Source organism: Terribacillus saccharophilus (assembly GCF_046592895.1).
GTDB lineage: Bacteria > Bacillota > Bacilli > Bacillales > Amphibacillaceae > Terribacillus > Terribacillus saccharophilus_D.
The window spans coordinates 1-53,425 of record NZ_JAWVPU010000007.1; the positions used below are offsets into that span (position 1 = coordinate 1).

Consider the following 53,425-nt stretch of genomic DNA (forward strand, 5'->3'; position numbering starts at 1 on the left):
CTTCAGCGCCGATGGTAGTTGGGTTCGCCCTGCGAGAGTAGGACACTGCCAGGCAAGATGAAATCCCTGATCCATAATAGGATCAGGGATTTTTTATATGGCGGAATGATATTGATGAAAAAATTTCCACTGAGGTTCCACCTCTTGTATTTCAAAACGATGAATGGCCTTGATCAGCTGGATATACAGCTCCTGTTCCATGTCTTCTTTCCAGGCACATGGTGCGGAGCTGCTCAGTTTTCGGATTTTTGGCTGGAAGCGGATGAGCATAGCCTCCATTGCGGCCTTATCTTCTGCCTTTGCTCTGGTTGTGAGTTCAAGTAATGTTTCCAATTTTAATTTCCTCCTTTTTGAATTTGTTCTATGAGTGCTTGCAGTGTTTGCTCGAGACGCTTGATGTTCTGCTCAAGACGGATGAGCAAATAAAATGAGACTACAATAGGAAAGCCAAGATTACCAATCATGGAGATAATCGTTTCTGTTGTCATGGCGAGTCTCCTTTTGACAAGGCTGAGCGAAGCTTCACAAGAGCTGATTGGATCGATTTTGAAACAGCTTGCTGCGATATATCCAGTTTCTCGCCGATTTCAGTATGATTCAGCTGATGAAGGAAATGCAGTTCTAAATATTGTTTCTGTTTGCAGGGCAAATCTTGAATGGCAGCTAACAGGGAGGGGTCATGAATGGCTTGTTCCCAACTGTAGACTGTCTTCTCTTCCTTGGCTACAAGCATTTCTTTTTTGCTTGTTTCTTGGTCCTCACTGACTGGCTGATCAAGGATAGCCATTTCCCTGCCTTGCTGCACTGCTGCTTGTTTGCTGTAATTTCTTGCGTAATAATCCAGAGTAGTCGTAAGATAGTTGGTTAATTGTATTTCTGTATAAAATTGCAGAAAAGCATCAGTAAGCTTTTGTATGTTTTCCTCGGAAGGATAACGTTCTGCTTGTTCGTAAATGATGCGGTGCTGTTCCTCTTTCAGGAAACCCTGCATCAGTGCTGCATTTGGATGAAATTTTCTTTGTTCGGGTTTTTCCCTGCTGCACATCATTATGTTCCCCCTTTCAACCAAAAACGAACATATGTTCTATTTTAGTGTAAAAAAAATGAGTCTCTTTGAAAAGACTTTTTCGGATAGTCCCAACCTGCTTGTCCATCTAAAGGGCCTGTAACGGTTTTAGTAAGCAACTTTCTTCATTTTCCCTATAGTTTATAAAAGGGTATCAGTAACAGAAATGACAACGTCAATACGTACAAAGCGTACAAACAACATCCAAGATCAGTGAACATAAACTGAGATTACAAGAAATGCAGGTATGAAGTTCGTTAGTTTAGGAGAAACTAACCTAACGGAGGTGGAGAATGTTGAGCAAGAAATGTATATGCGGTATCTGTGATCAAGAGAAACAAGACGGTATACATCTATATCGCTTATTTATCTGCAGGGAATGTGAACATAAAATCATCCAGACAGAACCGAAAGAAGTACAATACCACTATTTTGTGAAGAAACTTCGGAACTTGAATCAAATGACATTCCACTAAAGCCTGAGCTGGGCTTTTTTCTTTTTGTATGTGTGCGTATAATTAGTGGAAAAGCTTAAAGGAAGAATCTAATGAATCAGTCTGATACGCCGATATATAACAAGTTGATACAGTTCGCTAAAAATGATCCAATATCATTCCATGTGCCAGGTCATAAGCATGGGGTACTTTTTGAAGAAGAATCATTTTTTCAAACCGCTGCCATGCTTGATCAAACAGAGCTGACAGGATTGGATGATCTGCACGCAGCCGAAGGCATCATAGCAGAGGCACAACAATTGGCAGCATCTTATTTCGGAGCAGAGCATACGCGTTTCCTTGTCAATGGAAGTACAGTTGGGAATATAGCGATGATACTCGGATGCATCAATAAAAATGAAATAGTTCTTGTGCAGCGCAACTGTCATAAATCGATTCTTAACGGGTTGGAGCTTGCTGGGGCAAAGCCTGTCTTTCTCGCGCCAGAGTATGATGAAGGGAAAGAAAGATATACGCATCCAGCGAAGGATACAATACAAACAGCAATTCAAAGGTACCCAGAGGCAAAAGCACTCATATTGACGTATCCAGACTACTTCGGTACTGTATTCGATTTGAAAGAGATCGTTGAGCTGGCACATGGAAGCAAGATTCCTGTTTTAGTGGATGAAGCTCACGGCGTGCATTTAAAGACTGCCAGGACATTTCCTCTGAGCGCATTGGAAGCTGGAGCAGATGTGGTTGTCCAGTCAGCACATAAAATGGCACCTGCATTCACGATGAGTTCCTACCTTCACTTGAACAGCGAGTATATAACGATTTCTTCGATTGATCGTTATTTGAAGATGCTGCAATCCAGCAGCCCTTCTTATTTGCTGCTTGCCTCGTTGGATACAGCCAGAAAGTACTTGGCTACTCGTACCGTTAAAGAAATGGAAGCTCTCCATACTGCTGTGGAGGCATTACGGGAACTGCTTTCTGTGTCGAATCTATGGGAAGTGGAAAAACAGGATGGTGACTGGCTGAAGATTGTTTTGCGTGTACAGCCAGGACTTCAGCCAAAGCAGCTTGCAGATAAACTGGAGTTCGCGGGTATTTATCCTGAATTGGTGACAGATCGGCATATCTTGCTGGTACATGGATTGAGAGCATTATCAGAGGATGAACTGGACCGTGTCAGAGCAGTTGTTGAAGATTTGGAGGCACCAGCTTCCTTTCAGCATGTACAAGCAGCGCGTCTGTTTTCCGAACCAATACAGGAGCTTGCTGTCAGTTATGCTGATATGGACGAACAGCAGCCGTATTTCACAGAATGGTCCCAGACTGTCGGACTTGTTGCAGCAGAGTCGATCATACCTTACCCACCAGGTATTCCAGTTCTGGCAAAAGGAGAAATCGTTACAAAACAGCATGTGGAAATGATACAATTATGGAGAAATAACAGCATCTCCTTTCAAAATGAACGTATGGAAGAAGGGATGCTTACGTATAGAGGTTCAAACGAAGGAGAATGATTTTGACAGGACTGTTTATTACGCTGGAAGGCGGAGAAGGCGCGGGTAAGACTTCCGCAGTGCCGCTTTTGACAGCTCGTTTAGAGGAACAAGGCTATCAAGTGCTTGCCACACGCGAACCAGGCGGGATCGAGATAGCGGAAGCGATTCGGGCCGTGATACTGAATCCAGCCAATACAAGCATGGATGGCCGGACAGAAGCGCTGCTGTATGCAGCTGCCAGGAGACAGCATCTCGTTGAAAAGGTGTGGCCGGCGCTGAAAAAGGGAATGATCGTACTATGCGATCGTTATGTTGACAGCAGTTTGGCTTATCAAGGTCATACACGCGGTCTTGGAATGGAAGAAGTGATGGAGATCAATCGATTCGCTGTCGAAAATACCTTGCCGGATTTGACATTATTCTTTGATATTTCCCCAAAAGCAGGATTAGCAAGAATTTCGGAGAATAAAGGTAGGGAACAGAATCGGTTGGACCTGGAGGCATTGTCATTTCATGAGAGTGTCTACGAAGGCTATCAGATTCTCCGCGAACGATACAAAGACCGCTATGTGACACTTGATGCTTCCAAACCGCTTGCTGATGTAGCAGAAAATGCTGTGCAAGCGATCATGGCTTTTTTACAGTATAAAGAAAAGTAATGGAAATGATTTGGAGGAGGAAATTACGATGAAACTAGTAATGGCAATCATTCAGGATAAAGACAGCAACAGGCTTACAGATGCACTGGGAGACCGGAATTTCAAAACAACAAAGCTATCCACGACTGGCGGGTTCCTGAAAGCAGGCAATACCACGCTTATGGTCGGCTGTGAGGATGATCAAGTCGATGATGTACTAGATATCATTAAAGCCAATTGCAGTCAGCGTAATCAGATGGTGGCCCCAATATCACCGATGGGCGGAAATGCGGATTCTTATATCCCGAATCCGGTCAAAGTGGAAGTTGGCGGAGCTACTGTTTTCGTACTGCCTGTCGATTCCTTTTTCAAGTTCTAAACAAAGGAGATAATACCGTTGAAAATCGGTCCTGATATACGTGCACAGCTGGATGCTGCACGTAAGAATACGTCACAGACACCAGCCGAACCGAAAAGGTTTCAGGAGCTGGTGCAGTCCCAAGGCAGGAAACTGCAAGGACAGGAACTGCAGCAGCTGATCACGGACATCACCAAGCAAGGGGAGCGGCTTGCACGTACGCGGTCGTTCCGCGAGCTTAGTTTGTATAAGCGCAAGATCAAGAAATTCATGGAAGATGTGAAAGATAACGGGATGGAGCTGCATCATGAGCATACATGGAGTCAACAAGGCTCCAGGAAGCTCACGACAGTGCGGCAGATCGATGAGAAACTGATGGAGCTGACGGAAATCCTGATGGATCAGGAAAAGCAGCAGATTGGTGTGCTCGGTCTGATCGGAGAAATCAAAGGACTTCTTTTCAATCTCTATACATGAAGTAACGGATAAAGGAAGAACACTATGTTAAATTGGGCTGACATGTCTAAAAAGCAGCCTGTTGTCAGTAAGATGCTCGTCAACAGCCTGAAACGCGACCGTATTTCACACGCCTACATATTCCAAGGATCGCGTGGAACCGGTAAAACGGCATTGAGCCGTTTATTTGCTAAAAGTATTTTTTGTAAAAACCGCATAGATGCTGAGCCGTGCAATGACTGCACGGACTGTCGACGCATCGATTCAGGCAACCATCCGGATCTCCACTGGATCGTACCGGATGGTGCTTCCATCAAGAATGATCAGATCCTCCAGCTACAAAAGGAATTCTCCTATACAGGGGTGGAATCCGATCGCAAGGTATATGTCATGGAAGATGCGGATAAAATGACAGCCAACGCATCCAATCGCTTGCTTAAGTTCCTCGAGGAGCCTGGAGCCCATACAACAGCGATCCTTTTGACGGAAAACAGCCAGGCACTGCTTCAGACAATCCAATCCAGGTGTCAGATTCTATCTATGCAGCCATTGCATGAAGGACAGTTCGAAAAATTACTCATTTCAGAAGGTCTGCCGCAGTCCTCAGCCCGGCTTTTAGCCCAGCTGACGCATAATTATGACGAGGCAATGGAAATTTCCAGTCAAGAGTGGTTTGCTAAAGCGCGAAAACTAGTGGTACAATTAGTAGAAGTGCTGGAAACCAGGCCTAACGAAGCGCTTTTGTTTATCCATAGTCAATGGATGCCTGTGATGAAGGATCGCGAGTTGCAGCAGCTGGCGTTACAACTGCTATTATTGTGGTTTAAAGACATTATCTATCTTTATGCTGACAGGCCGGATTCGATTATCTATATACAGGAGAAAGACAGGCTTGAGAACAGCCTTCGCCATTGGACGAGACAGCGAGCCACTGAGGCTTTGCAGTCCATCATGGAAGCGAAACGCCAATTAGACCAGAATGTCCATCCTGCACTTGTCATGGAGAAATTAACACTTCAGATGCAGAGGTGAATTGGTAGATGCAAGTCATTGGTGTCCGTTTTAAAAAGGCGGGTAAAATCTATTACTTCGATCCGGGCAGCTTTTCCGTTGCTTTGGACGATTATGTTATTGTAGAGACTGTTCGCGGCGTAGAATTCGGACGAGTTGTGCTTGCAGATAAGCAAGTGGATGAAGAGGATGTTGTGCTTCCTCTGAAGAAAGTCATTCGTATCGCAACAGACAAAGATAAATATACCGTAGCAGAAAATACAGAGAATGCTGCGCAAGCACATAAGGTTTGTGAGAAGAAGATTCGGGAGCACAAGCTCGAGATGAATCTGGTCGAGGTAGAATACACTTTCGATCGCAATAAAGTCATCTTCTACTTCACAGCAGACGGCCGTGTAGATTTCCGGAACTTGGTGAAGGATTTGGCTGCAGTTTTCAAAACACGCATTGAATTGAGACAAATCGGGGTCCGTGATGAAGCGAAGCTCCTTGGCGGGATCGGTCCTTGCGGAAGAATGCTGTGCTGTTCCACATTTTTGGGGGATTTTGAGCCAGTGTCCATCAAGATGGCAAAAGATCAGAATCTGTCGTTGAATCCAGCGAAGATTTCTGGTTTGTGCGGACGGCTGATGTGCTGTTTGAAATATGAAAATGATGAGTATGAAGAGGCGAAACGTGAGCTTCCGGATTTAGGTGAAGCGATTCGGACTTCTTACGGATCGGGTAAGGTAGTCGGCTTGAACATTTTGGAACGTTTGATTCAGATCGAAGTGCCGGAAAAGGAACGGGTTATCGAGTATACCTTAGATGAACTGATCGAAGAAGGAGTTATCTCAACGCAAGCCATGGAATAATGGGGTGGAGAGACGGTGAACAAGAAGGAAATACTAGAGCATGTCACACAGATGGAAGAGCAAATCGGACATTTGTACAAGCAATTGGGTGATATGAAAGGCCATGTGGCCGAATTATTGGAAGAGAATAACCGTCTTACGGTAGAGAATCATCATCTGCGCAATCGGCTTGATGGCCCAGCTGATCAGGGGCCGAATGCAGGCAGTAAAGCCGCACCGTCCAAGGAAGCACAGATTGGTGAAGGATATGATAATCTGGCACGTTTGTATGAAGAGGGGTTCCATATCTGCAATGTGCACTTCGGCAGTCCGAGACGTAATGAAGATTGCTTGTTCTGTTTGACGTTCTTGAATAAGAATAAATGATGTGACGGCCTTTCTTACAATTCAGTAGGGAAGGTCCTTTTTTGTACTAAACAAGAAGGGGATTATGTGTATGGTGGAACTAAAAGGAGATGAGCGGCTGGATTACTTGCTTGCCGAAGAGAAGATGCGCATCATCCAGAGTCCGACTGTTTTTGCTTTTTCACTGGATGCAGTGCTCTTGGCTGATTTTGCCTCGATTCCTCTTTCAAAAGGGAGGATACTGGACTTATGCTCTGGTAATGCGGTTGTCCCCCTATTAATGAGCAGAAGGACGAAAGCGCAGATGACAGGTGTTGAAATTCAAGATCGTCTTTATGACATGGCTGTGCGCAATGTCGAACTGAACGGACTTGAGAATCAGTTAGAGATGATCCATGGTGATTTGAAAGATATGCCAGCTGTGTTGGGGAACGGTCCTTTTGATGCGATAACCTGCAATCCCCCATATTTCAAAACACCAGGCAAGCGTGAGCAGAATCTGAATGAGCACCTGACCATCGCCCGTCATGAAATCATGTGCACGCTCGATGATGTCATTCTGGCATGCCGGAAGCTGGTCAAACCGGGAGGGAAAGTCAGTCTCGTGCATCGGCCCGATCGCATGCTTGATATTGTCACTAGCATGCGGGAGCAAAAAATAGAGCCGAAGCGGATGCGACTTGTTTATCCGAAACCTGGTAAGGAAGCGAATATCTTGCTTATCGAAGGTGTTCGAAATGGCAGTCCTGGCTTGAAGATCCTGCCTCCTCTGTATTCTCACAAGGAAAGCGGCGGATATACAGAAGAGTTAGAGGAAATCCTGTATGGCAGGAAGTAAGCATACGGTCTATATTTTGAAATGTAAGGATGGCAGTCTGTATACCGGCTATACGAATGCACTGGCGAACCGTCTGAAACAGCACGCTGCCGGTAAAGGAGCCAAGTATACAAAAGGCAGAGGTCCATTCATCTTAGTTTATATTTGTATATACGAATCAAGGCAAGCTGCCTTACGGGAAGAATATCGTATCAAACAGCTTCCCAAACATCGAAAGTGGGCGCTTATCCAGGAAGGAGGAAAACAGTATGCAATCACAGAAAAGCTTTGAAGAACATCAACAAGGTACGCTGTACGTCATTCCGACGCCGATAGGGAATCTGCAGGATATCACGCTGAGAGCCTTGGAAACATTAAAACAAGTACATACAGTTGCTGCAGAGGATACAAGAAATACGAAAAAATTATTCAATCACTTCGAAATTCCGACACCGCTCATCAGTTACCACGAGCATAATCGGAAAGCGCGGGAGCAAATGCTTCTCGATCTGCTAAGAGAGGGGAAAGATGTCGGGTTGGTAAGTGATGCTGGTATGCCGGCAATCAGCGACCCAGGTCAGGAATTGGTCCAGGCAGCAGCAGAAGCAGGTTTCCCAGTCGTTGTACTGCCGGGAGCGAATGCAGCGCTCGTTGCACTGGTCGGATCGGGTCTATCCACGGATTCGTATCAGTTTTATGGATTCCTTCCGCGGAAGAAGAAGGATTTGATGGGGGAATTGGATAAGCTGCGAAAAGTGCCGGCAACATTGCTCTTCTATGAAAGCCCGCATCGATTGAAGGAGACGCTTGCAGCAATGCTTGAGAGCTTTGGAGATAGACGTGTGGCGCTTGGCAGGGAATTGACCAAGCGCTATGAGGAGTTTCTGCGCGGCACACTGCAGCAAGCTTTGGATTGGGCTTCTTCCGAAACGGTGAGAGGAGAGTTCTGCGTTGTTGTGGAAGGGGCATCAGAAGCTGAGCAGCTCCAAGAAGAACAAGCGTTTTGGCAGGATATGAATGTACAGGAACATGTGGAATGGTATATGGAAAATGAGGATCTGCCATCTAAGCAAGCAATCAAGCAAGTAGCTGTCGACCGACAGCTTCCTAAACGAGATGTGTATCAGGCTTATCATGTGGAAGAATAAAAGAAAACCGCTCCAATGACTGATCCAGTCAAATGGAGCGGTTTTTATATTATTTGTTCAAACGTGCTTGGATTTCATTGATTAGTTCTTCAGCGCCTTCTTTGCTAAGAACTAGTTTACCGTTTGCCAAGGACAAGTTATCATCGGAAATCTCACCAGTGATATGGCAAGTCATATTAGGTTTGTATTTTTTAAGGATGATGCGATCGTCATCTACATAGATTTCCAAAGCATCTTTCTCGTTGATTCCTAGTGTGCGGCGCAATTCGATCGGGATAACGACTCTTCCCAATTCGTCTACTTTACGTACGATACCTGTTGATTTCATTTATTGTTTCTCCTCTCGGGTGTTTATATATGTTTATTCGTCATTATTCGACAATTTAACTATTGTTTATCGTACCAGTGATTGACATAAGTGTCAATTCAAAAAACTTGAAGTCTAGTATGTTGTTGCCATTAAAAATAGAACAAAGGCAATTTATAAGGTATTTACTCCTATTATAATGGTTGTATATGTAAAAATAGTAAGATAAATAGTTAAAAATAATTGGAAAATTACTAGAGTGACAGTGTCGAATTATCGACATCATTCGACACATTCACTTCATATGTCGGATTAATACCATAGTGATACGTATATTGGCTTATTTTTTTGTCGCAATAACAGAAAATATTTCGGCTGGATTGGAATTTATCTCCGAAAGTCGCTACAATAGAGAGTAAGTATAGTAGTGATACGAGTGGCTCGCGCTGGTGGGCTTTTTTTATAATGGAGGGTTAGCAGATGCACAAAGAAAATAAAACATTTTATATTACGACGCCGATTTACTATCCAAGCGGCAAGCTACATATCGGGCATGCCTATACGACAGTAGCTGGCGATGCGATGGCTCGCTATAAACGTCTGCGTGGATATGATGTTGCGTATTTGACAGGTACGGATGAACATGGTCAGAAAATCCAGCGCAAAGCGGAAGAGCAAGGGATAACACCGCAGCAATATGTCGATGATATCGTAAAGGACATCAAATCACTTTGGAAGACGCTTGAAATCACGAATACGGATTTCATCCGTACAACGGAACCCCGTCACAAGGAAACAGTACAGAAGATCTTCTCCAGACTTTTGGAGCAAGATGATATTTATTTGGATCAATATGAAGGCTGGTACTGTACATCTTGTGAATCCTTCTTCACGGAAACACAGCTGGATGATGGCCGATGCCCGGACTGCGGCGGTCCGGTTGATCGCGTGAAAGAGGAATCTTATTTCTTGCGTACGAGTAAATATGCAGATCGTCTGCTGAAGTATTATGAAGAAAACCCTGAATTCATCCAGCCGGTGAGCCGGAAGAATGAAATGATCAATAACTTCATCAAACCTGGTTTGGAAGACTTGGCAGTTTCCCGTACTTCATTCGAATGGGGTCCGAAAGTGCTGGAGAATCCAAAGCATGTCATTTACGTTTGGATCGATGCATTGTCCAACTATATTACAGCACTTGGCTACGGATCTGATGACGACAGCCTTTATCAGAAGTACTGGCCTGCTGATGTGCATTTGATGAGTAAAGAAATCGTTCGTTTCCACACGATTTATTGGCCGATCATGCTGATGGCATTGGATCTGCCGCTGCCGAAGAAAGTATTCGCACACGGCTGGATCCTGATGAAAGACGGCAAGATGAGTAAATCAAAAGGAAATGTCGTGAGTCCGGTTGATTTGAAAGATCGCTATGGTCTTGATCCGCTTCGCTACTACTTGCTTCGCGAAGTACCATTCGGTGCAGACGGCGTGTTCACGCCAGAAGGCTTTGTCGATCGCACGAACTTTGATTTGGCTAATGATCTTGGGAACTTGCTGAACCGTACAGTTGCGATGATCAGCCAATATAAAGAAGGCATTGTGCCGGCTTATGTTGCTGGTGAGACGGAATTTGAGCAAGCTTTGGAGGATATGGCGAAACAAACGATCAAAGAAGTAGAAGAAGGAATGGAGAACATGGAGTTTTCCGTTGTCCTTTCGAAGATTTGGCAGCTGGTCAGCCGAGCAAATAAATATATCGATGAAACGAAGCCTTGGGTGCTGGCTAAAGATGAAGCACAAGCAGACCGCCTTGGCAATGTGCTGGCTCATCTTGCTGAAGTGCTGCGTCAGGTCGCTATCCTGCTTCGTCCGTTCCTTGTCGAAACACCTGCTAAGATCTTTGCACAGCTTGGTGTGGAAGAAGCAAGCCAAGATTGGGATACACTTTTGACAACAGACGTGAAAGCTGGCCGCACAGTGAAGAAAGAAGGCCCTATCTTCCCTCGTTTGGATGCGAAGGTGGAAGTGGAAGCAATCAAGAACATGATGAAGGTTCCGGAACCAGAGAAAAAAGCACAGCCAAAAGCGGAACCGGAAACGGCGAAACTCCCGGAAGTGCAATATGAGGAATTCGCAAAGCTTGAGTTCCGTGTGGCAGAAGTCATCGCCGCTGACAAAGTGAAGAAAGCAGATAAGCTTTTGAAGATCCAACTTGATTTAGGCACTGAAAAGCGTCAAGTCATCTCTGGCATTGCCGAGCACTATGCACCAGAGGATCTTGTCGGCAAGAAAGTGATTTGTGTGGTGAATCTAAAACCAGTCAAACTTCGCGGTGAGATGTCCGAAGGGATGATCCTTTCCGGTGAAAGTGCTGATGGTAAGCTGGCACTGGCGACAGTGGAGCAGGATTTGCCGAACGGTTCGATCGTAAAATAAATTAAAATGAGGGGGAGACGCTTGCACGCAAGCGTTTTTCCTTTTTTCACAGATAGAAAGGACATCGTGCTATGTTATTTGATACACATGCTCATATTAATGATAAGCAATTTGCAGAAGACCGTGAAGAAATGCTGCAACGGGCAAAGGATGCAGGAGTGTCGCGTCTGGTCGTGATCGGCTGTGATGCAGATGGAATCACTTCGGCAATAGAACTAGCAGAGAAGTACGATTTCGTCTATGCGGCGATAGGCTGGCATCCTGTTGATGCAATCGATATGACAGATGCAGACTTGGAGCGGATCGAGGAGCTTTCAGCTCATCCTAAGGTTGTGGCAATCGGGGAAATGGGTCTTGATTATCATTGGGACAAATCACCAAAGGATATGCAGAAAGATGTATTGCGCAGACAGATCCAGCTGGCTAAACGCGTCAAGCTGCCAATCATCATTCATAACCGGGAAGCGACGCAAGACATCATTCCGATACTGAAGGAAGAAGATGCCGCTGAAGTTGGAGGAATCATGCACTGCTATAGTGATGAAGCTGATCTCGTGCAGGAATTCCTAGATATGAACTTTTATATTTCACTAGGCGGTCCGGTTACGTTCAAAAATGCGAAAGCACCAAAAGAAGTGGCGAAAATGGTACCAGCTGACCGCTTGCTGATCGAAACGGATTGTCCATATCTTGCACCTCATCCCAATCGCGGGAAACGAAATGAGCCTGCTTATGTGAAGCTTGTTGCAGAGCAGATTGCCGAACTTCGCGGTATCGGTTATGAGGAATTAGCTGAGCTGACGATGCGGAATGCAGAGAGATTGTACCAAATAAAATCATAGAGGGAATAACGTGCAAATAAAAGAAGTGATTGTCGTTGAAGGCAAAGATGATACAGCCAAGATAAATCAGGCGATCCAGGCGGACACAATCGAAACGAATGGATCGGCGATACATGCCGGCATCATCGAACAAATCAAACATGCGCAAGAAAAGCGCGGTGTCATCATATTTACCGATCCGGATTACCCAGGGGAGCGAATCCGCCATATTGTCGCGCAGGCAGTGCCAGGCTGTAAGCATGCCTTTTTACCAAAGGATAAGGCGCGCGCGCGCAATAATAAAGGCATAGGTATCGAACATGCTACAGCTGAATCGATCCGGACTGCTCTGGAGCAAGTATATGAAACGAGTGACACATACGTGCCGGAAATCTCCCGGGAAGCTGTGATAGCATATGGGCTTCTTGGCGGACCAAAGGCAAAACATCGGCGGACACAGCTGGGAGAAAGGCTTGCAATCGGACATACGAATGGTAAGCAGCTTCTTAAACGGCTTGCTATGTTCCGGATATCGGAGCAGCTATTTGTCGAAACGATGCAGCAAATTATACAGGAGGAAAACGATGACGAATGAAAGGCATATTGCCACCCCGACAAGGACGAAGGAGCTGCTGAAGAAGTATAATTTCTCCTTCAAAAAGAGCCTCGGGCAGAATTTCCTGATTGATACGAATATCTTGCGCAACATCATTCACCATGCGGGTGTGACAAAAGAGACAGGTGCGATAGAGATCGGTCCAGGGATGGGAGCGCTGACTGAGCAGCTTGCCATTGCAGCGAATAAAGTGCTGGCGTTTGAAATAGATCAGCGTCTATTGCCTATCCTCGAAGACACACTGTCTCCATATGACAATGTTAAAGTGGTGAATGAGGACATCTTGAAGGCGGATGTTGAGCAGGAGCTGCAGCAATATTTCAACGGTCAGAAAGTGAAGATCGTCGCAAACCTGCCATATTATATTACAACACCGATATTGATGAATCTGCTAACGCGGAATTTGCCGATATCCAGCATAACAGTCATGATTCAAAAAGAGGTGGCAGACCGCATGGCCGCTTCCCCGAATACGAAGAGCTATGGCTCCCTATCACTGGCAGTTCAGTATTATACAGAAGCTGCCGTTGTGATGACGGTACCAAAAACGGCGTTCATGCCGCAGCCGAATGTTGATTCCGCTGTTCTTCATTTGCAAGTGCGCAGCGAGCCCCCAGTGCATGTAGAAGACGAGAAGTTCTTTTTTGAACTGATCCAGGCATCCTTCGGGCAGCGCCGGAAAACATTGCGTAACAATCTGAACAGGCAATTCTCCTCTCGTTTTTCCAAAGAAGAGCTGGAAGAAATCATGAATGCTGCCGGAATCGACGGCACAAGACGCGGAGAGTCGCTTACGATGGCGGAATTCGCATCCTTGGCGAATAGCTTTACAGCCAAAGGCTGAACATTTTTGCCCATCCATCATACGCTGTAGGAGAAAGCTTTTGGTGGGTGAGGTGAACGGAATGGACTTGGCAATTGGTGATGTCGTCACCAGAATATCATATCAGCATGATTTATTATTCCGTGTATCCAGCTTCACGAATCATAAAGTCATCCTGCATGGAGAGGATATGCGACTTATCGCGGATGCTCCCAAGGATGACTTGGTGAAGGCTGGAACGCGTGAAATATCAAAACGCAAGAAAACATGGCAGGATAAAGAAGATTACTCCTACCGCCTCTTTCGCCAGGATTACCTGCTGATGAAGGATAAGCGGGATTATGAATCAACCTCAGGGTATCAGAATAGCCCGAATTATTTTCAAATCCCTGCAAAGGTGCTCCATGTGGATGGGGATAAGACATATCTGAAGAAATGCATCGATTTCTATCAGCGCTTCGGTATCCAAGTGCATGGCGTGCACCTGCAGGAAAAAGAAATGCCGCTTCAAATCGCTTCCCTCCTGGAGAAGATTCAGCCGGATATCATCGTCATCACAGGGCATGATGCCTTCCAAAAAAATAAAGGCGAAAAGTCCGACATCCGTGCTTATCGTCATTCACAATATTTTGTCGAAACGGTAAGGGAAGCCCGGCGGCTTTATCCCCATTTGGATCAACTGGTCATCTTTGCCGGTGCTTGTCAATCTCATTTCGAATCCTTGATACGGGCAGGAGCGAATTTTGCCAGCTCCCCAAGCAGGATCAACATCCATGCACTGGATCCCGTTTATATTGTGGCAAAGATTGCTTTCACACCGTTCATGGAAAAAGTCGGTGTCTGGGATGCACTTCGGAATACACTGACGGGTGAACGCGGACTTGGCGGTATCGAAACGCGTGGATTACTCCGCACGGGGCTGCCTTTTGTAGATCCAGACGAAGTTGAAAAGGACGACTGATGCCCAAAGTATCGTAAATCTGCCACTGATGCATAATTTTGTATGAATTTGAAAGAATAAAGTGAAATAAGAAACATTTAATCTTTTCATTGACATCAAAATTGGTATGCTGTTATAATAAAAAGTTTTATTTGACTATATACCTAAATTATGCTATGATTAGATCAGTGAGGTGGAGTGCAGTGGCTAAAACATTAGTTGAAATTAAGCAGGGTCTGGAAGGACAAATTGGTAAACGTTTAAAATTGAAAGCTAATGGTGGGAGAAAGAAAACCATCGAACGTTGCGGAGTACTTGCGGAAACGTATCCAGCTGTATTCATCGTAGAACTTGATCAAGATGAAAATGCGTTTGAGCGGGTCTCCTATAGCTATGCAGATGTCTTAACCGAAACAGTCGAATTAGATTTTGATACGGATGATTTGAATGAAATTGCTAAATAATGCATGACGGAAAGCAGGGGATCAGTCCCCTGCTTTTTATTTTGCCTTTCTTTGCAAACATCTGACAGGCATACGAAATGGATGGATGCAGAAACTAAATGTGTCGTAAAAATCACAGGAAGGGAGCTGTTTTCTTTGGGCAGAAGAAGAGGAATCATGTCTGATGCACTGAAAGAGGAAATTGCAAAGGAGCTTGGATTTTACGACACGGTACAAAAGGAAGGCTGGGGCGGCATACGTTCCCGCGACGCTGGGAATATGGTCAAGTATGCGATTGCCATGGCCGAACAGTCAATGCGTGATAAGCAATAAAAACAGGCCCTTCTCTTTTCACGAAGAGAAGGGCCTGTTTGCTTTTTTGGGCAGAATAGCCTGTACAACCTTTTTATGATACAATTTTGGAGAAATTCAACTAAAGTAGGTGACATGACATGTATTTGCTCGAAAAGGCGCCAGCTAAGATCAATCTTTCGTTGGACGTACTGTATAAACGCCCGGATGGCTATCATGAGGTGGAGATGGTGATGACAACGATCGACCTGGCAGACCGGATAGAGTTAATCGTGTTACAGGAGAACAAGATCGTGATCGAATCGGACAATCGTTTTGTCCCGAATGACGAACGCAATCTTGCCTACCGTGCGGCGCAATTGATAAAAGATACATATAACATCGATAAAGGTGTCAAGATATACATAGATAAGCAGATCCCGGTAGCAGCAGGTCTTGCGGGTGGCAGCAGTGATGCAGCAGCTGTCCTACGCGGTCTGAATACACTGTGGGAATTGCAGCTATCGATGGATACGCTGGCTGAACTCGGGGCCGAGATCGGTTCGGATGTATCCTTCTGTGTGTACGGTTCGACAGCTCTATCAACTGGACGCGGCGAGAAGATCAAAGAACTTCCAGCGCCTCCAGCATGCTGGGTAGTACTGGCGAATCCGGGAATCGGTGTATCCACACAAACAATTTACCAGCAATTGAACATCGATTCGATCCAGCATCCTGATACAGAAGGAATGGTAAAAGCAATCGAGCACGGTGATTTTCAGTCCATTTGCGACCAAGTAGGGAATGTACTGGAGCCTGTAACGCTGAAACTTTGTCCGGAAGTGAAACAAATCAAGCAGCAGATGGTGGAAGCCGGTGCAGATGCAGTTCTGATGAGCGGAAGCGGTCCGACCGTCTTTTCACTTGTCTCGCAGGAAAGCCGGGCGTATCGGATTTATAACAGCCTGAGGGGTTTCTGTGAACATGTTTATGTAGTACGTATGCTTGGCGGTCGAACAGAACTTGATTAAAACCGTACGAGAATGTTATTATCTAACAATAACATTCGGTTTTGAGGTGTAGAAATGAAAAGAAGTGAACGTTTGGTTGCGATGACCAATTATTTGATGGACCATCCGCAGCAATTGGTATCTTTACCGTATTTCTCGACAACGTACGCTGCTGCCAAATCTTCCGTCAGTGAAGATTTGTCCATCATAAATGATATGTTTCAGCATGAAGGTATCGGTTATTTGCAATCAGTATCTGGTGCTGCTGGCGGAGTCCGCTATATCCCGGTCTATTCGAAGGAAAATAGTGCGGCTTTCATCGATGAGCTGTGCAGCAAACTGGCGGATTCCGACAGACTCCTGCCAGGTGGGTATCTATTCATGAGTGATATCCTGGGAGAGCCAGCTACAGTCAATAAGATCGGCCGCCTGTTTGCAACTGCGTTCCATGACCTTGAAATCGATGTGGTCGTAACGGTTGCGACGAAAGGCATCCCGATTGCTTATGCAGCCGCAGCATATCTGAATGTGCCGGTTGTCATCGTCAGACGTGATCCAAAGGTAACGGAAGGATCGACAGTCAGTGTGAATTATGTTTCTGGATCTTCCAGGAAGATACAGACGATGGTCTTATCCAAGCGCAGTATACCGGATCATGCGAACGTCTGCATCGTCGATGATTTCATGAAAGCAGGCGGAACCATCAATGGGATGAAAAGTCTGCTGCAGGAATTCAATGCAAATGTCACGGCAATCGGTGTCTTGGCAGAAGCGGAAGACGATGAAGAAGAACGTGTGGTGGAAGAGTACACATCATTGATCAAGATTCAGAATGTTGATGTACGCAACCAAAAAATCGAAGTACAAAAAGGCAATTACTTCAGCTGATATCCCATCATCACCCCATCCTTGATATTTTTAAAAAAAGTTTCATTTGGAGCAGGAGTTTCCAGCTTTATGTAGAATTACTGGTAATAAGTTCTAAATAAGGTAAGGGTGGTGAAGCATAATGGAAGTAACTGACGTAAGATTACGCCGCGTTAATACCGAGGGAAGAATGCGTGCTATCGCTTCTATTACAATGGATCAAGAGTTTGTCGTACACGATATTCGTGTCATCGAAGGGAATAACGGCTTGTTTGTCGCTATGCCTTCCAAACGGACACCGGATGGTGAATTCCGCGATGTAGCACATCCGATCAATTCCGGTACACGGAGCAAGATCCAGGATGCAGTGCTGCAGGAATATCATCGTGCAGGAGAAGAGATAGAAGTGGAGTATGAGGAAGCCGCTGGCGCTTCTTGATGCAGTTTAATAGATGGCGATGACGTCATCTTTTATAGAGGTGGAATTAACAGCTGTTCTAATATATGGGATAGCTGTTATTTTTATGTCCAAATTCCGGTTCGAGAGAATGAATTTATCTCGAATTACGTGAATTCAGGCTCTGCTCCTGTTGAAATGACAATTATTTTAAGATATATTTACAGAGGATAAAAAGAATGGAGGGTTCGCATGTCAAATCGATATGCAGTCATCCTTGCTGCCGGGAAAGGCACCAGGATGAGATCGAAACTGTACAAAGTGCTGCATCCTGTTATGGGGAAACCAATGGTACAGCATGTTACTGACCAGTTAAATTCTTTACAATTAGATAAATTGATCACAATCGTCGGGCATGGAGCAGAAGATGTGAAAGCCCAGCTTGGCGATGTCAGTGATTACGCTCTTCAAGAGGAGCAGCTTGGTACAGGGCATGCTGTCCTTCAGGCCGAGACGTTCTTGCAAGATAAAGAGGGTGTGACAGTCGTATTGAGCGGTGATACACCATTGATTACAGGAAAGACCATCCAGGCATTGCTTGATCACCATGAACAGCAAGGTGCAAGTGCAACAGTACTGACTGCAAAAGCGCCGGACCCTGCAGGTTATGGCCGTGTCATCCGCAGTGATGCAGGTGAAGTTCTCCGCATTGTCGAACATAAGGACGCCAATGCAGAAGAGCTGCTTGTTGACGAAATCAATACAGGTACATATTGCTTCGATAACAAGCTATTATTCCAAGCATTGCATAGTGTTTCGAATGATAATGCCCAAGGCGAGTATTACCTGCCGGATGTACTGGAACTATTGAAGAAAGACAACAAGCTTGTAACTGCATATCAGACACTTGATTTCGATGAAACGATGGGAGTTAACGATCGCGTGGCGCTTTCACAAGCTGAACGCATCATGAAACAGCGCATCAACGAACATCATATGCGCAACGGCGTGACTATCATCGACCCGGATTCCACTTATATCAGTGCAGATGCAGTGATCGAGCAAGATGTCACCATCTTCCCGAACACGATGATTCTTGGAAAAACAACAATCAAAGAAGACGCTGTAGTTGGTCCGAACTCGGAAGTGAAGGATGTCATCATCGGCAGCCGTTCGGTTGTGAAGCAAAGTGTTGCACATGACAGCGAAATCGGATCGAATGTCAATGTCGGTCCATTTGCACATATTCGTCCGCAAGCGCAGCTTGGGGATAATGTGAAGATCGGAAACTTCGTGGAAGTGAAGAAAGCGGTCATCGCTGAAGGAAGCAAAGTTTCCCATTTGAGTTATGTCGGTGATGCAGAAGTTGGTAAAGACGTCAATATCGGTTGTGGTACAATAACAGTGAACTATGACGGAAAGAATAAATATCTGACCAAAATAGAGGATAATGCTTTTATTGGCTGTAATACGAACCTGATTGCACCAGTGACAGTCGGTAAAGGTGCATTGGTGGCAGCAGGCTCTACGATTACGAAAGATGTGCCAGCAGATGCTTTATCGATTGCCAGAGCAAGACAAGAAAACAAAGATTCTTATTTTAAGAATAAATAATTTTGGAGGGTTACTCGATATGCCTTATAATGATCCATCGTTAAAAGTTTTTTCTTTGAATTCTAATCCGGAGTTAGCTAAGTCAATTGCAGACCACATTGGCGTAGAACTAGGTAAAATCACTGTATCTCACTTTAGCGATGGCGAAATCCAGATTAATATTGAAGAAAGTATCCGCGGCTGTGACGTTTATGTCGTTCAGTCCACCAGTGCGCCTGTCAATCAGCATATGATGGAATTGCTCATCATGATCGATGCATTGAAACGCGCTTCAGCTAAAACTATCAATATCATCATGCCTTATTATGGTTACGCGCGTCAGGATCGAAAAGCACGTGCCCGTGAGCCGATCACTAGCAAACTGATCGCTGATATTTTGCAGACTGCCGGAGCTACACGCGTCTTGGCGTTGGACTTGCATGCGCCACAGATCCAAGGTTTCTTCGATATTCCGATCGACCACTTGGTAGGTGTGCCGATTCTATCCGATTATTTCGAGAAAAAGAACTTGGAAGATATCGTTGTTGTATCTCCTGACCACGGCGGTGTAGTCCGTGCACGCCGCATGGCAGACCGTTTGAAAGCACCAATTGCAATCATCGATAAACGCCGCCCGCGTCCGAATGTGGCGGAAGTGATGAACATTATCGGGGAAATCAAAGGAAAAACTGCAATCATCATTGATGACATCATTGATACAGCTGGAACATTGACGCTAGCTGCCAATGCGTTGCGTGAAAAAGGCGCGACAGCAGTATATGCTGCATGTTCTCACCCTGTTCTATCCGGACCGGCAATCGAGCGAATCCAAAATTCTCAAATCAAAGAGCTTGTTGTGACGAATTCCATTCCGCTTCCAAAAGAGAAGCAAATTGAAAATATCACCCAGCTTTCTGTTGCACCGTTGTTCGGTGAAGCGATCATCCGCATTCACGAACAGCAATCCGTTAGTATCCTATTTGATTGATTTAATGTTTAGTACTGGTATTGTATGGGAATCATTATCTGTAGACGCGTAAAAACTATGGAGGGTGATTACGATGGCAGTAAAACTTAAAGCAGACAAACGAGAAAACAATACAAAATCCTATATTAAAGAACTGCGTGAAGAGGGCATTGTCCCTGCAGTTGTATATGGTAATGGCAAAGAGCCTGTAAGCGTCGCGGTAGATAGCGTCGACTTATTGAAAACGGTCCGTGATGAAGGGAAGAATGCAATCATTTCCCTGGATATCAAAGGTGAAGCAGTGGATGTCATGCTGCATGATTATCAAACTGATTCCCTGAAAGGCAATCTAGTACATGCGGACTTCTACGTAGTCAATATGTCAGAAGCACGTAATGTAGAGGTTCCTATCCAGCTCGAAGGTGAAGCTCCTGGATCCAAAGAGGGCGGCGTCCTTCAGCAGCCGCTGTACGATTTGGAAATCAGTGCAAAACCGAATGATATTCCAGAACACATCTCAGTGGACGTTTCCAAACTGGAAGTCGGTGACAGCATCAGCGTTGGCGATTTGCAAGCAAACGGTGCTTATGAAATCCTTACCGATGCCGAAACAACTATCGCAACTGTTACTGCGCCAACTGCAGAAATAGAGTCAGATGACACAACGACTGGCGACGCGGATGATGTAGAAGCAATCGAAGAAGGATCTAAGAACGATAAAGAAGAATAACCATCAACACAGAGCTGTACCTGAAAAGGTGCAGCTTTTTTTGTTTTGATTGAACTATTTCCATCCCTCAAACGTCATATAGTCAGAGGTGAAAGGGGGAGTGAGATGGACGGATCAATAGAATCGATATCGATTGAAAAGGCCAAGCAAGACAAAACGGCCTTCGGTCAGCTTTTCCAGCAATATTATACGTTCTTATATCGTTATCTTTTCAAACTCACGATGAATAAAGAAATGGCAGAAGACTTGCTGCAGGAAACGATGATCCGGGCATATATGAACTTGCCGAAATTTCGTTATCAATCCAAATTCTCGACATGGCTCATTGCTATTGCAACTCGCTTATATCTGGATGAACAGCGAAAGCGGAAGAGGGATAGTAAAAGACAGCAGCAGCTGACGGAAAATGAGAAACGGAAGATGAAATGGGAACTTGAACAAGGAAATATGGATTGGTCCTTACATATAGATCTGTTTGCATCGCTGTCCACGGAAACTAGAACACTGCTATTACTTCGTCATTATTATGGCTACTCATTAGAGGAAATCAGCAACATGACAAAAATAAGAAAAGGTACCGTGAAGTCCCGCATTCATTACGCATTGAAGAAAGTAAGAGAGGAGTGGTCAGATGAAGCAAGATGATTGGATAAAGAAAATGGACGAAACATGGAATGACATGGATGGAAAATTGCATGTCGAGGTTCCAGATACCGATGAAATCATGCAGCAGGTAAACTCTGGTGAGAAGAGATTCCTAGAAAAAATGCGCAAGGATCTGTACAGGTTCATCATTCTGGCAATTGTGCTGATGTCGTTGTACATTCTCGTGGCCGTACACATCACTTGGGCTTTCTATGTTGTGCAGTTCATCTCACTTATTGCTGTTGTCATCCTATTACTCGCAGAAAGAAGCAAAGGAAAGATCATATGATATCAAACAATGAACAGATCATTATAATTTTTGTAATTCCTATATTGCTAGCCCAAGGAATTTGGCTGTATATCGATGCAAAAAAAAGAGGTACTTATGCATGGGCATGGGGGATTGTCGGGCTGATCCAATTCCCTACGCCGCTGCTTTTATATTACATCTTTATCATCCGCAGGGATAAAAGGAGATAGAGGTAGATGGAGAATACGATTATATTGCTGCTGCCAATTATCGCGATACAGTTTCTTTTGCTTCTCATTGCACTTATAAGCTGTTTTCGTGCCGAAGAAACGCTAGGACCAAAATGGATGTGGATAGTGATCATCTTCTGTATCAGTATCATCGGACCTATCCTTTATTTCGTGATCGGGCAAAGAAAGGATGCATATAAATGACCATCTTAAAAGTGCAAGGATTGACGAAACGATACGGAAATCATATTGCAGTGAAAGATTTGAATCTGCACTTGAGGGAGAAGGAGTGTGTGGCACTTCTGGGACCAAATGGAGCTGGCAAGACAACAACATTGCATATGCTGGCTGGATTGATTTCACCCAATGCTGGAGTGGTACTAACTGACAACAAAGCACTCAATAGAGATGCAATTGGATTTTTGCCCCAACATCCTGTCTTCTTCGACTGGATGTATCCCCTGGAATATCTTCGACTAACAGGAACATTATCAGGAATGACGAGACAAATCATAAAAAAACGCAGTTTACGTGTACTGGAGATGACAGGCTTATTGGAAGCGCAGAAAAAGAAGATAGGCAGTTTTTCAGGAGGAATGAAACAGCGCCTCGGCTTAGCGCAAGCAATCATGCATGAACCGAAAATACTTTTGCTGGATGAGCCTGTATCTGCTCTTGATCCAGCTGGAAGGATTGATGTCATGCACATATTGGAAGATTTGAAAAAGGATATGGCCATCCTTTTCTCTACGCATGTATTGCATGATGCGCAGCAAATATGCGATCATGCGTTAATCATGAAAGCTGGTCAAAGTATTTCTTATGAAAACATCAAGGAATGGAGAGGAGACCAGTCAAGCGAGCGCTATCGATTGGAAACATCTGTTGCTCTGCCGATTGCGGAGCTACAAGATCTGTACGTAGAAATCGATATAAAGGAACCAAACATGATTGTTGGTACATTACGGGATGATGTGACGCCAAATATGCTGCTGCAACAATGCATTCAGCAAGACATAGGTGCGCGCTACTTCGGAACGGAAGAAAAAACCTTGGAAGAACATTATATAGAGGTGATAGAAGCTTGAAGAGATTCAATGCGCTATTTCATAAAGAATGGGTGGAAGCTTGGAGGGAAAAGAAGTTGATTTGGCTGCCTGCTGTCATCTTGTTAGTCACGCTTTTACAGCCGATCAGCTTGTATTTTATGCCGACCATATTGGAAAATGCAAATAACCTTCCGGAAGGAGCAGTAATAGAACTGCCAATACCAAGTGGTGCCGAAGTTCTTGCAGGAACTTTGTCTCAATTTCATACAATCGGAACAGCTATCATAGTGTTAGCTTGCATGAATGTCATTGTGAGTGAGAGAAACAACGGCGCTCTTATGCAGCTCTTCTCCAGACCTATACATACGAGTACCTATATTTTCAGTAAGTGGACGATGCTGGTACTGCTTCATCTTGGTGCCTTTACAATTTCCTATGGAGCAGCGTGGTATTATACTAACACCCTTTTTTCCGATGTGTCCTTCAGTTCCGTGTGGAAAAGCTACATGATGTATTGCCTCTGGATCGTGCTAGTCATAACCGTCACATTGTTTGTTGGTGCATTTCTTCGCCGCAGTGGAGGAGTAGCAGGCATATCCATTTTAATTGCAGCGTGTATCGCCTTGTTATCGAACATTGTGCCGGATATAGCAATATATTTGCCATCATATATTCTTAACTTATCAACGGAGCTGCTAAATCCAAATGAGGGAAATAACCATATAGGGACAGTATTAGCTACAACTGTTGCTGTTATAGCTTTATTGCTCTTTACAATGATAAAACAATTCGATAAGAGTGTTAAGTTTTGATGAAGTAGGGTTATTACTGAAATGTAAAGGATATCATATGGTAAAGGCAAAGCATGTCAAGGATGGGAAAGGAAGCATCCTTGATGTGCTTTTTGTGCAGACAGGAAGGGATTTTCCCGTCTGTCGGAGAAAGATATGGGTTGGATGATAATTGTCGCGTTGATAGGGTAATAAAACCCCCACTTCGGGCTTTCTCCCTTATTCTTCCGTTTCTAAGCTGTTTCTTCCGCTTTTCGTGTTTGTCTAGCTATGAAGAACAGAAACTGCGGTATAGGCGATAAATCCCTGCATGAGGAAGAACACCTCATTCCGGGCTTTCTCACCTATCCCTTCGTTTCTAAGCGTTCTTCTCCGCTTTTCGTGTTTGTCTAGCTCCAAAAGCCAGAAACTGCAGTATAAGTGATGAATCCCTGCGTGGGATAAGGCACCCACTTCGGGCTCCCTCCCTTATCCTTCCGTTTCTAAGCGGCTTTTTCCGCTTTTCGTGTTTGTCTAGCTACGAAGAACAGAAACTGCGGTATAGGCGATAAATCCCTGCATGAGGAAGAACACCTCATTCCGGGCTTTCTCACCTATCCCTTCGTTTCTAAGCGTTCTTCTCCGCTTTTCGTGTTTTCAGATTCCTTGCTTTTTTGTCTTCTGTTGGGGTATGATTTTTTTGAATGGACTATGAGTAAAGGGCGTTTATGAATATGAAAATGATTGTCGGACTTGGGAATCCGGGTCAGAAATATGATCAGACACGGCATAATATTGGGTTCATCGCAATTGATGAATTGGTGCACCGGCACAATTTGCCGTTATCTAATAAGAAATTCAATAGTGTGTATGCGACTGGCTTGATTAATGGTGAGAAGGTCATTTTGGTTAAGCCTACGACATTCATGAATCTTTCGGGAGAGGCAGTTCGTCCGCTGATGGATTATTATAATGTGGAGCTTGAGGATTTGGTTGTCATCTATGATGACTTGGATTTGCCGGCTGGAAAGGTCCGTTTGCGTGAAAAGGGCGGTCATGGCGGTCATAATGGCATCAGGTCATTGATTGACCATCTTGGCACAAAGGAATTCAAGCGTATGCGTCTTGGAATTGGCCGTCCGGTCAATCAGCAGCCGATAGTCGATTATGTGCTTCAGCGTTTCCATCAGGAAGAAGTGCCGGACATCGTCGACAGCGTAAAGAGGGCTGCAGATGCAGCGGAGGCATGGCTGAAAGAACCATTCCTGCAAGTCATGAATGATTACAATCGGTGAACCATCACTAGTTCGTGATCGTGTATGAAAAGAAGTGCTTTCGGGCAGACTTTGACAGAGTCAAATCTAAGTCCCGGAGGCATGGTCATGGCTATTGTATATCGTTGTCGCCATTGCAAAATGAAGCTGGCAGAACTTGATGAATATAAAGTGGATATCAAAGCGCTCGGATGGGATCGGTTATCCGCAGCCGATTATCAGGAAATGGTACAGATCGATTCGGGTAATATCGTCTGTCAGGTGGCATGCGAGGACTGCGAAGATACGTTGCAGCGATACCCGCACTATCACGAGCTGGATCATTTCATGCAATAACATATAGCTAAATAATGTTGTCATAAAAAGCTTTGGTGTGTTCAACCAAGGCATTTTTTGCTTATGACATGTACTAGCAGAGGGAGGCACTATGCAAGAGATCAAGCAATTCGTCTCGACCCAGGATGATATTCAATCTGTCATCAATGGGATAAAATCCGGGATGAACGAACAGCTTTTGACCGGGTTGTCTGGTTCGGCAAGGGGAGTCCTGGCAACGGTCCTGCAAGATGCGATACGTCGGAAGGTCATACTGGTGACGCATCAGCTGACACAGGCACAGACACTTTATGAAGACTTGCTGGAGCTGAGTACGCAATCGAATGTGTACTTGTATCCAGTGAATGAATTATTGGCTTCCGAGATAGCCATCTCAAGCCCTGAGCTTCGCAGTCAGCGTTTGGATGCACTGCGGAATTGGATGCAAAGCGAGAACGGCATCCTGGTAGCTCCAGCTGCAGCACTAAAAAGAATACTGCCGCAACCAGCTAAATGGGAAAGCTATCAGCTGGCTTTTCGTGTTGGGGAAGAAATTGAATTGGAGCACTATTTAGGTGCATTGGTCAATATGGGTTACGAACGCTCCGATATGGTTGCAGCTCCGGGAGAATACAGCTTGCGCGGAGGTATCTTGGATATCTATCCGCTGACCGAAGCGAATCCGATAAGAATTGAATTATTCGATACAGAGGTAGACTCCATCCGCTACTTTGATTCTGATACACAGCGTTCTTTGGAAAAGAGGGATGCTGTGGAAGTTGGCCCTGCTACGGAATTACTCATCGATAGTGAAGATATTGCCAGAGCGGCAGATCGGCTGGAGAAGGCTTTAGGGGAAACGATAAGCAAGCTGCAGGCAGATGAACATAAACAGCAAGTGCTCGAGGCTGTCAGCGAGGATCTGGAGAGATTGCGCCAGCAGGAGCGCTTTCAAGCTATGGCCAAATATGCAGGCTATTTCTATGAAGAGCCAGCTAGTCTGTTAGATTATCTTGGTGAAGATGGGTATATCATCCTTGATGAAATGAGCCGGATTCAGGAAACTGCCAACCGTCTCGATGAAGAGGAAGCAGAATGGCATCAGAGTCTTCTGGAAGCGCATCAGACTGTCAGACAGCTGAAATTATCATTTGACTGGCATGAAGTTCTGCAGCAGATGAAGCAGCCGCGTCTTTATTTGAGTGTATTCCTGCGCCATATACCGAATACACAGCCGCAAAATATCGTAAATGTCACCTGCAGGGCAATGCAGCAATTCCACGGACAGATGCATCTTTTGAAAAATGAGCTGGAGCGGTGGGAAAAGAGCAATTATTCTACTATCTTAATGGCACCTACCCAGCAGCGTGCAGAGAAGATTCAAGCTGTTCTGGCTGATTACGATATGGAAGCAATCATTTCGGAGCGTGTTTCTCTGCCGGTGAGCACGCCGACTATTTTGATAGGTAATATCAGCAGCGGTTTCGAGCTGCCTTTTCATAAGTTGGCAGTGCTGACAGAGAACGAACTGTTCAAAAAGCGTTCAGCACGGCCAAAGCGTAAGCAAAAGATATCCAATGCCGAGCGGATCAAGAGCTATCAGGAGCTTGCTGTAGGTGATTATGTTGTCCATGCCAACCATGGGATCGGACGCTACGTCGGCATCGAAACCTTGCAGGTCCAGAATCTGCACAAGGATTTCATGCTGATCCGTTATTCTGGTGACGATAAATTATTCGTGCCGATCGATCAAATCGACCTTGTCCAGAAATACGTAGGATCAGAAGGAAAAGAACCGAAGCTTTATAAGCTTGGCGGAACAGAGTGGAAGAAGGTCAAAAGCCGGGTACAGTCGTCTGTGGAGGATATTGCGGATGAGCTGATCAAGCTTTATGCCGAACGGGAAGCTTCCAAAGGATATGCCTTTTCCGAAGATACCGAAATGCAGCGGGAATTCGAAGCGGCGTTTCCTTATCAAGAAACAGATGACCAGCTGCGCACCATCGAAGAAATCAAGAAGGACATGGAGCGGGAGCGACCGATGGATAGGCTGCTTTGCGGTGACGTTGGTTACGGGAAAACGGAAGTGGCTATCCGGGCAGCGTTCAAAGCAATTGCCGACGGTAAGCAGGTAGCAATCTTGGTACCAACGACCATTTTGGCGCAGCAGCATTACGAGACGATCCTGGAACGTTTCCAAGATCATGCGATCAATGTCGGACTGATGAGTCGGTTCCGCACACGCAAGCAGCAAAACGAAGTGATGACAGGGCTGAAGAGTGGTGTCATCGATGTGGTAGTCGGAACCCACCGTCTTTTATCCAAAGATATCGTATACAAGGATCTTGGTTTATTAGTGGTGGATGAAGAACAGCGCTTCGGAGTAAAACACAAAGAGAAGCTGAAACAGCTGAAGACGAATGTGGACGTTTTGACATTGACTGCAACACCTATCCCGCGTACATTGCATATGTCCATGCTTGGCGTGCGGGATCTCTCCGTGATCGAGACACCACCTGAAAACAGATTCCCGATCCAGACGTATGTCATGGAATACAATCCAGTTTTCATACGCGAAGCGATCGAACGGGAAATGGCGCGTGATGGCCAGGTGTTCTTCCTTTATAACAAAGTAGAGAATATCGAGCGCAAAGCACAGGAAATCGCTGCGCTTGTGGATGATGCCAGAGTGGCATTTGCACACGGACAAATGAATGAATCCGAATTGGAAAGTGTCATGCTCGCCTTCTTGGAAGGAGAATATGATGTCCTTGTCAGCACGACGATCATCGAGACCGGCGTGGACATCCCGAATGTGAATACCCTGATAGTTGATAGTGCGGACAAAATGGGTCTCAGTCAGCTGTATCAGCTGCGAGGTCGAGTAGGACGTTCCAATCGGGTAGCTTATGCGTACTTCACTTATCAGCAAGATAAAGTACTGACAGAAGTAGCGGAAAAACGTTTGCAGGCTATCAAAGAATTTACGGAGCTTGGATCTGGCTTCAAGATTGCGATGCGAGACTTGTCCATCCGCGGTGCGGGTAATCTGCTTGGTTCCCAGCAGCACGGCTTCATCGATTCAGTAGGATTCGATATGTATTCGCAGATGCTCACAGAAGCTGTGGAAGCTCGTAAGCAAGGCAAGCCAGCCGAGGAAATCAAACCATTCGAAGTGGAACTTGATCTGGAAATCAATGCTTATATACCCGAGTCTTATATTAAAGATGAGAAACAGAAAATCGATATGTATAAACGTTTCCAGAGCTGCACTTCCCAAGAGGAAATCCATGATTTGCGCGAAGAGCTGATTGATCGATTCGGTGACTATCCAGAGGAAGTGGGCAACCTCTTCCATGTGACGACACTGAAGATGTATGCAAAGCGGGAAAAAATCGAATCCATCAGTGAGAAAAAGAAAAAGCAGCGTATGGAAATTTTGGTCGATCCCGATATGAGTCAGCATGTGGACGGCAGCAAGCTGTTTGATTTTGCCAACCAATATGGACGTATGGTGCAGCTTGGTACCGAAGATAAGAAACTGAAGATCGTCTTCAATTGGGACCGTAAATCGTACGAGCGCCGGTATGAAATTGCCGAAGAATTCATCCAGGCTATCCGCGAATTGAAACGAGCCAGCTGATTCTTTAGCTTCCATTCTAAAAAGTCGGCAGGAAATGTATAGTAATGCCGATGTGTATCATACTAACAGCACAACTGGTGAATTCTTCTTTTGTTCATAATAAGTAGAAAATACCCCAGAGCAGCTTATGATACAGAAAGAGAGGCAATGGAAGATGAAGGCTACAGGAATCGTACGTAGAATCGATGACTTGGGACGAGTTGTCATCCCAAAGGAAATACGCCGGACACTGCGCATTCGAGAGGGGGATCCGCTGGAGATCTTTGTTGATCGTGATGGTGAGGTCATTTTGAAGAAATACTCTCCGATCAGCGAGTTGGGTGATTTTGCAAGAGAATATGCAGAAGCATTATTCACCTCGATCGATCATGGTGTCCTGATTTGTGACCGTGATGAATATATTGCAGTTGCAGGTGAATCAAAGAAAGAATATATGAATAAAGGTATCGGTTCTGTCGTCGAAAAAGCAATGCAAGACAGAACGACCGCCACGTTCAATCAAGCCGGCAATGTGGAACTAGTGGATGATAAAGAAGAAGAAGTGCAAGCATACGTGGTCAGTCCGATCATCGCCAGCGGCGACCCGATAGGATGCGTCATCATCGTCAGCCGTAATGATGGCGAACTTAGCAAAGTGGAAGAAAAAGCAGCTGAAACGGCTGCTAACTTCCTTGCAAGACAGATGGAATAGAAAAAAGAAATCCCGCAACGGAACATGTTGCGGGATTTCTTTCGGTATCAAACGAAAAGCAGGATATGGTAATTTTCTCGTGGTATAATCCCAATAGGAAAAGGTTGGAGGAGTCATTGGATGGGATTAGGAATGAAGCGGCTGTTTCACGGTGCTTTTGTACTGGCAGTCGCTGGTTTGATCACGAAGATCTTAAGTGCGGGCTATCGTGTCCCGTTTCAGAATATAGTGGGCGATAAAGGATTTTATATCTATCAGCAGGTATATCCTTTCCTCGGAATTGCTGCTAGCTTGGCGTTATACGGTATACCTGCAGCGGTGTCCAGGCTGGTTGCTGAACATTATCGACGTACAGCGCCTTCCTTGCGTTCCTTCTATTTGCCGATAGGGAGCTTTTTGGTTGGCATGGCCGTAATCACTTGTATCCTGCTATACTCGGCCGCCCCGCAAATAGCTGACTTGATGGGGGATGCTGCTTTGATGCAGCCGCTGCAAGCAGCGTCTTTCATCTTCTTGGCTGTGCCATTCACTTCGATATTGCGGGGTGTTTATCAAGGAAAGCAGAATATGACACCAACAGCTGTTTCGCAAGTAGTCGAGCAGCTAGTACGTGTAGGGTTGATCTTGGCTGTCACATTCCTGCTTGTTCGTTCAGGAAGTGACTTGTACGAAATTGGAGCGAAAGCTGCATTGGCATCTTTAGTAGGAGCAAGTTTTGGTATCATCGTACTTTGCCTTTATATAAGGAGAGAACCGATTATCTCACCGATGGCACAACGTCTACCATGGGGCTATATCATAAAGACGATTCTAGTATACGGCCTTTTTATTTGTCTAAACTATATGCTATTGCTGTTATTGCAGTTTGCCGATGCCTTTACGCTTGTTTCAGGTTTGCTCGATCATGGATTGAATTTGGAGGAAGCGCGTGAATGGAAGGGGATATATGATCGGGGACAGCCGCTCGTTCAATTAGGTATTGTCGTCGGTTCCTCCCTGGCATTGGCATTTGTGCCTTCCGTTACCAAAGATCAGCTGCTGCATGAGAAAAAGGCTGTCATTTCCTTGCTGCATGGCGGTTGGAAGCTCAGCTTCTTGTTATCAGCGGCAGCAACGGCTGGGTTGATCATGTTGTTTCCGCTAGTCAATGAACTGTTGTTCAAGGATGATGTTGGTACATATTCATTGCAGGTCTTCACGCTGACGATTTTTGTTTGTTCCCTTACATTGACGACAGCTTCGATGCTGGAGACAATCGGAAAATGGAAGCAGACAGCTGCTATTATAGCATTCGGTTTTCTGCTTAAGTGGTTTTTGAATGAATGGCTCGTACCGGTTTATGGAATCATGGGCGCATCGGTAGCGACTGTCGTCACTGTGGCATGCATATTGTTTTGCAATATATATTTACTTAAACGGCATGTACCGGATATCAAATTGTTCCAACTTCCATGGAAAAGTCTATTTGTCGGATTGTTGTCCATGCTTGTCGCAGTCGGGCTTTTATATGTGGCTGCCGTCGAATTGTTTCACGTGAAAACACGAATTTTGTTATTAGGGTATGTATTGTTTGCTGTAGTGGTTGGTGCGTCCTTGTATGGAGTGACCTTGATCAAGACTGGCGCGTTCAGTCGGACAGAGCTGGAATCACTGCCATTCAGCAAGCATTTGCTGCGCTTTGAAAGGAGAAAAAAATGAAACATACGATTGAAGTTGTCGGCCTTGGTGGCGGTGATATAAATCAATTGTCACTAGGTATTTATAAGAAATTAAAAGAACATGGGGAGCCTATCTTTGTAAGGACGAAGGATCATCCTGTTGTCAAAACACTTGAGGAAGAAGGGGTGGAGTTCCACTCCTATGACGAAATTTACGAAAATCATCCAGATTTTCAATCTGTCTATGAAGAGATAGCCAATAGTTTGTTCCGACAGGCGGAGGAAGGCTCACTGATCTATGCAGTGCCAGGTCATCCGATGCTGGCTGAAATGACAGTGCAGCTTCTGTTGGCACAGCAAGAAGTAAACGTGAAGATTATCGGAGGGCAGAGCTTTCTGGATGATTTATTCTCTGCACTGCGTATCGATCCGATTGATGGTTTCCAGTTTGTTGATGCAACGTCATTTAAGCGGAATGAGCTGGAATACAGACAACATCTCATCTTCTGCCAGGTATATGACCAAATGGTAGCCTCGGAAGTGAAACTGGAATTATTGGAAGATTTACCGCCAGAGTATCCGATTACGATTGTGGATGCTGTCGGCAGCTCGGATGAAAGTATCAAGACAGTGGCGCTGGAAGACTTGGACAGAAGTGTGGAATTCAGTAATTTGATGAGTGTCTATGTACCTCCGGCAGTCTCTTTGGAGATGAATCATAAATTTTACCGACTACGTGAAATAATTCAGACCCTGCGAGCTCCGGGAGGCTGTCCTTGGGATCAAGAGCAAACGCATGAATCATTGAGACGCTACTTGATTGAAGAGGCGTACGAACTGATTGATGCTATCAATAATGAAGACGATGAAAACCTAATCGAGGAACTTGGTGATGTTTTGCTTCAAGTGATGCTGCACAGTCAAATCGGTGAAGATGATGGTTACTTCTCTATTGATGATGTCATTCGAAGTGTGTCTGAGAAAATGATCCGCCGTCATCCGCATGTTTTCGGAGAAGCGGTTCTGGAAACAGAAAAAGAGCGGAGCGAAAGCTGGGACGCGATCAAGCAGGAAGAAAAGGCGGGGCAGGACAAGCAGAACGAGAATACATCCTTGCAGCCGGAACTGATGAAAGCAGCGGAGCTTGGCAAGAAAAAGGCCTCTCCTTCCAATCTGGCCCAAGTGCTTTCCGAGTACAGCAGAAGGGCAACAGAGGCAGAGTTGGAGGAAGGTGTTGTTGGAGAGCTTCTATTTGCTATTGCTTCTTATGCGGGCTATTATAAAATAAATCCAGAAATTGCTTTACATAAGGCAATAATGGGTAAAAGTACGGATAAGGGAAGTGAATGATATGCGTTTGGATAAATTCCTGAAAGTCTCCAGATTGATCAAACGGCGGACATTGGCAAAAGAAGTTGCCGATCAAGGCCGTATAACGATCAATGGTGTGCAAGCAAAGGCTTCTACGACTGTAGCGGTTGGAGATGAGATGGCGATCCGATTTGGACAGAAGCTGCTTACGATTGAAGTGCAGCAGTTGAAAGAAGCTGTCAAAAAGGAAGATGCTGCCACATTATATACAGTCAAAAAGGAAGAGCCTGTACAATAAAACCGTTCTAACCTTGTCCCTTCCTTCATAAGTTGTTAGGGATAAAGGGAGGCGGTATCGATGGATCAACCCCGGAAAGTACAAGCGGACCATGATATAAAAATGTTCAGCCGAAAATCACTTGAGATCAGCGGTGTAAAGGAAGTGGATAGCTTCGATAGCGAAGAATTCCTGCTTCAGACCGAGATGGGTTACATGATCATCCGCGGGAATAACCTGCATATGAAGAATCTTGATCTGCAGGAGGGGAAGGTATCGATCAAAGGCAAAATCCAGGAGCTATCCTATTTGGATGAGCATCATGGGGAGAAGGCTAAAGGACTCTTTAGCAAGCTCTTCAAATGACACTGACTGTCCAGTTCCTTACTATTGTGTCGATGATCGCAGGCGGAGTCTATCTTGGTGCAGCCATGGATACATTCCGCCGCTTTGAACGGCACTGGAAAAAGCAGATTGTCATGCGTTATATCATGGAATGCGGTTTTTGGCTGATGCAGACGTTATTGTTATTTTTCCTGCTGTTCCAAGTGAACCAGGGGGAAATGCGCTTTTATATTCTTTTGGCATTGCTATGTGGGTTTGCAGGATATCGTGCCTTATTCCAGACCAGCTATCAGCGGATACTCGAATTGCTCATCCGCATCATCCGGCAAACCCTTTTCATCCTCAGGAGGATTTTGCAGGTGCTCATCGTGACACCGATCAGACTGTTGGTACAAGGTGTGCTTCTGCTGGCAGGGGGAGCTGCTGCGCTTCTATGGAAACTGATACTGCTTGTTCTATCCATCCTATTCTACCCAATCCGTCTTGTGGGGCGGATCGTGTGGAAGCTGACACCTGGGAAGTACCGAAAAATATACTCCAAATTAGCAGGTATATATAGTAAAATGAAGAATATAGCAAAGAAGATGTCCCATTCACTGCGCAGGACGAGGAGGTAAAACTGGCGTGGCAAGAAAAAAACGGAATGTAACAAAGATGGAGTCCAGCTACACAAGACAATATGACGCACATGCAGAGCGGCAGCGAAAAAAACAAAAAAGACTCTTTCGGCGTTTGATCTTGTTCGCCGCTTTTGCAGTTGTCCTGCTTGGTCTGATGATAGGATATCATGTTCATCAGCGCGGCGTTTATGCAGCTAAGCAGACGGAATACAAAGAAAAGCAGGAAGAGCTGGCTAGCTTGCAAAAAAAAGAAGAGGATCTAAAAGAGGAGATCGAACTATTGAACGATAAGAGTTACGTACTGGAAATAGCCAGGACGAACTACTTCTATTCAAAAGACGGTGAGACCATATTTAAAATCACCGAAGAGGAACCCTCTTATTGACACCCTTTTCAATGCTTTTATATAATATATAAGTAGTATATTTCTTTCAAACTTTAAGGAGGAGCATTTTTTTTATGTCAATTGAAGTAGGCAGCAAGTATCAGGGTAAGGTAACGGGAATCACTAATTTCGGAGCATTCGTGGAATTGCCAGGCGGTTCTACTGGTTTAGTGCATATTAGTGAAGTTGCCGATAATTACGTGAAAGACATTAATGAACATTTGTCTGTTGGTGATATGATCACAGTCAAAGTCATTAATGAAAAGGACGGAAAGATTGGACTTTCAATCAAGAAAGCGAAAGATAATCCGCCGCCAGCACGTCGCAACAACAACAACAGAGGTTCCGGACATGGTGGTCATCGTGATCGTCCCGAGAATTTCGAAGCAAAAATGAATCGCTTCCTGAAGGATTCAGAGGACCGTCTTGCGTCCCTTAAGAAACACACAGAATCAAAACGTGGTGGCAGAGGCGCTAAAAAAGGTTAAACTTGCTGTCTATATATTGGGATTTGATAAAATGCAAATCTTGAGATATAAAATAAGAAAGCGGATGCTGAAACAAGCATCCGTTTTTTTTGTATGCAGAACACAAAAAAACAAGGAATGCAATTTGCATTCCTTGTTTTAGGGATAGCGGCGGAGGGGATCGAACCCCCGACCTCACGGGTATGAACCGTACGCTCTAGCCAGCTGAGCTACACCGCCATATGAATTTAATCTTTCAAAGCACAAATAATATAATACAACAGCATTTGACTAATGTCAACAATAAATTTATCAATACCGTACCGACAAGAAAATACGGTATAGTAAGCATATCGAGCATGGGGGAGGGAATTCAGTATGATTTGTCTTGTAAGACATGGAGAAACAGACTGGAACAAGCTAGGCAAAGTGCAAGGAAGTACGGATATCCCATTGAATGAAAGAGGGATCAAACAAGCACAGGCAACGCGCGACTACCTGGCAGGAAGTGATTTCGATATGATGATCGCCAGTCCGATGAAGCGGGCCAGAAAGACGGCTGATATCATCAATGAGGCCTTACAGCTTCCGCTTGTGGAAATGGAAGGTTTCGTTGAAAGAGGCTTTGGCGAGGCGGAAGGCCTTACGAGGGAAGAACGTGAGGCAAAGTACCCGAGCTTTGATTTTCCGGGAATGGAGTCATGGGAAGATCTTGTTAAACGGGTCATGGGAGCTTTGACGGAAGTAAATGCGAAGTATGGGGACAAGAAAGTCTTACTTGTGGCACATGGAGCAGTCATTTCTGCGATTTTATCGACTGTCTCCCCAGGTGAATACGATCTTGAAAATACACGTCTTGTGAATGCTTGTTTGAGTAATATCCAGTTCATCGAAGATAAATGGAAAGTACATGATTATAATCTTTCCGATCATTTAGCAAACATATAAAAAAACCTGCATCCAACACGGATGCAGGTTTTTCGATTAATGAGTTTCGGAAGGTTTTCCGACTGGTGTTGTTGTAGCAGATGATTGTTCCTGTTCGATTTCATCAGCAGGGCGAACCTTTCTTAAGAAGAAGGAAAGGATGAAACCTACTGCTGCAATGATTGTTGCAACAAAGAATGCATCGTTGATACCTTCGATGGAACCAAGCAATGTTGCTTGCTGCTGTGGTGTACCAGATGTGATCATATCTGTGATGTGATCTTTTGAATGTGTCGAATACACAGTAACTAGCAGTGCAGTACCAATGGCACCTGCCATTTGGCGAAGTGTGTTTGCCATTGCTGTACCGTGTGCATAATAGCGTTTTGGCAGCTGATTCAGACCAGCTGTCATGATTGGCATCATAACCATGGATACACCGACCATACGGAAAGTATAAACAGTCATCATGTATGTGTAAGTTGTATCGATGGACAACGTACTTAGGAAGTAAGTTGTGATCGCCGTGATCAAAAGTCCGATCAATGCAAGCGGGCGAGCACCGATTTTATCGAATAGTTTACCTGTGATAGGTGACATGATCGCTGATACAAGTGCACCAGGCAATAGCAGCAAACCTGATTTAAGCGGTGAATAACCAAGCATGTTCTGTGTGAATATCGGGATCAATAGCATTGCTGCAAACATTGCCATTGTGATGACTACGTTGATTGTAGTCGATAGGGAGAACATCCAATATTTGAATACACGGAACTCAAGCATCGGTTTCTTGATTGTCAGCTGACGAATGATGAAGACCAGCAATGCAATTCCGCCCACGACAAGTGTAGAAACTACCGGTGCGGAACTCCAGCCTTTGTCTCCAGCCACACTGAAACCATAAAGCAATCCGCCAAATCCTACAGTGGAAAGCAGCACAGAAAATACATCAACTGAGGATTTCTGTGTTTTTGTCACATTGCGTAAAACAAAGAATGCCAAGATTACATCGATGATAGCGATTGGAAGGATGATGAAGAATAACCATCTCCAAGTTGTATGCTCGACAACGAATCCGGAAAGTGTAGGTCCGATTGCCGGAGCGAACATCATCGCAAGTCCGATGACGCCCATTGCGCTACCGCGTTTTTCGATTGGGTACAAGCTCAATACAGTGTTGAATAATAATGGCATCATGATACCGGCACCGGCTGCTTGTACAATACGGCCGATCAGGATAGTTGTGAATTCAGGTCCTACGCCACAAATGAGTGTTCCGATTGCGAACAAGCTCATTGCGGTAATAAACAAGCTGCGGGTTGTGAATCTTTCCATAAAGAAGGCAGTGATCGGAATCAGGATACCGTTGACTAGCATGAATGCTGTTGTCAGCCATTGAGCGGTGTTTTCCTGGATATCCAAATCCACCATCATTTTAGGAAGCGCGATATTCATCAGCGTTTGGTTCAGGATGGCTACAAATGCGCCTAGAACCAAAATCGCTACGATCGGGCCTCTTTTTAACTTCTGCGGATCTACATAAGCAGAACGATCTTTCATGTTGTTTCATCTCCTTGAGTAGTGATCTTATCTAGCAAACGGGCATGAAGTGATAATAATGTCTCGACTTCCTCCGTGCTTAAATCTGAAATGTTCCCCAATCTTTGCAAATAGGTTCGGTAAGCTGTCTTCTTCTGCTCCAGTCCCTTTGGAGTCAGTGACAGAACGATTGCGCGGCGGTCGTGTGTCGAGCGCTCCCGTTTCACCAATTCAGCTTGTACAAGCCTTTCCACCGTTTCGCTTACTGTACTCTTGCTTGCGTTGACCTTGTGGGCAAGATCATTCAAGCCAGTTCCAGGCTCGTCCGCCAATACTTTCAGGATGTGCAGCTGTACGACAGTCACACCCAATTGATCAGCATTATGCCAAAATTGCTTGTGAAAAGCTTGATTCAGACATCGAAACGATTGGATTACTTGGCTGATCTTTTCCTCATCAGTCAAAGCAGTCATCCCCTCAACAAAAAAATAGTTCGCATGCGAACTGTTTCAGTAGGAACTATTTTACTCCTATTAAATAAAAATGCAATAACGAAGTTTCATGGAAAACGCTTCCCATGAAAAATAAAAGTTTTCTGACAAGAGATACGCTACCAGAGCCTATTACGACAAGAGATTTTGGCGCAAAAAAGCTTATGCTGTCCAAGATGTGTTGAAGCCGGTGAGAAGGTATGGGATTAAGTCGAAATGTTTTAAGGTATCGCTCGGTTCTTTTGACAAATTGTGAAGACAGGATGTGGTTAAATGACTTTATTCAAATAAGAGTTTGTCCCGGGGATTGCCATAGTATGTACACAGAGCCTCGGCAAATATGAGGATAGGAGTGTTCGATGAAATGGAAACAGTATCAAGGAAGAAATGGGGCATTTACGGAGTGGAGCCAAAGCGGCTGGAGAATTGGAAGAAGAAGGGGTTCGATCTTGCGAAACTTCTATTGATAGAAAAAGCATGGCTTTTGGCTTTGGTAGGTTTCCTGCTTGGACGGGCTGTTGTCCTCACGACTGTTTCCCCATTTGCTGCAGCGTTCCTGGCGTCGATCTGGCTGACCAGGCGGAAAAGGATGCTGCAGATTACGCTTGCAACAGTGGCAGGGGCTTCCACTTACCATTGGTCCCATGGCTTGTATATAGCAGGTTCAGCGTTCGTCCTTTATTTCCTGGCCATGATTTGTAAAAAGATACCGCATCAAATCCGGGTCATGGCAGTGCTCGTCTTTCTGGCAAGCGCATTGCCGAGGATGCTGGCTATCTCTTATGAACATACACTATCCAGCTTCGACTGGATGATGATAGGTGTGGAAGGGATCCTTGGTTCTGTACTCTTTATCATCTTTATGCAGAGCATTCCGCTATTATCCATAAAAAGATACTACCCGGCATTGAAAAATGAAGAAATTGTCTGTCTGATCATATTGCTCGCGTCGGTCCTGACCGGTACGATCGGCTGGCAGGTTCAAGGAGCCGGGGTCGAACAGATATTTTCCCGCTATTTTGTCCTGCTGCTTGCTCTGATCGGCGGGGCGGCGATGGGGGCGACGGTCGGGGTGGTCGCCGGCTTGATCCTCAGCCTGGCCAATGTTGCCAGTCTCTATGAAATGAGTCTCTTAGCATTTGCGGGTTTGTTGGGAGGTTTATTGAAGGACGGGAAGAAATTCGGGGTAAGCATCGGCTTGATCATAGGCACATTGCTGATCGGTGTATATGGGCAGGAGCAAGGCCTGCAGGAGGTATATCCATCCTTGCTTGCTTCGGCTGTCAGTATCCTGCTGCTCGTCTTGACGCCGGACAGCTGGATTCGGCGCATGTCCCGTTTTGTTCCCGGTACTGCAGAACATAGTCAGGAGCAGGAGCAATATTTGCAAAAAGTACGGGATGTCACGGCTAATCGTGTGCAGCAGTTTTCCAATGTATTCGATGCATTGGCGAAAAGCTTCGCGACACCAGACAGGACGGCGGAGGATGAACGAAGTCGGGAGACGGATTTCCTGCTTGGCAATGTGACCGAGCAGACATGTCAGCTGTGCTTCAAAAAAGACCGATGCTGGGGAGCGCAGCAGTTTGACCGTACGTATCAATTAATGGAAAGTCTCAAGGATGATATGGAGGATGGTGGGCCGCCGAATAAGCTGCTGGAGCGGAATCTGGAGTCCCATTGCGTCAAATCGAAGAAAGTGATCGAAACGATGAAGCATGAGCTGAGTTTCCATCAAGCAAATCAGATGCTGCGGCGGCAAGTGCAGGAAAGCCGCCGCTTTGTTGCCGATCAGCTGAACGGTGTATCGGAGGTGATGGGCGATTTTGCAAAAGAAATCGTCAAAGAAAAAGAGAACCATGAACATCAAGAGGTCGAGATGATGGCTGCACTGCGGGCGGCTGGCTTAGTCGTGGATAAACTGGATGTCTTCTCTCTTGCAAAAGGAAGCATCGATATCGAGATGCATGTATCCATACAGGGCTATCATGGTGAAGGGCAAAAGCTGATAGGTCCAATTTTATCCGACATTCTGGGGGAGACTGTCGTCGTAACGAAGGAAGAAATTGCGCCATTTCCGGAAAAATCATGTTTCCTGGCGTTTGCTTCCATTAAGAAGTTCGTTGTGGATACAGGGGTGGCGCATGCGGCAAAAGGTGGGGGGTTCGTATCTGGGGATAGTTTTTCCACGATCGAACTAGGGGCGGGCAAGTACGCAATCGCAATCAGTGATGGTATGGGAAATGGAGACAGAGCACATGAGGAAAGCACCGAGACACTGCGTCTGCTTCAGCAGATCCTGCAATCCGGGATCAGGGAAGAAGTGGCGATAAAATCAATCAATTCCATCCTCGCGCTCCGCTCCAATGAAGAGATATTCGCGACATTGGATCTGGCAGTCATCGACTTGCATGACGCAGCTGTCCAATTCCTTAAAATCGGATCGACGCCAAGTTTCATCAAACGTGGTGAGCAGGTCCTTAAAATAGAGTCAGGCAACTTACCGATCGGTATCGTCCAGGAATTGGAGGTGGATGTCGTCCAAGAACAGCTGCAGCCTGGCGATTTGCTCGTCATGATGAGCGATGGCATCTTTGAGGCACCGCGTCATGTGGAAAATACCGATCTCTGGTTAAAACGTAAAATCAGGGAAATGAAGACGACAGTCCCGCAGGAAATGGCTGATTTACTTCTCGAGGAGGTCGTTCGCCACAGTGAGGGGGAGATAGAAGATGATATGACCGTCATGGTGGCGGCAATCGACCGGAATATGCCGGAGTGGGCTTCCATTCCTACTTATAAAAACAAGGTAAAGGAGGCGTAGGAAACGTATATTATCTTCTTTTCCCGTCGATGATGGAGATAACGAATGGAGAAGAGGGATAACGATGAAACCGAGTACGCTCAAACAAATCCTGCTGATAACAGATGGATGCTCCAACCGCGGGGAAGACCCGGCCGCGGTCGCTGCTTTAGCTTATGCGCAACATATCACGGTCAATGTAATCGGTATTCTGGAAGAAGGGCATACGGAACACTCCCTCAGTCTGGAGGAAGTGGAGAATATCGCAAAAGCGGGCGGCGGTGTAAGCCAGCTGATTTTTAAGCAAGCTCTGACAGAGACAGTCCAAATGGTCACGAAACAAGCGATGACCCAAACGATCGAAGGGGTAGTCAATAAAGAGCTGAAACAGATACTGGGTCCTGGAAATACATTGGACGACTTGCCGCCGGATAAAAGAGGGGATGTTTTGGAGGTTGTCGAAGAGATAAGTGAGACAGCCAACTTGGAAGTGCTCATCCTTGTCGATACAAGTGCCAGCATGCACCATAAGCTGCCAGTGGTGAAAGAGGCCTTGATCGACCTATCGATAAGCATGAACGCACGACTTGGCAATAATAAGTTCACCATCTTCGGTTTCCCAGGAAAAAGAGAGGCGGCTGTCAAAGTGATGGAGTGGACGGATCGACTGGAAAACGTATCTTCTGTCTTTCCGAAGCTTGCTACAGGTGGCGTGACTCCGACCGGGCCTGCGCTTAGGGAAGCGATACATGAATTCAGCCGCCAGTCGCTTGTGAAGCGTCCGGAAAATGACAGGATGACGGAATATGAAGAATTCGGCAGCTGATATACGGACGGGTATCCGGTTATCGGGCAAGTGGCATCAAGGAAGTTACCCGCTTATCCGAAAACTTGGGAGCGGGGCGATCGGATCGGTTTATCTTACAGAGATGAAGGGCGCCTATGCCGCTTTGAAAATCAGTGATAAACGCACCTCGATGACAATGGAAGTGAAAGTGCTGCAATCACTGAAAAAGGTCCAGGGACATCTCCTCGGGCCTTGTTTGTTTGATACGGATGATTATGTCAGCCCAAGCGGGAAGCTGTATACCTTTTATGTGATGGAATATATCGAGGGGAGCAGACTTGATTCATACATTAAAGTAAAAGGAATGGAATGGCTTCCGATCTTGCTGCTGGGATTGCTGGAAGATTTGGATCAGCTTCATCGGGCGGGATGGGTTTTTGGTGATTTGAAACTCGATAATCTGGTTGTCTCCGAGAATCCAGTCAGGCTCCGGTGGGTGGATGTCGGCGGCACGACACAGCAGGGAAGGGCAATCAAGGAATACACCGAATTCTATGATCGCGGACATTGGGGTATGGGCAGCAGGAAAGCAGAACCTTCATATGATTTGTTTGCACTTGCGATGACATCTTTGGAGATTGTCAACGGCAGGAGATTTTCAAAAGGCGAGGCACCGAAAGTCACCCTGAATAAGGCGATCAAGCTTGCTGGAAAGCTGCGTCCTACCCTGGAGAAAGCATTGGAAGGAAAATATACGGACAGTGCCGGGATGAAAAAAGATCTCATGAGACTTTTGATGAAAACTAAATCCCCGTCTCAAGCAGTGACACCTTCCAGGATGACAAAAAACAGCCGAAACAAGACAGGATTAGGTGAGCCAATTGCACTAAGCATCTATGCCATCGTTTGCTATGCGTTTTATCTGCTGCAATAAGCTTTTTGTCCACCCATATAAGTGGTACGATAAATGCAGCAACTACATAAGGATGAAGGTAAATGGAACAGACTGTGACAGCATTTATGGATAGACACGGATTATGGAAGGAAAATAGCACTATCCTAGCAGGGATATCCGGAGGACCTGATTCGATGGCTTTACTTCACTTCCTCCACAAATATCGGCAGCAGCGGGGATGGCGCATCATTGCCTTGAGCGTCGATCACGGGCTGCGCGGTGAGGAATCCCGTCTGGATGCAGAGTTCGTAGAATCATATTGCGAAAAATGGAGTATTGAGTCAGAAGTTGTAACATTGGATGTTTTGGGCTGGAAAGAAGCACACCATCAGAGTACCCAGGTCGCTGCCAGGGAAATGCGCTACCGTTACTTTGAAGAGCGAATGAATCATTACAAAGCCGATGCTCTGTTTCTGGCACATCACGGAGATGATCAAGCTGAAACCATTCTGATGCGGCTTGCGCGGGGATCCAATCCTGCTGCTGTCAGCGGGATGGATATCAGGCGACCCTTTGCCGGCGGAGAAATCGTGCGGCCGATGCTTTCATGCAGCAAAGCACAAATTCAACAATATTGTGAACAGCATGACATACCCTATCGCATCGATCCGTCCAATGACTCGGAGGATTATACTCGCAATCTCTTCCGGCACCGCATCCTGGCTCCGATCAAAAAGGAATATCCGAGCTTCCATCAGCATGCCCAACGCTTTAGCGAAGCGCTTAAAGCAGATGAAGCATACATGATGGGACAGGCTGTGGAAATGTTTGAAGAAGTAGTGGAATATGATGCCGATAAACAGACGGCAGCCTTTGAAACAGAACGTTTTCTTACATACCCGATTGCTTTACAAAGAAGAGTGTATCATCTAATATTGATGTATCTGTATCAAGCGCTTCCGGTGGACTTGCATCATCGGCACGAAGCGCAATTTTTTGAACTGATAGCTAGCTCTAAAGCAAACAGCTCTCTAGATTTTCCGGCAGGATTACAACTGACAAAGTCCTATGGCCGTTTTGTGGTTTCTTTCCGCAGCGGTACAAAAGACTTATTCCACTATACATTACACGCTCCCGGATGCGTCACGTTACCTGATGGATCTCTGTTAAAGGCTACTTTTACCCCTCATCCCACGGAAAACGATTCCCGTGTCTTCGTATTGCCACTTGAAGATGTCGCGCTGCCTTTACGGGTACGCACAAGGAAAAATGGTGACAAAATGAGACTGCGCGGAATGAGAGGGACAAAAAAAGTAAAAGATATTTTCATTGATGAAAAAATTCCAGCTGATAAAAGGCAGGATTGGCCGATTGTGGAGGATGCGACTGGCACTATTTTATGGCTTATCGGTTTAAGAAAAGGGGAAACAGGCAGAACAACAGGAGAATCAGGCAGTTATTTACGTCTGTGCTACCAAGCGAAAAATGGGGAACATACAGGAGGACCGAGCAATGCATGATGAGATTGAGAAGATATTGATTACGAAGGAAGAGATCGAAGCGAAATGCGCTGAGATCGGCAGGCAGCTTACAGAGGAGTATAAAGATTCCTTCCCGCTCGCTATCGGTGTATTGAAAGGCGCCCTTCCATTCATGTCCGATGTGCTTCGTCATATCGATACACATCTTGAGATGGACTTCATGGACGTATCCAGCTATGCTGGCGGCATGACATCCACTGGCGAAGTGAAAATCGTCAAAGATCTGGACACAAAAGTGGAAGGCAGAGATCTTTTGATCATCGAGGATATCATCGACAGCGGACTTACGCTGAGCTATCTGGTTGATTTGTTCAAATACCGGAAAGCGAAATCGATTAAGATTGTCACACTGCTTGATAAGCCTTCAGGTCGTACGGCTAAGATCCAAGCGGACTTGGTCGGTTTCCGTGTGCCAAATGAATTCGTAGTAGGTTATGGTCTGGATTATCAGGAGAAGTACCGCAATTTGCCGTATATCGGTGTTTTGAAACCGGAAGTATATGGCGGCGCCCAGTCCGAATAATCGGTCTTGGCATGGAATAGCTTCCTTTTACATAAGGTAAAGGGTATTTAGTTGTATAGCAGGTTTTGCATATGGTAGTATTTACTATAGTTTTCTCGTTTGGGAGGAGGTAGGCAATGAGCAAAGTGTTCCGTAATACCTTAATGGTTATAATAATTTTTGTAGTCATTATCGGTGTGATCAACTTATTCAAGAATCAGACGAATGAAATCGAAGAGTACGACATTAACAAATTCAGGACCACTCTTGAGAGTGGTGATATACAAAGCATGACTGTCCAGCCTACTAATAATATCTTTACGATACGAGGCGAGACGCAGGATAACACGCAGTTCCAGGCTGAGATACCTCAGAATGAACAGCTGATGAATGATATCATCGCTACTGCACAAGATCAAAATGTTAAAGTGAACACCGACGAAGAGCCGCAGCCAAGCTTCTGGCAGACACTTCTGACATCACTCTTCCCTATCTTGCTGCTTGTATTGCTGTTCTTGTTCTTCATGAGCCAAGCACAAGGCGGAGGCAGCCGTGTGATGAACTTTGGTAAGAGCAAGGCGAAAATGTACAGTGAAGAGAAGAAGAAAGTGAAGTTCCGTGATGTAGCCGGAGCAGATGAAGAGAAACAGGAACTTGTCGAGGTCGTTGACTTCCTGAAAGATCCTCGTAAATTCTCTGCTGTGGGAGCACGCATTCCGAAGGGTGTCCTTCTTGTGGGACCTCCGGGAACAGGTAAAACATTGCTTGCCCGTGCGGTTGCAGGGGAAGCTGGCGTACCATTCTTCTCTATCAGTGGTTCGGATTTCGTGGAGATGTTTGTAGGGGTCGGTGCATCCCGTGTACGTGATTTGTTCGAAAATGCAAAGAAAAATGCACCTTGTATCATCTTCATCGATGAGATCGATGCTGTAGGTCGTCAGCGTGGAGCCGGATTAGGCGGCGGACACGATGAGCGTGAGCAGACATTGAACCAATTGCTTGTCGAAATGGATGGTTTTGGCGCCAATGAAGGTATCATCATCATCGCGGCGACAAACCGTGCAGACATTCTTGACCCAGCCCTTCTTCGTCCAGGTCGTTTCGACCGTCAGATCACAGTCGACCGTCCTGATTTAGGCGGACGTGAGGCAGTCTTGAAAGTGCATGCCCGCAACAAACCGCTTGATGAGTCCGTCAATCTGCGTACCATCGCGATGCGGACACCAGGATTCTCCGGAGCCGATCTTGAGAACCTATTGAACGAAGCAGCACTTGTCGCTGCGCGAAGTGACCGTAAGCAGATCATCATGGACGACGTTGATGAAGCAATTGACCGTGTCATTGCTGGTCCAGCGAAGAAAAGCCGTGTCATTTCCAAGAAAGAACGCAATATCGTCGCCTATCATGAAAGTGGACATACCGTAATCGGCATGGTGCTCGATGATGCCGATATGGTCCATAAAGTAACAATCGTTCCTCGCGGCCAAGCCGGCGGTTACGCTGTCATGCTTCCTAGGGAAGACCGCTACTTCATGACCAAGCCGGAATTGCTTGATAAGATCACCGGTCTACTTGGAGGGCGAGTAGCAGAGGAAGTCATCTTTGGCGAAGTTAGTACCGGCGCTCATAATGACTTCCAGCGTGCAACAGGCATTGCCCGTAAGATGGTTACCGAATACGGCATGAGTGATAAGATTGGTCCGTTGCAGTTCACTAGCAGCGGTGGCAATGTATTCCTTGGCCGTGATATCCAGAATGAACAAACATACAGCGATGCAATCGCTTATGAAATCGATCAAGAAGTACAAAACTTCATCAATCAATGTTATGCACGTGCAAAGCAGATTCTCACTGAAAACAAAGAGAAGCTTGAGCTGATCGCGCAGACGTTGCTTGAGATCGAAACATTGGATGCTTTCCAGATTCAAACATTGTTTGATAAAGGACGTCTTCCGAGCGAGGAAGAGATTGCAGCTGAACGCAGCAAATCTGAAAAAAGAACCAGCCTGGTTAAGGATGAAGACGACGAAGTGACTGTCACTATCCAGCCGCAGGAGGAAAAGGAAGTAACACCAGCCGATGACAGAGCCATCGACGAGGATACTGCCGCTCCACGGGAACAATCAGGAATTCCAGAAGATGAACCCCGTCAAGACGGCGGTTCAGATGATCGTCCAAGATCATAATGAAAAAGGTCTCCTTTCGGGAGGCCTTTTTTCTATGTTTGGGTATAGTAAACATATAAAGGGATTTACATGTGGGATTATGATAAGATAAACAATACCTTGTGGAAAAAATAGGCCGATAACGGTTGGTATATATAGAAGGAGTGACATTGCTCTCATGGGTGATTATTTAATTAAAGCGACAGGATTCAACGGAAATATCCGTGCTTATGCAATACAATCGACAGAATTGGTGGAAGAAGCACGCCGCCGCCATGATACATGGGCGACAGCATCGGCAGCACTTGGCCGTACGCTCACAATCAGCACGATGATGGGCGTAATGCTTAAAGGAGAAGACAAGCTTACCGTAAAAGTGGAAGGTGACGGACCAGTCGGACCGATCATCGTGGACAGCAATGCAAAAGGTGAGGTGCGCGGTTATATCACGAACCCGCATGTCGATTTTGAACTGAACTCCATCGGGAAACTGGATGTCTCCCGTGCTGTCGGTACTGTCGGAACATTGAGTGTAGCCAAAGATTTAGGCTTGAAAGAGATGTTCACTGGACAAGTTCCGATCGTTTCCGGGGAAATCGGAGAAGACTTCACGTATTATTTCGCTAACTCTGAACAGGTACCTTCTGCAGTAGGTGCGGGTGTATTGGTAAATCCGGATCATACCATCCTTGCTGCTGGCGGATTCATCCTGCAAGTGCTGCCGGGAGCGGACGATGCAATCATTACGCAGCTGGAAGAGCGAATCAGCTCCATTGCCCCGATCTCCACTTTGATCAGGGAAGGAAACACACCGGAACAAATCCTTGAGAAGCTGATTGGAGAAGATAATATCAACTTCTTGGACACGATGCCGGTCAGCTTTACTTGCCAGTGCTCCAAAGAGCGCATCGAGAACGCTATCAAGAGCCTTGGGAACGAAGAGATTCAAGCGATGATCGATGAAGACCATGGTGCAGAAGCCAACTGCCACTTCTGTAATGAAAGTTATACGTTTACGGAAGATGAATTGAAAGCACTGCTTCGATAAACCTCTCTCATTTGGTTTGACTTTTAGCGATAATTTGCTTACAGTTAAATAAATCCAATTAAAATAGTGGGAATTAGGGGGAATAATCATGGCAATTGCATCATCCATTTCTGAATTGATCGGTAACACACCAATCGTGAAGCTCAATCGTACAGCGGACACGGACAGTGCCGAGATTTATGTAAAGCTTGAATTCCAAAATCCGGGCGGATCGGTAAAAGATAGGATTGCACTTGCAATGATTGAGGATGCAGAAGAAAAAGGCAGCTTGAAGCAAGGTGATACAATCATCGAGCCGACAAGCGGTAACACAGGTATCGGTCTTGCTTTAGTGGCAGCAATCAAAGGCTATAAAGCCATTCTTGTCATGCCGGATACGATGAGCATGGAAAGACGCAACCTGCTTCGTGCTTATGGAGCAGAGCTTGTATTGACTCCTGGTGCAGAAGGCATGAAGGGTGCCATTCAGAAAGCGGAAGAGTTGCAGAAGGAACATGGTTATTTCATGCCGCAGCAGTTCAATAATGAAGCAAACCCTGCCATCCATGCACGTACAACAGGCAAAGAGATTGCGGCTGAATTCGGGGGCGACCTTGATGCATTTGTAGCTGGTATCGGAACAGGCGGTACCATTACCGGTGTTGGTAAGGTTCTGAAAGAATTGAATCAGGATATCCGGATCGTGGCTGTAGAGCCATCCAGCTCACCAGTTCTATCTGGCGGGAAACCAGGTCCGCATAAGATCCAGGGTATTGGTGCGGGATTCGTCCCATCCATTTTGGATACGGATATTTATTCTGAAATCATTCAAGTGGAGAATGACGAAGCGTATGCGACTGCTAGGGAAACAGCTGCCAAGGAAGGGTTGCTTGGCGGTGTCTCTACAGGAGCTGCCATCTTTGCGGCTAAAAAGGTCGCCAAAGAACTTGGACCAGGCAAAAAAGTGTTGGCCATCGTTCCTAGTAATGGAGAGCGTTACCTCTCCACACCGCTTTACCAATTCGAAGATTGATGAACCCGAAAAGCCCCTGCCTCCCAAGGCGGGGGTGTTTTTTTATGCGGAAATTCGTGTACACTAATAAAGACAGATTGAACGAGAGGTTGGCGGGAAATGAAGCGTAAAATAGGCAAAAAAGAATATGACCTTTCCAAGCAGACACTTGTTATGGGAATCATCAATGTGACACCGGATTCGTTTTCGGATGGAGGGAGTTACACGGATATAGAAGCAGCTGTCAGACAGGCGCAAAAGCTTGAGGCAGAAGGTGCTGATATTTTGGATATAGGCGGCGAATCGACGAGACCAGGATTCGAACCAGTGCCAGCAGATGAAGAGATTGCCCGTGTAGTGCCAGCAATACAGGCAATCAAAGCAGCTGTGGACCTGCCGATTTCAATCGATACGTACAAAGCAAAAACGGCAGAAGCTGCTATTGAGGCAGGCGCATCGATCATCAATGATATATGGGGAGCGAAATATGATCCGGATATGGCTGGAGTAGCAGCGCGATACAAAGTGCCGATCATCTTGATGCATAACCGAAGGATAGCGCATTATGATGATTTATTAACGGATATGGTTGCGGACTTGGAGGAAAGTATCGCGATTGCCTTGGATGCTGGTGTGGAGCGGAAGGATATTTGGCTGGATCCAGGCATCGGTTTTGTGAAGTCTTTTGAGGAAAATATGGCTGCAATGCGTCAGCTGGATAAGATAACGGCCATGGGCTATCCTGTACTCCTTGGTACATCCAGAAAAAGATTCATTGGAATGGTGCTTGATTTGCCTGCTGGTGAACGCGATGAAGGTACAATGGCAACAACTGCATTTGGCATGACCAAGGGCGTGCATATGGTCCGGGTGCATGAAGTAAAACAGACAGCGCGCCTTGTGAAGATGATGGATGCACTGATTGGGGAGGATTAAACAATGGATAAGATATATTTGAACCAACTACGATTTTACGGTTACCATGGTTTGTTTCCGGAAGAAAACAAATTAGGCCAGCGTTTTATGGTGGATGCTGTACTGGAACTGGATCTCCGTGCAGCTGGAGAGTCGGATGACATGACGCAGTCGATTCATTATGGACAAGCTTTTGAGGTCATCAAGGAAGTTGTCGAAGGACAGGCGAAAAACCTGGTGGAGGCGGTGGCAGAAGATATTGCCAAGCAATTGTTTGCAGCATTTCCTTTATTGGAAGCATGCACGGTGAAAGTCACCAAGCCTGATCCCCCGATTGCTGGTCATTATGAATCTGTCGCAGTGGAAATACGGCGGGAACGATGATGAAGCAAGCTTATATTGCGCTTGGATCGAATATCCACCCGCGCGAGACGTATTTACGGCAGGCCATCGAGCAATTGCAGAATCATTCGTGTATAGAGCTGAAACAAGTTTCAACCGTGTATGAAACCGATCCTGTGGGCTATGAAAACCAAGGACAGTTTTTGAACTTGGTCGCAGAAGTACAAACGAGTTTATCGCCTAGGGAACTTCTTTCTGTCTGTCAAAGGATAGAACAGGAACTGGGGCGTGAACGGATCATCCGCTGGGGACCGCGGACAGTCGACCTTGACATTTTGCTGTATAGTAATGAAAATATGGATATTGAAGAACTTATCATCCCCCATCCGCGCATGCATGAACGAGCTTTCGTATTAGTGCCATTAGCTGATATAGCACCAGATTTTCTGCTGAAGGGAATACGGGTGACGGATTGGCTCGATGCAATGGCCAAACAGGATGTGCAAGGCGTAAGAATATGGGGTTCTTTAAATATAGTGCAATAGACTTTATAGGAGGTAGTGACGTTGTTCAATATTGGCGATATCACCATCAAGAACCGAGTTGTATTGGCGCCGATGGCTGGTATCAGTAACTCCGCTTTCCGATTGACTGTAAAAGAATTCGGAGCGGGTATAGTCTGTGCAGAAATGATCAGTGACAACGGCATCGTGACTCGGAACGCTAAAACGATGAACATGCTTTATATAGATGAACAAGAAAAGCCGATGAGCTTACAAATCTTCGGTTCCAACCCTGAGACGTTACTGGAAGCTGCCAAGTTCGTCGACCTGAACACAACAGCTGATATTATCGATATCAACATGGGGTGTCCAGCGCCGAAGATCACAAAGAACATGGCGGGCTCCCGCTGGCTTTTGCAGCCGGAGAAAATTTATGAGTTGGTTTCTGCAGTTGTAAAAGAAGTGAATAAGCCAGTGACAGTCAAGATGCGCACGGGTTGGGATGACAGCACCATCTATGCTGTGGAAAATGCGCAGGCTCTCCAGGAAGCCGGCGCAGCGGCTGTGGCCTTGCATGGCCGAACGCGTGAACAGCATTATGATGGATTGGCCAACTGGGACATCATTCGCCAAGTAAAAGAATCTGTTTCCATTCCTGTCATCGGAAATGGCGATATCACAACACCTCAGCTTGCCAAGCAGCGATTGGATGAGACGGGTGTTGATGCTGTCATGATCGGCCGTGCTGCCCTTGGGGACCCATGGATGATATACCGGACGGTTCATTATCTTGAAACAGGAGAGTTACTGGATGAACCGAAACCGCGTGAGAAGATAGACGTATGTGTACTGCATATGGATCGTTTGATTCGTCTCAAAGGTGAAAAAGTTGCGATTTTGGAAATGCGGAAGCACGCTGCTTGGTATTTGAAAGGTTTGGAAGGTACAGGGAAAGTGCGGAAGCTGATTAATATGACGAACACGAAGGAAGAAATGCTTGATGCGCTGTATGATTTCGCGGACCAAGCGGAAGCATCCATCGCGATGTCTTAATCGGGCGCGCTTTGTTGACACGGCAGTGCTGCTTTTCTATACTTATACGAGGTAGCAATGCGATACGCCTCGCATTTTTTGAGGACGAACAATACTGCCAGTCATACTGGCAGTTTTTTTAGCATGTTAGAGACTGAATATAGAAGAAATGGGAGTGAACAGGATGAGTGAAGAATTAAACGATCAGATGCAGGTGCGCCGCGATAAGATGGAACAGCTCATGAACCAAGGTTATAACCCGTTCGGTGCCAGATTTGAGCGTACGCATCAATCCGAAGAGCTTATAGCTGCATTTGATGCTTTCAGTAAAGAAGAGCTGGAAGAGAAAAAAGCAGAAGTGACGATTGCGGGTCGTCTGATGACAAAACGTGGAAAAGGTAAAGCGGGTTTTGCGCATTTGCAGGACCTGAGCGGCCAGATCCAGCTTTATGTTCGTAAAGACCAGGTTGGCGATGAAGCTTATGAGCTATTCAGCAGCGCGGATCTAGGTGATATCGTCGGTATTACAGGGGTTATGTTCAAGACGAATGTAGGAGAGCTTTCCGTTAAGGCTACTTCCTTTGACATCTTGTCCAAGGCTCTTCGTCCGCTTCCTGATAAATTCCACGGCTTGACGGATATCGAACAGCGTTATCGCCAGCGTTACCTTGATTTGATTGTGAACCCGGATTCTAAACAGACATTCATCACTCGCAGTAAAATCATCCAAAGCATCCGTCGTTACTTGGACGATATCGGATACTTGGAAGTGGAAACACCATTGATGCACAGCATTCCGGGTGGAGCGGCAGCTCGTCCGTTCATCACCCATCACAATGCTTTGGATATCCCACTTTATATGCGTATAGCAATTGAGCTTCATTTGAAACGTTTAATCGTCGGCGGATTGGAAAAAGTATACGAAATCGGCCGTGTATTCCGTAATGAAGGTGTATCCACGCGTCATAACCCGGAATTCACCATGCTTGAATTGTATGAAGCGTATGGTGACATGGATACAATCATGGAATTGACAGAAAACCTGATCGCTCATGTAGCGAAAGACGTATTAGGTAAAACAGTCATTCCTTATGGTGAGCATGAAATCAATCTTGAACCGAAGTGGAAACGTCTGCATATGGTTGATGCTGTAAAAGAATATACAGGTGTGGATTTCTGGAAGCATATGAGCGATGAGGAAGCGAAAGCTCTAGCGAAGGAAAATGACATCGACATCAAAGACACAATGACATTTGGCCATATCGTGAATGAATTCTTCGAACAGCGCGTAGAGGACAAGCTTATTCAGCCGACGTTCATATATGGACACCCGGTGGAGATCTCTCCGCTGGCGAAAAAGAATCCAGAGGATGAGCGCTTCACGGATCGCTTTGAAGTATTCATAGTAGGAAGAGAGCATGGTAATGCCTTCTCCGAGCTGAATGATCCAATCGATCAGCGTGAGCGTTTCGAAGCACAGGTGAAAGAAAAAGAACAAGGAAACGATGAAGCACATGAAATGGACGAGGACTTCTTGGAGTCCCTTGAATATGGCATGCCGCCTACAGGAGGATTGGGCATCGGTATCGATCGTCTGATCATGCTGTTGACGAACGCACCATCCATCCGGGACGTACTGCTCTTCCCGCAAATGCGTAATCGCTCCTAAATAATGACAGTTGAGATAAAGTGTTTCAGCTAAATGAAAAAACCGAACTCGATTTGCTTGAGTTCGGTTTTTTTTGATTAACAGACGTGGGATATCACATGAACTGTTTCAAGATGCCAGATTATTATCTTAGTGATTTGGAGTTTAAGAGTTATTGGCAGGAATGGAATGGGCGACTGGGTTTTCGATGTGCATTTTTTGTGGTGAGGATGGGACCTTATTTGGAAGAAGAATGGACGGTGGAAGAGGTAAACAGACCGGAAGCATATAATCATAAGACTGCCGTTATCACCTTTTTATAGGCATATGCATAGAATGTAAACGAATACGGGATAATGTTATGTAAGGAGATTTAACATTTCTTTTAAAAAACTATTGCAATGACATTACATCCGTGGTAAATTATTAGAGTTGCTTCAAGACGAAGCGGCAAACGCAAGGAACGAAACAAAAAAAG

The 53,425-nt window shown here is 45.6% G+C and carries 61 protein-coding genes and 1 tRNA gene; 55 read left to right on the forward strand and 7 right to left on the reverse strand.

The features are described 5' to 3' along the window. Positions 1-93: 93 nt before the first annotated feature. The 3 genes from SFC66_RS16735 to SFC66_RS16745 are packed head-to-tail and all read right to left on the reverse strand — an operon-like array spanning position 94 to position 1,048. Entirely contained in the window at positions 94-333 is a 240-nt protein-coding gene (locus SFC66_RS16735) for a helix-turn-helix domain-containing protein (protein WP_411219853.1), read from the reverse strand. Between the two features lie 2 nt (positions 334-335). Then, positions 336-488: a YvrJ family protein gene (locus SFC66_RS16740; protein WP_084160723.1), complete on the reverse strand. Its 153-nt coding sequence runs from the start codon at positions 486-488 to the stop codon at positions 336-338. Next, positions 485-1,048, reverse strand: coding sequence for an RNA polymerase sigma factor (locus SFC66_RS16745; RefSeq protein ID WP_411219854.1), 564 nt, complete (start codon positions 1,046-1,048; stop codon positions 485-487). Before SFC66_RS16745 ends, SFC66_RS16740 begins: the two co-directional genes overlap by 4 nt. Before the next feature lie 311 nt (positions 1,049-1,359). On the opposite strand from SFC66_RS16745, the gene SFC66_RS16750 reads away from it, so the two are divergent. From SFC66_RS16750 to rsmI, 11 genes are all read left to right on the forward strand, one after another. Further along, positions 1,360-1,542, forward strand: a complete 183-nt coding sequence (locus tag SFC66_RS16750) for a sigma factor G inhibitor Gin (protein ID WP_411219855.1) — start codon at positions 1,360-1,362, stop codon at positions 1,540-1,542. Positions 1,543-1,613: 71 nt separating this feature from the next. Next, entirely contained in the window at positions 1,614-3,035 is a 1,422-nt protein-coding gene (locus tag SFC66_RS16755; protein ID WP_411219856.1) for an aminotransferase class I/II-fold pyridoxal phosphate-dependent enzyme, read from the forward strand. A gap of 2 nt (positions 3,036-3,037) precedes the next feature. Beyond that, positions 3,038-3,676 carry a dTMP kinase gene (tmk, locus tag SFC66_RS16760; RefSeq protein WP_411219857.1) on the forward strand — a complete coding sequence of 213 codons (639 nt, stop codon included), beginning with the start codon at positions 3,038-3,040 and terminating at the stop codon, positions 3,674-3,676. Between the two features lie 28 nt (positions 3,677-3,704). Beyond that, positions 3,705-4,034 (forward strand): cyclic-di-AMP receptor, encoded by a 330-nt coding sequence (locus SFC66_RS16765; protein WP_411219858.1) that lies wholly within the window; start codon positions 3,705-3,707, stop codon positions 4,032-4,034. Between the two features lie 18 nt (positions 4,035-4,052). Next, on the forward strand, positions 4,053-4,490 hold the full coding sequence (locus SFC66_RS16770; protein ID WP_411219859.1) for a YaaR family protein: 438 nt from the start codon (positions 4,053-4,055) through the stop codon (positions 4,488-4,490). Between the two features lie 24 nt (positions 4,491-4,514). Next, on the forward strand, positions 4,515-5,501 hold the full coding sequence (holB, locus tag SFC66_RS16775) for a DNA polymerase III subunit delta' (RefSeq protein WP_411219860.1): 987 nt from the start codon (positions 4,515-4,517) through the stop codon (positions 5,499-5,501). 8 nt (positions 5,502-5,509) lie between these two features. Further along, positions 5,510-6,334 (forward strand): PSP1 domain-containing protein, encoded by an 825-nt coding sequence (locus SFC66_RS16780; protein WP_411219861.1) that lies wholly within the window; start codon positions 5,510-5,512, stop codon positions 6,332-6,334. A 15-nt stretch (positions 6,335-6,349) separates the two neighbouring features. Further along, the gene (gene yabA / locus SFC66_RS16785) at positions 6,350-6,700 is read left to right on the forward strand and encodes a DNA replication initiation control protein YabA (protein WP_411219862.1); all 351 of its coding nucleotides are present in this window, start codon (positions 6,350-6,352) and stop codon (positions 6,698-6,700) included. Between the two features lie 70 nt (positions 6,701-6,770). Beyond that, positions 6,771-7,517 (forward strand): tRNA1(Val) (adenine(37)-N6)-methyltransferase, encoded by a 747-nt coding sequence (locus SFC66_RS16790; protein ID WP_411219863.1) that lies wholly within the window; start codon positions 6,771-6,773, stop codon positions 7,515-7,517. Beyond that, on the forward strand, positions 7,504-7,788 hold the full coding sequence (locus SFC66_RS16795; RefSeq protein ID WP_411219864.1) for a GIY-YIG nuclease family protein: 285 nt from the start codon (positions 7,504-7,506) through the stop codon (positions 7,786-7,788). The genes SFC66_RS16790 and SFC66_RS16795 overlap by 14 nt, the downstream gene beginning before the upstream one ends. After that, entirely contained in the window at positions 7,766-8,644 is an 879-nt protein-coding gene (gene rsmI, locus SFC66_RS16800; protein ID WP_411219865.1) for a 16S rRNA (cytidine(1402)-2'-O)-methyltransferase, read from the forward strand. Before SFC66_RS16795 ends, rsmI begins: the two co-directional genes overlap by 23 nt. A gap of 49 nt (positions 8,645-8,693) precedes the next feature. On the opposite strand, the gene abrB is transcribed toward rsmI, so the two are convergent. Continuing rightward, positions 8,694-8,972: a transition state genes transcriptional regulator AbrB gene (gene abrB, locus SFC66_RS16805; RefSeq protein WP_411219866.1), complete on the reverse strand. Its 279-nt coding sequence runs from the start codon at positions 8,970-8,972 to the stop codon at positions 8,694-8,696. A 459-nt stretch (positions 8,973-9,431) separates the two neighbouring features. Here abrB and metG point away from each other — a divergent pair, with 459 nt between their 5' ends. The 30 genes from metG (at position 9,432) to SFC66_RS16955 (ending at position 34,839) form a co-directional block, all read left to right on the forward strand. Continuing rightward, complete coding sequence (gene metG / locus SFC66_RS16810; protein ID WP_411219867.1) at positions 9,432-11,390, forward strand: methionine--tRNA ligase; 1,959 nt, start codon at positions 9,432-9,434, stop codon at positions 11,388-11,390. Between the two features lie 71 nt (positions 11,391-11,461). Continuing rightward, complete coding sequence (locus SFC66_RS16815; protein WP_411219868.1) at positions 11,462-12,232, forward strand: TatD family hydrolase; 771 nt, start codon at positions 11,462-11,464, stop codon at positions 12,230-12,232. Between the two features lie 10 nt (positions 12,233-12,242). Continuing rightward, positions 12,243-12,806 (forward strand): ribonuclease M5, encoded by a 564-nt coding sequence (rnmV, locus tag SFC66_RS16820; protein ID WP_411219869.1) that lies wholly within the window; start codon positions 12,243-12,245, stop codon positions 12,804-12,806. Next, positions 12,796-13,671 (forward strand): 16S rRNA (adenine(1518)-N(6)/adenine(1519)-N(6))-dimethyltransferase RsmA, encoded by an 876-nt coding sequence (rsmA, locus tag SFC66_RS16825; protein ID WP_411219870.1) that lies wholly within the window; start codon positions 12,796-12,798, stop codon positions 13,669-13,671. Before rnmV ends, rsmA begins: the two co-directional genes overlap by 11 nt. A gap of 61 nt (positions 13,672-13,732) precedes the next feature. Next, positions 13,733-14,611, forward strand: a complete 879-nt coding sequence (yabG, locus tag SFC66_RS16830; RefSeq protein WP_411219908.1) for a sporulation peptidase YabG — start codon at positions 13,733-13,735, stop codon at positions 14,609-14,611. A gap of 182 nt (positions 14,612-14,793) precedes the next feature. After that, positions 14,794-15,054 carry a biofilm formation stimulator Veg gene (gene veg, locus SFC66_RS16835; RefSeq protein WP_038562465.1) on the forward strand — a complete coding sequence of 87 codons (261 nt, stop codon included), beginning with the start codon at positions 14,794-14,796 and terminating at the stop codon, positions 15,052-15,054. A 135-nt stretch (positions 15,055-15,189) separates the two neighbouring features. Then, the gene (locus tag SFC66_RS16840) at positions 15,190-15,366 is read left to right on the forward strand and encodes a small, acid-soluble spore protein, alpha/beta type (protein ID WP_038562461.1); all 177 of its coding nucleotides are present in this window, start codon (positions 15,190-15,192) and stop codon (positions 15,364-15,366) included. A 119-nt stretch (positions 15,367-15,485) separates the two neighbouring features. After that, entirely contained in the window at positions 15,486-16,355 is an 870-nt protein-coding gene (gene ispE / locus SFC66_RS16845) for a 4-(cytidine 5'-diphospho)-2-C-methyl-D-erythritol kinase (protein WP_411219871.1), read from the forward strand. 54 nt (positions 16,356-16,409) lie between these two features. Further along, on the forward strand, positions 16,410-17,222 hold the full coding sequence (purR, locus tag SFC66_RS16850; protein ID WP_411219872.1) for a pur operon repressor: 813 nt from the start codon (positions 16,410-16,412) through the stop codon (positions 17,220-17,222). A gap of 121 nt (positions 17,223-17,343) precedes the next feature. After that, positions 17,344-17,640, forward strand: a complete 297-nt coding sequence (spoVG, locus tag SFC66_RS16855; protein ID WP_038562451.1) for a septation regulator SpoVG — start codon at positions 17,344-17,346, stop codon at positions 17,638-17,640. A 210-nt stretch (positions 17,641-17,850) separates the two neighbouring features. After that, on the forward strand, positions 17,851-19,212 hold the full coding sequence (glmU, locus tag SFC66_RS16860; RefSeq protein ID WP_411219873.1) for a bifunctional UDP-N-acetylglucosamine diphosphorylase/glucosamine-1-phosphate N-acetyltransferase GlmU: 1,362 nt from the start codon (positions 17,851-17,853) through the stop codon (positions 19,210-19,212). Between the two features lie 19 nt (positions 19,213-19,231). Further along, a complete protein-coding gene (locus SFC66_RS16865) occupies positions 19,232-20,179 on the forward strand; it encodes a ribose-phosphate diphosphokinase (protein WP_095224698.1) in 948 nt (315 codons plus the stop codon). Positions 20,180-20,252: 73 nt separating this feature from the next. Further along, on the forward strand, positions 20,253-20,888 hold the full coding sequence (locus tag SFC66_RS16870) for a 50S ribosomal protein L25/general stress protein Ctc (protein ID WP_411219874.1): 636 nt from the start codon (positions 20,253-20,255) through the stop codon (positions 20,886-20,888). A 105-nt stretch (positions 20,889-20,993) separates the two neighbouring features. Further along, positions 20,994-21,533 (forward strand): RNA polymerase sigma factor SigY, encoded by a 540-nt coding sequence (gene sigY, locus SFC66_RS16875; protein ID WP_411219875.1) that lies wholly within the window; start codon positions 20,994-20,996, stop codon positions 21,531-21,533. After that, positions 21,520-21,822 (forward strand): YxlC family protein, encoded by a 303-nt coding sequence (locus SFC66_RS16880; protein ID WP_411219876.1) that lies wholly within the window; start codon positions 21,520-21,522, stop codon positions 21,820-21,822. Before sigY ends, SFC66_RS16880 begins: the two co-directional genes overlap by 14 nt. Beyond that, on the forward strand, positions 21,819-22,013 hold the full coding sequence (locus tag SFC66_RS16885; protein WP_411219877.1) for a transcriptional regulator: 195 nt from the start codon (positions 21,819-21,821) through the stop codon (positions 22,011-22,013). The genes SFC66_RS16880 and SFC66_RS16885 overlap by 4 nt, the downstream gene beginning before the upstream one ends. A gap of 6 nt (positions 22,014-22,019) precedes the next feature. Then, positions 22,020-22,217: a PLDc N-terminal domain-containing protein gene (locus tag SFC66_RS16890; protein WP_411219878.1), complete on the forward strand. Its 198-nt coding sequence runs from the start codon at positions 22,020-22,022 to the stop codon at positions 22,215-22,217. Then, entirely contained in the window at positions 22,214-23,101 is an 888-nt protein-coding gene (locus SFC66_RS16895; RefSeq protein ID WP_411219879.1) for an ABC transporter ATP-binding protein, read from the forward strand. The genes SFC66_RS16890 and SFC66_RS16895 overlap by 4 nt, the downstream gene beginning before the upstream one ends. Further along, positions 23,098-23,874, forward strand: a complete 777-nt coding sequence (locus SFC66_RS16900; RefSeq protein ID WP_411219880.1) for an ABC transporter permease — start codon at positions 23,098-23,100, stop codon at positions 23,872-23,874. Before SFC66_RS16895 ends, SFC66_RS16900 begins: the two co-directional genes overlap by 4 nt. Before the next feature lie 692 nt (positions 23,875-24,566). Beyond that, positions 24,567-25,127, forward strand: coding sequence for an aminoacyl-tRNA hydrolase (gene pth / locus SFC66_RS16905; RefSeq protein WP_411219881.1), 561 nt, complete (start codon positions 24,567-24,569; stop codon positions 25,125-25,127). 87 nt (positions 25,128-25,214) lie between these two features. Beyond that, positions 25,215-25,442: an anti-sigma-F factor Fin gene (locus SFC66_RS16910; protein ID WP_411219882.1), complete on the forward strand. Its 228-nt coding sequence runs from the start codon at positions 25,215-25,217 to the stop codon at positions 25,440-25,442. Between the two features lie 91 nt (positions 25,443-25,533). Further along, on the forward strand, positions 25,534-29,064 hold the full coding sequence (gene mfd / locus SFC66_RS16915) for a transcription-repair coupling factor (RefSeq protein ID WP_411219883.1): 3,531 nt from the start codon (positions 25,534-25,536) through the stop codon (positions 29,062-29,064). Between the two features lie 154 nt (positions 29,065-29,218). Then, positions 29,219-29,755, forward strand: coding sequence for a stage V sporulation protein T (spoVT, locus tag SFC66_RS16920; RefSeq protein WP_411219884.1), 537 nt, complete (start codon positions 29,219-29,221; stop codon positions 29,753-29,755). 120 nt (positions 29,756-29,875) lie between these two features. After that, positions 29,876-31,453, forward strand: coding sequence for a putative polysaccharide biosynthesis protein (locus SFC66_RS16925; protein WP_411219885.1), 1,578 nt, complete (start codon positions 29,876-29,878; stop codon positions 31,451-31,453). Further along, positions 31,450-32,763 carry a bifunctional methyltransferase/pyrophosphohydrolase YabN gene (yabN, locus tag SFC66_RS16930; protein WP_411219886.1) on the forward strand — a complete coding sequence of 438 codons (1,314 nt, stop codon included), beginning with the start codon at positions 31,450-31,452 and terminating at the stop codon, positions 32,761-32,763. Before SFC66_RS16925 ends, yabN begins: the two co-directional genes overlap by 4 nt. 1 nt (position 32,764) lies before the next feature. Next, positions 32,765-33,022, forward strand: a complete 258-nt coding sequence (locus SFC66_RS16935) for an RNA-binding S4 domain-containing protein (RefSeq protein ID WP_411219887.1) — start codon at positions 32,765-32,767, stop codon at positions 33,020-33,022. A 60-nt stretch (positions 33,023-33,082) separates the two neighbouring features. Then, positions 33,083-33,367 carry a sporulation protein YabP gene (gene yabP, locus SFC66_RS16940; protein ID WP_411219888.1) on the forward strand — a complete coding sequence of 95 codons (285 nt, stop codon included), beginning with the start codon at positions 33,083-33,085 and terminating at the stop codon, positions 33,365-33,367. Beyond that, positions 33,364-33,963: a spore cortex biosynthesis protein YabQ gene (yabQ, locus tag SFC66_RS16945; RefSeq protein WP_411219889.1), complete on the forward strand. Its 600-nt coding sequence runs from the start codon at positions 33,364-33,366 to the stop codon at positions 33,961-33,963. Before yabP ends, yabQ begins: the two co-directional genes overlap by 4 nt. Positions 33,964-33,970: 7 nt before the next feature. After that, positions 33,971-34,351 (forward strand): FtsB family cell division protein, encoded by a 381-nt coding sequence (locus tag SFC66_RS16950; protein ID WP_411219890.1) that lies wholly within the window; start codon positions 33,971-33,973, stop codon positions 34,349-34,351. 74 nt (positions 34,352-34,425) lie between these two features. Continuing rightward, positions 34,426-34,839 (forward strand): S1 domain-containing RNA-binding protein, encoded by a 414-nt coding sequence (locus SFC66_RS16955; protein WP_411219891.1) that lies wholly within the window; start codon positions 34,426-34,428, stop codon positions 34,837-34,839. A gap of 145 nt (positions 34,840-34,984) precedes the next feature. Here the strand turns inward: SFC66_RS16955 and SFC66_RS16960 are convergent. Beyond that, positions 34,985-35,058, reverse strand: a tRNA-Met gene (locus SFC66_RS16960). 138 nt (positions 35,059-35,196) lie between these two features. On the opposite strand from SFC66_RS16960, the gene SFC66_RS16965 reads away from it, so the two are divergent. Beyond that, positions 35,197-35,766: a histidine phosphatase family protein gene (locus SFC66_RS16965; protein WP_411219892.1), complete on the forward strand. Its 570-nt coding sequence runs from the start codon at positions 35,197-35,199 to the stop codon at positions 35,764-35,766. A gap of 36 nt (positions 35,767-35,802) precedes the next feature. On the opposite strand, the gene SFC66_RS16970 is transcribed toward SFC66_RS16965, so the two are convergent. Together SFC66_RS16970 and SFC66_RS16975 are read right to left on the reverse strand one after the other, a co-directional pair. Continuing rightward, complete coding sequence (locus SFC66_RS16970) at positions 35,803-37,305, reverse strand: DHA2 family efflux MFS transporter permease subunit (protein WP_411219893.1); 1,503 nt, start codon at positions 37,303-37,305, stop codon at positions 35,803-35,805. Further along, a complete protein-coding gene (locus SFC66_RS16975) occupies positions 37,302-37,748 on the reverse strand; it encodes a MarR family winged helix-turn-helix transcriptional regulator (protein WP_411219894.1) in 447 nt (148 codons plus the stop codon). The genes SFC66_RS16970 and SFC66_RS16975 overlap by 4 nt, the downstream gene beginning before the upstream one ends. A 391-nt stretch (positions 37,749-38,139) precedes the next feature. Here SFC66_RS16975 and spoIIE point away from each other — a divergent pair, with 391 nt between their 5' ends. From spoIIE to lysS, 13 genes are all read left to right on the forward strand, one after another. After that, positions 38,140-40,599 carry a stage II sporulation protein E gene (gene spoIIE / locus SFC66_RS16980; RefSeq protein ID WP_411219895.1) on the forward strand — a complete coding sequence of 820 codons (2,460 nt, stop codon included), beginning with the start codon at positions 38,140-38,142 and terminating at the stop codon, positions 40,597-40,599. A gap of 64 nt (positions 40,600-40,663) precedes the next feature. Then, positions 40,664-41,404: a hypothetical protein gene (locus tag SFC66_RS16985; RefSeq protein WP_411219896.1), complete on the forward strand. Its 741-nt coding sequence runs from the start codon at positions 40,664-40,666 to the stop codon at positions 41,402-41,404. Beyond that, positions 41,385-42,299: a protein kinase domain-containing protein gene (locus tag SFC66_RS16990; protein WP_411219897.1), complete on the forward strand. Its 915-nt coding sequence runs from the start codon at positions 41,385-41,387 to the stop codon at positions 42,297-42,299. The genes SFC66_RS16985 and SFC66_RS16990 overlap by 20 nt, the downstream gene beginning before the upstream one ends. A gap of 62 nt (positions 42,300-42,361) precedes the next feature. Beyond that, positions 42,362-43,780 carry a tRNA lysidine(34) synthetase TilS gene (tilS, locus tag SFC66_RS16995; RefSeq protein ID WP_411219898.1) on the forward strand — a complete coding sequence of 473 codons (1,419 nt, stop codon included), beginning with the start codon at positions 42,362-42,364 and terminating at the stop codon, positions 43,778-43,780. After that, a complete protein-coding gene (gene hpt / locus SFC66_RS17000; RefSeq protein ID WP_411219899.1) occupies positions 43,773-44,324 on the forward strand; it encodes a hypoxanthine phosphoribosyltransferase in 552 nt (183 codons plus the stop codon). The genes tilS and hpt overlap by 8 nt, the downstream gene beginning before the upstream one ends. 116 nt (positions 44,325-44,440) lie before the next feature. Continuing rightward, positions 44,441-46,489 (forward strand): ATP-dependent zinc metalloprotease FtsH, encoded by a 2,049-nt coding sequence (gene ftsH / locus SFC66_RS17005; RefSeq protein WP_411219900.1) that lies wholly within the window; start codon positions 44,441-44,443, stop codon positions 46,487-46,489. Positions 46,490-46,646: 157 nt separating this feature from the next. Beyond that, positions 46,647-47,516, forward strand: a complete 870-nt coding sequence (gene hslO, locus SFC66_RS17010) for an Hsp33 family molecular chaperone HslO (RefSeq protein ID WP_411219901.1) — start codon at positions 46,647-46,649, stop codon at positions 47,514-47,516. A gap of 88 nt (positions 47,517-47,604) precedes the next feature. Then, entirely contained in the window at positions 47,605-48,528 is a 924-nt protein-coding gene (cysK, locus tag SFC66_RS17015) for a cysteine synthase A (protein ID WP_411219902.1), read from the forward strand. 99 nt (positions 48,529-48,627) lie between these two features. After that, the gene (gene folP, locus SFC66_RS17020) at positions 48,628-49,443 is read left to right on the forward strand and encodes a dihydropteroate synthase (RefSeq protein WP_411219903.1); all 816 of its coding nucleotides are present in this window, start codon (positions 48,628-48,630) and stop codon (positions 49,441-49,443) included. Between the two features lie 3 nt (positions 49,444-49,446). Further along, complete coding sequence (gene folB / locus SFC66_RS17025) at positions 49,447-49,806, forward strand: dihydroneopterin aldolase (protein WP_411219904.1); 360 nt, start codon at positions 49,447-49,449, stop codon at positions 49,804-49,806. Next, complete coding sequence (gene folK, locus SFC66_RS17030; protein WP_411219905.1) at positions 49,803-50,309, forward strand: 2-amino-4-hydroxy-6-hydroxymethyldihydropteridine diphosphokinase; 507 nt, start codon at positions 49,803-49,805, stop codon at positions 50,307-50,309. The genes folB and folK overlap by 4 nt, the downstream gene beginning before the upstream one ends. A 21-nt stretch (positions 50,310-50,330) precedes the next feature. After that, on the forward strand, positions 50,331-51,320 hold the full coding sequence (gene dusB, locus SFC66_RS17035; protein WP_411219906.1) for a tRNA dihydrouridine synthase DusB: 990 nt from the start codon (positions 50,331-50,333) through the stop codon (positions 51,318-51,320). A 163-nt stretch (positions 51,321-51,483) separates the two neighbouring features. Then, complete coding sequence (lysS, locus tag SFC66_RS17040) at positions 51,484-52,968, forward strand: lysine--tRNA ligase (protein WP_411219907.1); 1,485 nt, start codon at positions 51,484-51,486, stop codon at positions 52,966-52,968. Positions 52,969-53,425: the final 457 nt, after the last annotated feature.

Excerpts from the sequence above, each read along its gene's own strand:
- SFC66_RS16740 (WP_084160723.1), bottom strand. The coding sequence starts at position 488 with ATGACAACAGAAACGATTATCTCCATGATTGGTAATCTTGGCTTTCCT.
- SFC66_RS16745 (WP_411219854.1), bottom strand. The coding sequence starts at position 1,048 with ATGATGTGCAGCAGGGAAAAACCCGAACAAAGAAAATTTCATCCAAAT.
- SFC66_RS16750 (WP_411219855.1), top strand. The coding sequence starts at position 1,360 with ATGTTGAGCAAGAAATGTATATGCGGTATCTGTGATCAAGAGAAACAA.
- SFC66_RS16755 (WP_411219856.1), top strand. The coding sequence starts at position 1,614 with ATGAATCAGTCTGATACGCCGATATATAACAAGTTGATACAGTTCGCT.
- SFC66_RS16765 (WP_411219858.1), top strand. The coding sequence starts at position 3,705 with ATGAAACTAGTAATGGCAATCATTCAGGATAAAGACAGCAACAGGCTT.
- holB (WP_411219860.1), top strand. The coding sequence starts at position 4,515 with ATGTTAAATTGGGCTGACATGTCTAAAAAGCAGCCTGTTGTCAGTAAG.
- SFC66_RS16780 (WP_411219861.1), top strand. The coding sequence starts at position 5,510 with ATGCAAGTCATTGGTGTCCGTTTTAAAAAGGCGGGTAAAATCTATTAC.
- SFC66_RS16790 (WP_411219863.1), top strand. The coding sequence starts at position 6,771 with ATGGTGGAACTAAAAGGAGATGAGCGGCTGGATTACTTGCTTGCCGAA.
- SFC66_RS16795 (WP_411219864.1), top strand. The coding sequence starts at position 7,504 with ATGGCAGGAAGTAAGCATACGGTCTATATTTTGAAATGTAAGGATGGC.
- rsmI (WP_411219865.1), top strand. The coding sequence starts at position 7,766 with ATGCAATCACAGAAAAGCTTTGAAGAACATCAACAAGGTACGCTGTAC.
- abrB (WP_411219866.1), bottom strand. The coding sequence starts at position 8,972 with ATGAAATCAACAGGTATCGTACGTAAAGTAGACGAATTGGGAAGAGTC.
- metG (WP_411219867.1), top strand. The coding sequence starts at position 9,432 with ATGCACAAAGAAAATAAAACATTTTATATTACGACGCCGATTTACTAT.
- SFC66_RS16815 (WP_411219868.1), top strand. The coding sequence starts at position 11,462 with ATGTTATTTGATACACATGCTCATATTAATGATAAGCAATTTGCAGAA.
- rsmA (WP_411219870.1), top strand. The coding sequence starts at position 12,796 with ATGACGAATGAAAGGCATATTGCCACCCCGACAAGGACGAAGGAGCTG.
- yabG (WP_411219908.1), top strand. The coding sequence starts at position 13,733 with ATGGACTTGGCAATTGGTGATGTCGTCACCAGAATATCATATCAGCAT.
- ispE (WP_411219871.1), top strand. The coding sequence starts at position 15,486 with ATGTATTTGCTCGAAAAGGCGCCAGCTAAGATCAATCTTTCGTTGGAC.
- purR (WP_411219872.1), top strand. The coding sequence starts at position 16,410 with ATGAAAAGAAGTGAACGTTTGGTTGCGATGACCAATTATTTGATGGAC.
- spoVG (WP_038562451.1), top strand. The coding sequence starts at position 17,344 with ATGGAAGTAACTGACGTAAGATTACGCCGCGTTAATACCGAGGGAAGA.
- glmU (WP_411219873.1), top strand. The coding sequence starts at position 17,851 with ATGTCAAATCGATATGCAGTCATCCTTGCTGCCGGGAAAGGCACCAGG.
- SFC66_RS16865 (WP_095224698.1), top strand. The coding sequence starts at position 19,232 with ATGCCTTATAATGATCCATCGTTAAAAGTTTTTTCTTTGAATTCTAAT.
- SFC66_RS16870 (WP_411219874.1), top strand. The coding sequence starts at position 20,253 with ATGGCAGTAAAACTTAAAGCAGACAAACGAGAAAACAATACAAAATCC.
- sigY (WP_411219875.1), top strand. The coding sequence starts at position 20,994 with ATGGACGGATCAATAGAATCGATATCGATTGAAAAGGCCAAGCAAGAC.
- SFC66_RS16880 (WP_411219876.1), top strand. The coding sequence starts at position 21,520 with ATGAAGCAAGATGATTGGATAAAGAAAATGGACGAAACATGGAATGAC.
- SFC66_RS16885 (WP_411219877.1), top strand. The coding sequence starts at position 21,819 with ATGATATCAAACAATGAACAGATCATTATAATTTTTGTAATTCCTATA.
- SFC66_RS16890 (WP_411219878.1), top strand. The coding sequence starts at position 22,020 with ATGGAGAATACGATTATATTGCTGCTGCCAATTATCGCGATACAGTTT.
- SFC66_RS16895 (WP_411219879.1), top strand. The coding sequence starts at position 22,214 with ATGACCATCTTAAAAGTGCAAGGATTGACGAAACGATACGGAAATCAT.
- pth (WP_411219881.1), top strand. The coding sequence starts at position 24,567 with ATGAAAATGATTGTCGGACTTGGGAATCCGGGTCAGAAATATGATCAG.
- SFC66_RS16910 (WP_411219882.1), top strand. The coding sequence starts at position 25,215 with ATGGCTATTGTATATCGTTGTCGCCATTGCAAAATGAAGCTGGCAGAA.
- mfd (WP_411219883.1), top strand. The coding sequence starts at position 25,534 with ATGCAAGAGATCAAGCAATTCGTCTCGACCCAGGATGATATTCAATCT.
- spoVT (WP_411219884.1), top strand. The coding sequence starts at position 29,219 with ATGAAGGCTACAGGAATCGTACGTAGAATCGATGACTTGGGACGAGTT.
- SFC66_RS16925 (WP_411219885.1), top strand. The coding sequence starts at position 29,876 with ATGGGATTAGGAATGAAGCGGCTGTTTCACGGTGCTTTTGTACTGGCA.
- yabN (WP_411219886.1), top strand. The coding sequence starts at position 31,450 with ATGAAACATACGATTGAAGTTGTCGGCCTTGGTGGCGGTGATATAAAT.
- SFC66_RS16935 (WP_411219887.1), top strand. The coding sequence starts at position 32,765 with ATGCGTTTGGATAAATTCCTGAAAGTCTCCAGATTGATCAAACGGCGG.
- yabP (WP_411219888.1), top strand. The coding sequence starts at position 33,083 with ATGGATCAACCCCGGAAAGTACAAGCGGACCATGATATAAAAATGTTC.
- yabQ (WP_411219889.1), top strand. The coding sequence starts at position 33,364 with ATGACACTGACTGTCCAGTTCCTTACTATTGTGTCGATGATCGCAGGC.
- SFC66_RS16955 (WP_411219891.1), top strand. The coding sequence starts at position 34,426 with ATGTCAATTGAAGTAGGCAGCAAGTATCAGGGTAAGGTAACGGGAATC.
- SFC66_RS16965 (WP_411219892.1), top strand. The coding sequence starts at position 35,197 with ATGATTTGTCTTGTAAGACATGGAGAAACAGACTGGAACAAGCTAGGC.
- SFC66_RS16970 (WP_411219893.1), bottom strand. The coding sequence starts at position 37,305 with ATGAAAGATCGTTCTGCTTATGTAGATCCGCAGAAGTTAAAAAGAGGC.
- spoIIE (WP_411219895.1), top strand. The coding sequence starts at position 38,140 with ATGGAAACAGTATCAAGGAAGAAATGGGGCATTTACGGAGTGGAGCCA.
- SFC66_RS16985 (WP_411219896.1), top strand. The coding sequence starts at position 40,664 with ATGAAACCGAGTACGCTCAAACAAATCCTGCTGATAACAGATGGATGC.
- SFC66_RS16990 (WP_411219897.1), top strand. The coding sequence starts at position 41,385 with ATGAAGAATTCGGCAGCTGATATACGGACGGGTATCCGGTTATCGGGC.
- tilS (WP_411219898.1), top strand. The coding sequence starts at position 42,362 with ATGGAACAGACTGTGACAGCATTTATGGATAGACACGGATTATGGAAG.
- hpt (WP_411219899.1), top strand. The coding sequence starts at position 43,773 with ATGCATGATGAGATTGAGAAGATATTGATTACGAAGGAAGAGATCGAA.
- ftsH (WP_411219900.1), top strand. The coding sequence starts at position 44,441 with ATGAGCAAAGTGTTCCGTAATACCTTAATGGTTATAATAATTTTTGTA.
- hslO (WP_411219901.1), top strand. The coding sequence starts at position 46,647 with ATGGGTGATTATTTAATTAAAGCGACAGGATTCAACGGAAATATCCGT.
- cysK (WP_411219902.1), top strand. The coding sequence starts at position 47,605 with ATGGCAATTGCATCATCCATTTCTGAATTGATCGGTAACACACCAATC.
- folP (WP_411219903.1), top strand. The coding sequence starts at position 48,628 with ATGAAGCGTAAAATAGGCAAAAAAGAATATGACCTTTCCAAGCAGACA.
- folB (WP_411219904.1), top strand. The coding sequence starts at position 49,447 with ATGGATAAGATATATTTGAACCAACTACGATTTTACGGTTACCATGGT.
- folK (WP_411219905.1), top strand. The coding sequence starts at position 49,803 with ATGATGAAGCAAGCTTATATTGCGCTTGGATCGAATATCCACCCGCGC.
- lysS (WP_411219907.1), top strand. The coding sequence starts at position 51,484 with ATGAGTGAAGAATTAAACGATCAGATGCAGGTGCGCCGCGATAAGATG.